This is a genomic window from Bacillus sp. FSL P4-0290, from assembly GCF_037975435.1.
Taxonomy (GTDB): Bacteria; Bacillota; Bacilli; order Bacillales; family Bacillaceae; genus Bacillus; species Bacillus subtilis.
Window position 1 is genome coordinate 1769336 of the sequence record NZ_CP150253.1, and the last position, 57671, is coordinate 1827006.

Consider the following 57671-nt stretch of genomic DNA (forward strand, 5'->3'; position numbering starts at 1 on the left):
CCGTGCATCCTGAATCGCGAGAGGTGCTGAAAACGTACGCAAAAGGTCAGTATATTGATGTTGTTGAAGTACCCGCTGCGGATGGCGTTACGGATCTTGATGCATTGCGCCAAACCGTTTGCGAGAACACAGCCGCAGTGATCGTTCAGTACCCGAATTTTTTCGGCAGGATCGAGCCGCTAAAGGATATTGAGCCTATCGCTCATCAAGGGAAATCCATGTTTATTGTTTCAGCCAACCCGCTGGCGCTAGGTCTTCTCACTCCGCCGGGCAAGTTTCAGTCTGATATCGTCGTCGGTGATGCGCAGCCTTTCGGCATTCCTTCAGCATACGGCGGCCCGCATTGCGGCTTTTTTGCCGTTACTAAAAAATTAATGAGAAAGGTGCCGGGCCGTCTCGTCGGACAAACGGAAGACGAAAACGGAAAAAGAGGCTTTGTGCTTACTCTGCAAGCCAGGGAGCAGCATATCCGCCGGGATAAAGCAACATCAAATATATGCTCCAACCAAGCTTTAAATGCGCTGGCAGCATCAGTAGCCATGACTGCTCTCGGAAAAAACGGCGTAAAAGATATAGCCCGCCAAAATCTCTTAAAAGCCAACTATGCAAAGCAAGAAGCAAAAAAAGCAGGCCTTACCGTTATGTTTGACGGGCCGATGTTTAATGAATTTGTCATCAAACTTGATGAGCCGGTGAGAGCTGTGAACAAGCGTTTGCTGGCAAAAGGCATGATTGGCGGATATGATCTTGGGTTGACGTATCCGGAGCTGGACTGCCATATGCTGATTGCTGTAACGGAGCTGAGAACAAAAGAAGAAATTGACGCACTCATTCAGGAATTGGGGGATCGCCATGAGTAATCAGGACCAGGCACTTATTTTTGAACTTTCAAGAGAAGGCCGAATCGGCTATAGTCTGCCGGAGCTCGATGTACCGGAAATCGAATTGGGGGACCTCTTGTCAGACACCTATATTCGTGACGAAGACGCAGCGCTGCCGGAGGTTTCAGAGCTGGACATCATGCGCCATTATACAGCGCTGTCCAAACGCAATCACGGGGTGGATTCCGGTTTTTATCCTCTCGGTTCTTGCACGATGAAATATAATCCGAAAATCAATGAAAAAATCGCACGTATACCTGGTTTTGCTGCGATTCATCCCCTTCAGGATGAAGACACGGTGCAAGGCGCATTAGAGCTTTTATATGATTTAAGCAAACACCTTGAAGAAATAACGGGAATGGATGAGGTTACGCTTCAGCCTGCTGCCGGAGCGCACGGCGAATGGACAGGGCTGATGATGATCCGTGCCTATCATGAAGCTCGCGGGGATTTCAAGCGGACGAAGGTCATTGTCCCTGATTCCGCGCATGGGACGAATCCTGCATCAGCAACAGTAGCAGGCTTTGAAACCGTTACGGTGAAATCGAATGAAAAAGGACTTGTTGATTTAGAGGATTTAAAAAGAGCAGTGAATGAAGAAACTGCAGCTCTTATGCTGACGAATCCGAACACGCTCGGCTTGTTTGAGGAGCAGATTACAGAGATGGCGGAAATTGTACACCAAGCGGGGGGGAAACTGTATTATGACGGCGCTAATTTAAATGCCGTTTTAAGTAAAGCGAGACCTGGTGATATGGGATTTGACGTGGTGCACCTCAACCTGCATAAAACATTCACAGGCCCTCATGGCGGCGGAGGCCCCGGCTCAGGCCCTGTCGGCGTAAAAAAAGATCTGATTCCTTATTTGCCAAAGCCAGTTTTAGTCAAAAAAGAAGGGCGCTTTACGTTTGATTATGACCGCCCTCATGCGATTGGCCGTGTGAAGCCGTATTACGGCAACTTTGGCATTAATGTGAGAGCGTATACGTATATTCGCTCCATGGGGCCTGACGGATTAAAGGCTGTTACTGAGAACGCAGTGTTAAACGCCAACTATATGATGAGAAAGCTCGCGCCTTATTACGATCTTCCGTTTGACCGCCATTGCAAGCATGAATTTGTATTATCAGGGAAGCGGCAGAAAAAGCTGGGAGTGCGTACGCTTGATATAGCAAAACGGCTTCTTGATTTCGGCTATCATCCGCCGACGATTTATTTCCCGCTTAATGTTGAAGAATGCATCATGATCGAGCCGACAGAGACCGAATCAAAGGAAACACTGGACGCGTTTATTGATGCTATGATTCAAATCGCAAAAGAAGCGGAGGAGAATCCGGAGCTTGTTCAGGAGGCCCCGCATACAACGATTGTAAAAAGAATGGATGAAACAAAAGCGGCGAGACACCCGGTGCTCAGATACGAGGCGGTAGAAAGATAAATAAAAACAGCTGTCTACCAGACAGCTGTTTGCTTTATTTCTTCGCTTTAATCTTTCCGCCCCATTTTTTAAAGCCGCCTTTTAGGTTGTAAATCTCAGTGCAGCCGTTTTTGCGCAGGGTTTGTGCCGCGCGTCCGCTGCGGACACTGTTTTGGCAGTACAGGTAAACAGGCTTGTCCGTACGGATCTCATTTTTTCTCTGTTTCAGCTGGGAAAGCGGGATGTTGCGGGCGCCTAAAATATGTCCGCCCTCAAACTCATTTGGCTCACGAACATCAATAAGCTGCGCTTTGCGGTAACCCGCGCGGAATTCTTCTTCGGTAAGTGTTTTCATAATTCGCTGCTGATAGACATATGAAGCAATCATATAGATGATAAACGCAGCAAAAATAATCAAAACGATCATATTAGACAATGTGATTCTACTCCTTTAGCATATAAAATCAAAACCCTGCTTCATAAAACAAGGTCATAGAGCCGTTTTCGACAAATACTATTATAGTAAAGCACAGCGTGATTGTCATCTATAATGGAACTAAAATATTTTTCATTTTCCCGACAGTTTGATAAACTGATTCTATTAAAACGGTAAGGAAGGTCTTAAAATGCAAAAAGAAACTTGGCGGTTTATAGACTCAGGCAATGCAAGTCCTGCATTCAATATGGCGCTTGATGAAGCGCTTTTATATTGGCACAGCGAAAAGAAAATCCCCCCGGTTATCCGTTTTTACGGCTGGAATCCGGCGACACTTTCTGTAGGGTATTTTCAAAATATTAAAAAGGAAATCAATTTTGAAGCAGTACATAAATATAATCTCGGATTCGTCAGACGCCCGACCGGCGGGAGAGGTGTGCTGCACGATCAGGAACTGACATACAGCGTAATTGTTTCGGAAGAGCACCCCGAGATGCCGGCGACTGTTACTGAGGCTTACCGGGTTATTTCAGAAGGCATACTTCAAGGCTTTAGAAATCTCGGTCTGGACGCTTACTTTGCCATCCCGAGAACTGAAAAAGAAAAAGAAAGCTTAAAAAATCCGCGGTCATCTGTTTGTTTTGACGCGCCTTCGTGGTATGAACTAGTGGTTGAGGGGCGCAAGGTGGCGGGAAGCGCGCAAACGAGACAAAAAGGCGTGATTCTTCAGCATGGCTCCATTCTTCTTGATTTAGATGAGGACAAGCTGTTCGATCTGTTCTTATATCCAAGTGAAAGAGTAAGAGAGCGGATGCAGCGCAATTTCAAAAATAAAGCGGTTGCCATTAATGAACTCACCGAAAAGCGGGTGACGATGGATGAGGCTCGTAAAGCCTTTAAAGAAGGATTTGAAACAGGTCTTAACATTCATTTGGAGCCATATGAACTTTCTCAGGAAGAGCTTGATTTTGTTCATCACTTGGCTGAAACAAAGTACGCTTCAGATGAATGGAATTATAAGCGGTAAACAGGGCTTTTGACCCGCGGAGCATCCTTGTTTTTTCAAGTTCATTAGTGTAAACTTGTAATGGTTTATAAAGTTAAGGTGCTTTTTGGGAGGGTTTCGATGACAACACCAAGTATGGAAGATTATATTGAACAGATTTATATGCTGATTGAAGAAAAAGGATATGCACGAGTTTCCGATATCGCGGAAGCATTGGCAGTCCATCCCTCCTCTGTAACAAAAATGGTTCAAAAACTAGATAAAGACGAATATTTAATTTATGAAAAATATCGCGGTCTCGTGTTAACGTCTAAAGGGAAAAAAATAGGCAAACGGCTGGTATACAGACATGAATTGCTTGAGCAGTTTTTAAGAATCATTGGTGTTGATGAAGAGAAAATATATAACGATGTCGAAGGAATCGAACATCATTTAAGCTGGAACAGCATTGATCGCATCGGGGATCTTGTTCAATATTTTGAAGAAGATGATGCCCGTAAAAAAGATCTGAAATCAATCCAAAAGAAAACAGAACATCATAATCAGTAAAAAGGCGGTCTCGAAGGAGGCCGTCTTTTTTGATACGCTGACGCCGCCCGTCATTCATTGGTCTATTTCTTCGCGTGTTTTCTTAAAATGGTAATAAACGATCGGATGGAGGGGGAGGGAATGAGATGTATATTGACGGTGTGTTTTCCGGCGGAGGAGTAAAAGGCATTGCGCTTGCAGGCGCTTATGAAGCGCTTGAGGAAAAAGGCTTCCGCTTTAAAAGGGTTGCGGGTACAAGCGCGGGCGCCATTATTGCCGCTTTCATTGCGTCAGGTTACACCAGTAAGGAAATCCACGCTTTAATTGAAGAAGTGGACGGAGAGAAATTGCTGGATCAGAGGTACTCTTTTCTCCCCTTAAAAATGCTCCAGTGGGTGTCCATCTACTGGCGTCTTGGATTATACAAAGGCGATACGATAGAAAAATGGATTGCTGATCTGTTAAGAGCGAAAGGCATAAGGGTTTTCGGCGATTTACAGAAAGGGTCTCTGCGCCTTATTGCTTCTGATCTGACAAACGGCACCATGATTGTTTTGCCGGACGATTTGGCCCGTTACGGGTTAAATCCCGATATGTTCCCGGTTGCCAGAGCGGTCAGAATGAGCTGCAGCATTCCGTATTTTTTTGAACCGATAAAATTAAAAACGGACACAGGCACCGCCACGGTTGTCGACGGAGGTGTGTTAAGCAATTTCCCCATCTGGCTGTTTTCAAAGGAAAGAAAGCGCCCTGTGATCGGTGTGACGCTTGCGCCGCGTGAAAGAGAGCGTCCGAAAAAAAATATCCGCAACGCTTTTGAACTGTTCGGCGCCCTGTTTGAAACGATGAAGGATGCCCATGACGCAAGGCACATTGCATCACGCTATGAACAAAATATCATTTTTCTCCCGGTTGATGGCGTAATGGCAACTGATTTTCATTTAACACAACAAAAAAAACTAGCCCTGATTGAGCTAGGTAAAAGACGGACAGAGCTGTTTTTAAAGCAGTGGACCTATTAAAAAAGCGCCCTGTTTTTCTTTTTATTTTTTTTCCCTTCTATAACAGTCAGCTGAATCTGGCTTTTTTTCTTGAGAATCATCGGCTTAGGCTTGCTGGCGCTCGGAACGCTTCGCAGGTGGCTGACACGTCCCTTATGTCCGGCGCGGTGTTTTGCTTTTTGTTCTTTCATCCGGCGCCGCGATTGTTTCGCCGCTTTTTTGAAGGCTGCTCCTTCGCTGCCCGCATTTCGATTCATTACATATTTCACAATAAAATAAATAATGATACCTGCCACGATGACGGTTACCGCCATTTTTGCCATTTCTCCGGGATTGGTTACCAGCACATAGAGGAAACCGAACGCTCCCAGCGCAATTAATACAGCAATAATAGGTTGTACACGATGATTCATAACTGTCCACCTCCGAAAGTAATAGCAGGGCAACGGATTTTAGATGACGTTGTGAGAAGGCTTCTGATTTTGCTCAGACAATGCTTCGAGTCTGAGAAGTTCGTTAAAGCTTTCGATGGCAACTTCAACCTGTTCATCCTTAGGTTCCTTTGTGGTTAACAGCTGAAGCCACAGTCCCGGGTACCCAAGTAATTTCAGACCGGGAATGTCACGCACTTTGTTGGTCAGCTGCAGAACTTCAAAGGATATACCAAGCACGACCGGTATCAGTGCGACACGATCTATAACACGCAGCCAAAGCGGATCTGTCGGAACGAGTAAATAAACAAACATGCCGACAATAATCGTAAATAAAATAAAGCTTGATCCGCAGCGGTAATGAAGCCGAGATTGGTTTTGGACGTTCTCCACAGTAATTGGCAAATTCTGTTCATAACAGTTTATGACTTTATGTTCGGCTCCATGATATTGAAACACTCTTTTAATAAGCGGTGTCATGGACAAAAAATAGATGTAACCGAGCAGCAAAATCAACTTAAACAGGCTTTCAACCGCGATTTGCGCCGTGTCCGAGGAAAAAATCGGCCTTGTCAGTTCAGCTAAGAAAACTGGAACCAATGTAAATACGAATTTACTGAACAAAAATGATAGGACGCCTATAACTGCGAGGCTGAGATACATAGACAGCCCGGAGGATTTTTTTTCTTCCTGCTCAAGTGTCTCGTCTTCAGATGGATCGAGCCCGTAACGTTCGCTTGAAAAATTCAAATGCTTTGTGCCGTTTGCACTCGCTTCGATAATGGCCGCGATCCCCCGTAAAAACGGGATCTTTTTCACGATGTTCAGTTTCGGGTTGTGTTTGCGTGGAAGCTTAAAAAAGTCAATGCTTCCATCCGTTCTTCTGATGGCTGTAACGTAATGATGCTTTCCGCCAAACATAACGCCTTCCACAACAGCCTGCCCGCCGTAAGCGGGCGGAACTTTATGTTTTGACATATTATCAACCTGCCTATTTCTTTAGGATTGCTAACCATTTCCTTTCACTCTATTGTACAGGAAACAGCGCTAAACCTCTAGATTGACAGGCTGAAAAAATTGCCATAGCCTTGCTTTTTCTACATGCATTATACCCGTTATTTTCAAATTTTACTCGCAGCTGTCAAAAAGTGTGAGCTTTTTTATTGACATTTCTTTTTTTGGGCACACTTTAACTGGAGGTGCCATGATGACAAGCGAAAAAGATACAGAACAAAATGAAGAATTGAATGAGAAGCAAAAGCCGCCTGTTTCAATGGCCGGCAGGGTGGCGGCAACAGGTTTTTGCGGAGGCGTACTTTGGAGTTTCGTTGCTTATATCGCATATTTGTTTCATTTTTCCGAAATTAGCCCGAATATGATATTGCAGCCGTTTGTGCTCGGAGAGTGGAAAAAACATGGGCTGGGAACGGTAATCAGCATCATTTTGATTGGAGTAATTTCAATTGGCGCAGCATTTCTTTATTTTCTTCTATTGAAACGTTTAAAAACAATGTGGCCGGGTATTTTATACGGCTTGGTGCTTTGGCTGCTCGTGTTTTTTGTTTTTAATCCGATTTTTCCAGATGTGCGCACGGTGACCGAACTGACATCAGATACAATTATTACGACCATTTGCATTTATTTGCTTTACGGGCTGTTTGTCGGGTATTCTATTTCATTTGAATACAATGAGCTGAATTCGGAAAAGCTTGCACGTGCGCTGGGAATGCATAGAGAATAGTGTATAATCCTTTTCCAGTATGATAAAATGTTCACGAGAAGTGAACATTTTTTACATGAGAAACCCTCGCGAAAAGGAGAGATTATGTGCCTCATTTTTTGATTTTGAACGGACCGAATGTTAACCGGCTTGGGAGTCGTGAGCCTGAAGTATTCGGCCGCCAGACACTGACCGATATTGAAACAGATCTTTTTCAGTTTGCTGAAGCCTTACATATCCAGCTCACTTTCTTCCAGTCTAATCACGAAGGTGATTTGATAGATGCGATACATGAGGCTGAGGAGCAATACAGCGGGATTGTTCTGAACCCCGGCGCCCTGAGTCATTACAGCTATGCGATCAGGGATGCTGTTTCAAGCATCAGTCTTCCTGTGGTAGAGGTGCATTTATCAAACTTATACGCCAGGGAAGAATTCAGGCATCAGTCGGTTATCGCTCCTGTTGCGAAAGGGCAGATTGTCGGTCTTGGAGCTGAAGGCTACAAGCTTGCTGTTCGCTACTTATTAAGCCAGCAAGGGGGAGAATCAAGATGAAGCTAGAGAAATTAAGAAACCTGTTTGGACAGTTGGGAATTGACGGCATGCTGATTACAAGCAGCACGAATGTACGCTATATGACAGGGTTTACAGGTTCGGCGGGTTTGGCTGTTATATCGGGTGACAAAGCAGCGTTTATTACGGATTTTCGTTATACTGAGCAGGCGAAGGTTCAGGTAAAGGGTTTTGAGATCATTGAACATGGCGGCAGCTTGATTCAGACCACTGCCGACACTGTTGAATCGTTTGGCATCAAGCGTCTCGGCTTTGAACAGAACAGCATGACATATGGCACTTACGCTTCATACAGCGCCGTTATCAGTGATGCCGAATTAGTGCCTGTGGCTGAATCCGTGGAAAAGTTGCGCTTGATTAAGTCTAGTGAAGAGATTAAGATATTAGAGGAAGCTGCGAAGATTGCAGATGATGCCTTCAGACATATCTTGACGTTTATGAAACCCGGCATTTCTGAAATCGCTGTTGCCAATGAGCTGGAGTTTTATATGAGAAGCCAGGGAGCAGACAGCTCTTCTTTTGATATGATTGTCGCCTCAGGCCTTCGTTCAAGCCTTCCGCACGGTGTGGCCAGTGACAAACTGATTGAAAGCGGAGACCTTGTTACGCTTGATTTTGGCGCTTATTATAAAGGATATTGTTCTGATATTACCCGGACGGTCGCTGTAGGTCAGCCCAGTGATCAATTGAAGGAGATCTATCAGGTTGTATTTGATGCTCAGGCGCTTGGCGTCGCACATATTAAGCCGGGCATGACAGGAAAAGAGGCTGACGCCCTCACAAGGGATCATATTGCTGCAAAAGGCTACGGTGACTATTTCGGCCATTCAACCGGGCACGGGCTCGGCATGGAAGTTCATGAATCGCCGGGATTATCCGTCAGATCTTCAGCTATCCTTGAACCGGGTATGGTGGTCACAGTGGAGCCGGGCATTTACATACCAGAAACAGGCGGTGTCCGCATTGAAGATGACATCGTGATTACAGAAAACGGCAACCGGACAATCACCCATTCCCCAAAAGAACTTATTATTTTGTGATTGGAATATAGGAGGACATTAAACATGATTTCAGTTAACGATTTCCGTACAGGATTAACAATTGAAGTAGATGGCGGCATTTGGCGCGTCGTTGACTTCCAGCACGTAAAACCTGGAAAAGGTGCGGCATTTGTCCGCTCTAAACTCCGTAACCTTCGCACTGGCGCCATTCAGGAAAAAACATTCCGCGCTGGTGAAAAAGTAGCGAAAGCGCAAATCGAAACCAAAACAATGCAATATCTATATGCAAACGGAGATCAGCACGTATTTATGGATACTTCTTCTTATGAGCAGCTTGAACTGAGCGCAACTCAAATCGAAGAAGAATTAAAATACCTGCTAGAAAACATGTCTGTGCATATCATGATGTACCAGGATGAAACACTTGGTATCGAACTTCCAAACACAGTTGAGCTGAAAGTTGTTGAAACTGAACCTGGTATTAAAGGTGATACAGCGTCAGGCGGTACAAAACCTGCGAAAACTGAAACCGGGCTTGTTGTAAACGTGCCGTTCTTTGTGAATGAAGGCGACACACTTGTTGTCAATACATCAGACGGTTCTTACGTTTCAAGAGCATAGAAAGAAAAAAAGAAGTCTGTTCCCAAATGGGAGCAGGCTTTTTTTGTGCCCAAAAACAGAATCTTTCTTTTATACGAAAATGACAAGACTACTTCAGCAAGCTAGAGCATATCATATAAAAAAATGGGAGGTTGGGAGAGTGCTATGAAATTTTTACTTGGAAATATCAATTCTACTGTTTTAACAATGGCGGGATTACGAGTTTTATCCTCTATGATTGAGCTGACGGCAGCAATTGTCATGCTTGTGACCAACGATGTCCGGAAGGCGGTTGTGGTTAACAGCATTCTCGCTATTGTCGGTCCGTTGATTTTTATCATTACGATGACTGTCGGAATCTACCAAATTGCCGGGCAGCTTTCGTATGCAAAGCTGATTCTGATTTTTACGGGTGTTGTCTTGATTTTGGCGGGTGTTCATAAATAAAGAGAGGCTTGTCATAAAGTCTGCCTCACATCATACATTTTAAAGAAGCCAATCGGTAGAAAGGAGGAGGCTCTGTTGAATGAAATCGCTGAGGTTCTCCCTGAATCCATGAAAAACGCCCTTTCTGAAATACCGGAACAACAATGGCTGGAAATCGAAGAAGTCAGAATTCGGATCAACCGCCCTGTTGAATTGATTCGAAGAGGACAACCTGTTTATTTGTCCTATGCGGGCACGGCCGAGGATGCCCATCTGATCCTGAGCCGGCTCAGCAACTATAGTATGTATACACTTGAAGAAGAGCTGAAGAAAGGGTATGTCACGATCAGAGGCGGCCACAGAGTCGGACTGGCGGGCAGAGTCATTACGGAAAACGGAGGTGTGAAAGGCCTCCGTGACATCGCATCTTTTAATATACGAATTGCCCGGCAAAAGCTGGGGATTGCGGAGCCGCTGCTTCCATACTTATATCAAAACAGCTGGCTGAATACGCTGATTATCGGACCGCCCCAAACAGGCAAAACAACACTTCTCCGGGACCTTGCGAGGCTCTCAAGCACCGGCAAAAAACCCATGCTGCCCGTTAAGACAGGAATCGTCGATGAACGGTCAGAAATTGCCGGATGTCTTCGCGGCATTCCGCAGCATCAATTTGGTCAGAGAATTGACGTGTTAGACGCCTGTCCAAAAGCTGAAGGGCTGATGATGATGATTCGATCCATGAGCCCTGAGGTGATGATTGTCGATGAAATCGGGCGTATGGAAGATACAGATGCACTTCTGGAGGCGCTGCATGCCGGTGTTTCAGTAATCGTATCGGCGCATGGCTGGAGCATATCCGACCTGATGAAGCGGCCTTCATTGAAGCGTTTGTGGGAAGAAAGAGCCTTTGACCGCTATTTGGAATTATCGAGAGCGAAGGGGCCGGGCACAGTGAGCCAAATTTATGACAAAGACGGAAATGTGCTGTCTAGGACGACGGGCGTGAAAACATGCTGAAGCTGCTGGGCGCTGTATTCATTGTGGTAGCGACAACATGGACAGGTTTTGAGATGGCGAAGATTTATACAGAACGGCCGCGGCAAATCCGCCAGCTACGTGCGGCGCTTCAATCCCTCGAGGCTGAAATCATGTACGGCCATACACCGCTTCATACTGCTTCACAGCAGATTGCCAAACAGCTCGCACAGCCTGTTTCAGCTCTTTTTTCCGCATTCAGTGATCAGCTGGACAAGGGAAGTGATTCCGCGAAAACGGCGTGGGAGCAAAGCTTAAAGAAGGTATGGGACACCCTGTCTTTGAAAAAAAGCGAATACGAAGTGCTGAAGCAGTTTGGCGAGACGCTCGGGATTCATGATCGAATCTCTCAGCAAAAGCACATCAAGCTGGCGCTGACACATTTGGAAGCCTCAGAAGCGGATGCTGAGCAGGCGCAAGCGAAAAACGAAAAGATGATAAAAAGTTTGGGCTTTTTAGCGGGCTTGTTACTCATTCTTCTATTGATGTAAACGTGAGGGGAGCAAAAATAAAATGGGAGTAGACGTGAATGTCATATTTCAAATCGCCGGAGTGGGAATCGTGGTCGCTTTTTTACACACGATATTGGATCAGATGGGCAAGAAAGAATACGCTCAGTGGGTGACGCTGTTAGGTTTTATCTATATTTTATTTATGGTCGCCACGATTGTAGATGACCTATTTAAAAAGATAAAAGCTGTGTTTTTATTCCAAGGATAGGGGGGCTTGCAGATTGACATTGTTCAAATTGTAGGTTTAGGGCTGATCGCCACCTTCCTTTCTTTAATTGTAAAAGAACAAAAGCCGACTTTTGCGTTTTTAATCGTCGTTTTTGCCGGATGTGCCATTTTTCTTTATTTGGTAGACCAAATCTACGACATTATTCGAATGATAGAAAAAATTGCGATTAATGCAAATGTCAACATGGTCTATGTTGAAACCATTTTAAAGATTATCGGAATCGCCTATATTGCTGAATTCGGGGCACAGCTCACAAAAGATGCCGGTCAAGGAGCCATCGCCTCGAAAATAGAATTGGCGGGGAAAATTTTAATACTCGTAATGGCTGTGCCTATTTTAACCGTCATTATCGAAACGATTCTCGGACTTATACCTTCTATGTCATAACCGAAAGGAGGCGGTAGATTGAAGCGCTTTCAATGGGTATTGCTTTTGGCCGTGCTGATCATAGCAGGCCGTGCAGAAATTGTACAAGCAGCTGGTAATGCAGAACAAACGGAAGACCATGCTGAAACAGCCGAGCAATTAGCGGAAAGGACAGCAGTCTCACTTGAAACAGATAAGATCGGGGAATTTTGGAATGACATTATGACAGAATACGGCGGACTGCTGCCGGAAAGCCAAAAAGGCAGCTTAATGGAGTTTATCAATGGCGATAAATCATTCTCACCGCAAGAATGGCTGAAAGCTCTCTTTTCTTATTTGTTTCATGAAGTGCTTGCCAACGGAAAGCTGCTTGGCACATTGATTTTGCTCACGATTTTTTGCGTCATTCTGCAGCTTTTGCAAAATGCTTTTCAGCAAAGCACCGTCAGTAAGGTCGCTTACTCAATTGTGTACATGGTGCTGATTATCCTTGCGCTTAATAGCTTTCATGTGGCGATTAACTATGCAACTGAGGCCATTCAGACGATGACCAGCTTTATCCTGGCGCTCATTCCGCTCCTCTTGGCGCTTTTGGCTTCCTCAGGCGGAGCTGTATCTGCTGCCTTCTTTCATCCTGTTATCCTCTTCCTGATGAACACGAGCGGTCTCTTGATTCAGAATATCGTCATGCCGCTGATTTTTTTATCAGCGATTCTGAGCATTGTCAGCACGATGACTGAACAATACAAAGTAACACAGCTGGCTAACCTGCTCAGAAATATCGCCATCGGAGCACTGGCTGTTTTTCTTACCATCTTTCTCGGCGTCATCTCTGTTCAGGGAGCCTCAGCTGCAGTGACTGACGGCATTACGCTCAGGACGGCTAAATTTATAACCGGAAATTTTATTCCTGTGCTTGGCCGAATGTTTACAGACGCAACAGATACAGTAATCAGTGCCTCTTTACTGCTGAAAAATACGGTAGGGATTCTCGGTGTCGCTATTTTGATCTGTATTGCGGCATTTCCGGCAATCAAAGTGCTTTCCCTCGCTTTTATTTATAAGCTGGCAGCCGCGATTCTTCAGCCACTAGGAGGCGGGCCCGTCATCACCTGCCTCGACGTCATCAGCAAAAGCGTCATTTATATTTTTGCAGCTCTCGCCATTGTGTCTCTCATGTTTTTTTTAAGCCTTACTGTCATAATCACAGCCGGAAACCTCACGATGATGATGAAATGAAGGAGGCAGGCGAATGAGTTTTTTAACGGAATGGCTTACCACCATCGTGTTGTTTATCCTATTTGCAATTGTGATTGATATGCTGCTGCCGAGCTCCAGCATGCAAAAGTACGCAAAAATGGTAGTCAGCCTGCTCTTGATTGTCGTCATGCTTACGCCGATTTTTAAACTTTTCAAGACAGACCCCGAAGTCATCTTTGAATACCTCACAAAAAACGGGCAGTCAGAGTCTGCCGACATAAAAAATCAAATCAATTCAAAAAAAATAGAAATACAAGCTTCCCAGCGCGCATATATTCTAGAAGAAATGGCTGTCCAACTAAAAAAGAAAGCGGAGGAGAGATTCAGTCATGATGAATATAAAGTAGGCCGCATCAAACTCACGGCAGGAGAAAAGGTAGATTCAGAAGAGGATATTAAAACAATCAGCGTGTATATGGCCCCGTCTTCTGAAAAAACGGTCCAAACGGTCGCGCCGGTCCACATTGATACAGATCATGCATACGTAACAAAAGAAGCAGCCGAACAAAAAGAAGCCAAACAGATACAAACGCAGCTCGCGGACATTTGGGAAATCGGAAGTGAGAAAATTACGGTTCATATGGAAGGCGGGGAGAGTGTCGGCAATGAATAAAAACGGATTATGGAATGTATTGAAAAAGCAGTTTCTTCCGGGACAAACGAAGGACGGCGAAAAGCCGAAGCTGACCAAATATCATTACTTTCTATTCGTTTTTGTTCTCGGAGTTTCCTTTATGCTTGTCAGCCAGCTGTTTTCTTCACCTGAGAAAACAGAAAACGCCAAAACGATAACGACCGTATCATCGCAACATTCCGCAGACAGCAAAGAGAAAACAGCTGAAGTGTTTAAAGCCTCAAAATCTGATAAACCTAAAGACTCGATCGATGACTATGAAAAAGAATACGAAAATCAGCTGAAAGAAATTCTTGAAACAATCATTGGTGTGGACGATGTCTCGGTTGTCGTGAATGTAGATGCAACGTCGCTGAAAGTATACGAAAAAAACAAATCAAACAAAAATACAACCACCGAAGAAACTGACAAAGAAGGCGGAACAAGAAGCGTTACAGACCAAACATCGGAGGAAGAAATCGTCATGATCAAAAACGGCGATAAAGAAACACCTGTCGTCGTCCAAACGAAAAAACCTGATATACGCGGTGTACTCGTTGTTGCTCAAGGAGTGGACAACGTTCAAATAAAACAAACCATTATCGAAGCGGTGACACGGGTCCTGGATGTTCCAAGCCACCGGGTTGCGGTTGCCCCTAAAAAAATAAAGGAGGATTCATAAATGCTTAAAAAACAAACCGTTTGGCTATTAACAATGCTCAGTCTTGTCGTGGTGTTAAGCGTCTACTATATCATGTCGCCGGAAAGCAAAAACGCCGTGCAGATGCAAAGTGAAAAAAGCGCGTCTGACAGCGGAGAGGTCGCAACTGAAAAAGCGCCTGCCAAGCAAGACACGAAGGAAAAAAGCGGTACAGAAACTGAAAAAGGAAAAGAAGATGGAACAAAGGGAACGAAAGATTCATCAGCAGACAAGGAAACATCCGCTGAAGCCAGTGAAAAAGGAACTGTTGTTACGGAAACAGCCGATGATGATCTGTTTACAACGTACCGTCTTGATTTAGAAGATGCCAGAAGCAAAGAAAGAGAAGAGCTGAATGCCATTGTGTCAAGCGATGATGCAACAGCCAAGGAGAAAAGCGAAGCATACGATAAAATGACGGCTCTCAGTGAAGTGGAAGGAACAGAAAAACAGCTTGAAACGCTGATTAAAACACAAGGTTACGAGGATGCGCTTGTTAATGCTGAAGGAGATAAAATCAATATTACAGTCAAATCAGACAAACACTCCAAATCGAAGGCGACAGCCATTATAGACCTTGTGGCAAAAGAAATCAAAACAATGAAAGATGTCGCTGTCACATTTGAACCATCCAAGTAAGAAAGAGGAAAAAGAAGCCCGCTAAACAAGCGGGCTTTTTGCGTTGCTGTCATATTAGAGTTGAATTCAAAAGTCCGCTCCTGTAAGATGAACATAGTATGTACTTTTAGTAGTAACCTATAAAAAAGAAATTTCATACATAGGAGTGCGATTGAATGTTAAATATCAAAGAAATCCACGAGCTGATTAAAGCAATTGACGAGTCTACAATTGACGAATTCGTATATGAAAATGAAGGTGTATCCTTAAAACTGAAAAAACACGAAGCAGGCACGGTTCAAGTCATGCAGCAGGCACCGGCAGCACCTGTACAAGCACAGGCTCCGCAGGCAGTTCAGCCGCAAGCGCAGCAAGCAGCGGCACCTGCCCAAGAAGCACCAAAGCAAGATGAGAATCTGCATAAAATCACTTCACCAATGGTAGGAACATTTTATGCTTCTTCATCACCGGAAGCTGGCCCGTATGTAACAGCCGGTTCAAAAGTAAATGAAAACACAGTTGTCTGCATTGTAGAAGCAATGAAGCTTTTCAACGAAATCGAAGCAGAAGTGAAAGGCGAAATCGTTGAAGTATTAGTAGAAAACGGCCAGCTGGTCGAATACGGACAACCTCTATTTCTTGTAAAAGCGGAGTAAGGAGACTGAACATGATTAAAAAGCTATTGATCGCCAACAGAGGAGAAATTGCTGTCAGAATCATCAGAGCCTGCAGAGAGCTCGGAATTGAGACTGTCGCTGTTTATTCAGAAGCTGATAAAGATGCCCTTCATGTTCAAATGGCCGATGAAGCTTTTTGTATCGGACCGAAAGCATCAAAAGACAGCTATTTAAACGTTACAAATATTGTGAGTGTTGCAAAGCTGACTGGCACGGACGCCATTCATCCGGGATACGGATTTTTAGCTGAAAATGCTGATTTCGCTGAATTATGTGAAGAAGTGAATGTCACGTTTGTCGGCCCGAGCGCTGACGCCATTTCAAAAATGGGAACAAAAGACGTTGCGCGGGAAACGATGAAACAGGCCGGCGTGCCAATCGTACCGGGTTCACAGGGAATTATAGAAAATGTGGAAGAAGCGGTTTCGCTTGCTAATGAAATTGGGTATCCTGTAATTATAAAAGCCACCGCAGGCGGAGGCGGAAAAGGAATTAGGGTTGCTCGCACTGAAGAGGAACTGATTAATGGCATTAAGATTACACAGCAGGAAGCGGCAACTGCATTCGGAAATCCAGGTGTATACATCGAAAAATACATAGAAGATTTTCGCCACGTTGAGATCCAAGTGCTTGCTGATAACTACGGAAATACGATCCATTTGGGCGAACGCGACTGCTCGATCCAAAGACGCCTGCAAAAGCTTTTGGAAGAATCACCGTCTCCTGCCCTTGATTCAGAAATCAGGGAGCAAATGGGAGATGCAGCGGTAAAGGCTGCAAAAGCGGTTGGCTATACAGGTGCTGGAACAGTTGAATTTATCTATGACTACAATGAACAGCGCTATTACTTCATGGAAATGAACACGAGAATCCAGGTGGAGCACCCAGTCACAGAAATGGTGACGGGAACTGACCTGATCAAGGAACAAATCAAAGTGGCTTCAGGAATGGAACTGAGCCTCAAGCAAGAAGATGTTGAATTTGAAGGCTGGGCCATCGAATGCCGAATCAACGCAGAAAACCCAAGCAAAAATTTCATGCCGTCACCTGGTGAAATTAAAATGTACCTGCCTCCTGGCGGTCTTGGTGTCCGTGTCGATTCAGCTGCGTACCCTGGCTATTCCATCCCACCGTACTATGACAGCATGATTGCAAAGGTAATCACATACGGAAAAACGAGAGATGAAGCGATTGCCCGCATGAAGCGCGCATTGAGCGAATTCGTCATCGAAGGCATTGAGACAACAATCCCTTTCCATTTAAAACTGCTTGAACACGAAACATTTGTGAGCGGAGAGTTTAATACGAAATTTTTAGAAACATATGATGTAATGGGCTCATAATTTTTACGGAGGTGAATTGAATGAAAGACAACAGCTTGCTTAAAATGGATCACGAAGATACGCATTTGGGTAAGGTTGAGATTGCACCGGAGGTCATTGAGGTCATTGCCGGCATTGCAGCATCAGAAGTTGATGGAGTTGCCGAAATGCGCGGAAACTTTGCGACAGGCGTCGTTGAGCGCTTTGGCAAAGTGAATCATGGCAAAGGTGTCAAAGTCGACCTGGCGGATGACGGAATTACGATCGATGTATACTGTGTCGTTACATTTGGCGTTTCGATTCCGAAAGTTGCAGCATCCGTTCAGGAAAACATTCGTCAAACCTTATTAAATATGACGTCTCTTTCGATTAACGAGATCAATATTCACATCGTCGGCATTCAATTTGACACAAAAGCCCAAGAAGTCCAAATCGACGAAGAAATGTAAATGGCTTAACACGAAACCAAGGGGAGGGCGGCCCTTTGGTTTTTTTACACGTTACCCTTTATTTCAAAGCATGAAGAAAGCCGGCTTACATAGCCGAGTTTCTTCATGAACGTGAAATCCGAATAATCATATTAAGGTGTGTGAAAATATTCGGTAATAGGGTAAAAAAACCTTGATTTCAATATGCGGATACGAAAAAAATATGTTATGATCTCTTTGTGGCTTAACGACAAGCGGATAAAGAGGATCAAAGGAGAAAGAAAATGAAAAGAAGAACAGCAAGAGAAAAAGCTTTGCAGGCACTATTTCAAATTGATGTCAGCGATATTGCAGTGAATGAAGCCATAGAACACGCACTGGATGAAGAAAAAACAGATCCTTTCTTTGAACAGCTTGTACACGGGGTATTGGAACACCAAGACCAGCTGGATGAAATGATCTCCAAGCATCTGGTGAATTGGAAGCTCGATCGGATTGCCAATGTTGACCGTGCGATTTTGCGCCTGGCAGCATATGAAATGGCATATGCCGAAGACATTCCGGTGAATGTCTCCATGAACGAAGCGATTGAGCTGGCAAAACGGTTTGGTGATGACAAAGCGACAAAGTTTGTAAACGGGGTTCTTTCTAACATTAAATCTGATATTGAACAATCATAGGAGGAAAGAAAATGACTGCAACAATCATCGACGGAAAAGAAACGGCTAGAGAAAAACGCGAACAATTGGCAAAAGAGGTAGAAGAGCTTAAAAAGCAAGGCGTCACTCCCGGACTGGCGGTTATTTTGATTGGAGATGATCCTGCTTCTCACTCTTACGTGCGAGGAAAGAAAAAAGCGGCAGAAACAATGGGAATGAATTTCAAGCTCGATCAATTTGACAGCAGCCTCACAGAAGCTGAACTGCTTTCCATTATTGATCAATATAACCAAGACCCTGAGTTTCATGGCATTCTCGTTCAGCTTCCGCTCCCAGACCATATTTCTGAAAAAGCGGTGATCGAACGTATCTCCCCTGATAAAGATGTAGACGGTTTTCATCCGTTAAACGTAGGGAAAATGCTGCTTGGCGAAGATACGTTTCTTCCTTGCACGCCTCATGGAATTGTTGAGCTTTTGAAGAAAACCAATATTGACCTTTCCGGTAAAGAGGTTGTTGTAGTCGGCCGAAGCAACATTGTCGGCAAACCTGTCGGCCAGCTTTTATTAAATGAAAACGCGACGGTTACTTACTGTCATTCAAGAACAGAAAATATTACTGAACATACGAAAAAAGCGGACATCCTGGTGGTGGCAGTCGGCAGAGCCAACTTCATCAGTGCAGACCAGATCAAAGAGGGCGCTGTTGTCATTGACGTCGGCGTTAACCGTCTGGAAAACGGAAAGCTTTGCGGAGACGTTGAATTTGAAGGGGCAAAGGAAAAAGCGTCCTTCATCACGCCGGTTCCGGGCGGAGTAGGTCCGATGACCATCACGATGCTTGCGCATAATACTGTTAAATCTGCGAAACGTACGTTATCATAGATAATTGGAGATATTCACAGGCGAAATGTTTGCCCGCCTTGAATATGAGCACGATACCCGCTTCTTCAGGCTCCTAAAGCCAGGGCGGGTTTTCTTTAGTTATGGTGCAGGAATGCTTAGGAGAGGAGTTTTTAGACATGGGTGAAGCAGCGTATGTGACCGTCTCAGCGCTGACAAAGTATATAAAACGAAAATTCGATGTAGATCCTCACCTTGAAAATATTTGGATTAAAGGCGAATTGTCGAATGTAAAGATACACACACGAGGGCATATTTATTTCACTTTAAAAGACGAAAACGCAAGAATGCAGTCGGTGATGTTCGCGAGACAAAGCGAGCGTCTGCCTTTTAAACCTGAAAACGGAATGAAAGTGCTGGTCAGAGGCGGAATTTCCGTATATGAACCGAGCGGAAACTATCAATTATATGCCAAAGAAATGCAGCCTGACGGGGTTGGAGCGCTTTATTTAGCGTACGAAGAATTAAAAAAGAAGCTTGCCGGAGAAGGTTTATTTGACGACCGCTACAAAAAACAAATCCCCGCATTTCCAGCCACAATCGGGGTTGTGACATCTCCAACGGGTGCCGCTGTCAGAGACGTTATTACAACTCTAAAAAGAAGATATCCACTTGTAAAAGTCATTGTTCTTCCAGCGCTCGTACAAGGTGAAAATGCGAGCAGATCCATCGTTACGCGTATTGAAGAGGCAAATGAAAAAGAGATTTGCGACGTATTAATTGTCGGGAGAGGCGGCGGTTCGATAGAAGAACTGTGGGCATTCAATGAAGAAATTGTAGCACGCGCCATCTTCGCTTCCAATATTCCGATTATATCGGCAGTCGGACATGAGACGGATTTTACGATTAGTGATTTTGTCGCCGATATCAGAGCTGCGACGCCGACAGGAGCAGCTGAGATTGCTGTGCCTCATACCACTGATTTAATCGAACGCACAAAAACAGCGGAAGTCAGAATGACAAGAGCAATGCAGCAGCACCTCGGCCAGAAAAAAGAACGGATTCAAACGCTGCAATCGTCCTATGCCTTTCGTTTTCCAAAGCGTTTGTATGCGCAAAAAGAGCAGCAGTTTGACCTCGCGTACCAGCAGTTTCAAGCACAGCTGACCGCTCTTTTAGATCGGAAAAGCAGACAGCTGGAGCGTGAAACGTACAGATTAGAGGCACTGCATCCTCATGAACAGCTGAAACAAGCGAGAACACGATACCAGGAACAAACAAATCAGCTGAGAAAAAATATGAATATCCAAATGAAGCAGCTGCATTCCCAATTTCAAACCGTTCTTGGCAAGCTGAATGCACTAAGTCCTCTTCAAGTGATGGAAAGAGGATACAGCTTGGCTTATAAAGAAGATAAACTCATTAAAAGTGTCAGTCAAATAGAAGAGCAGGACCGGCTTGAAGTCAAGCTGAAGGATGGCGTGCTGACCTGTGAAGTATTAGAAAAGAGAGGGGAAGAAAAATGACAGACGTGAAAAAAAATGAAAACATGACATTTGAAGAAGCGATGAAAGGGCTTGAGAGCATTGTATCAAAGCTTGAAGAGGGAGATGTGCCTCTAGAGCAAGCCATTAACTATTTCCAAGAAGGCATGGCTCTGTCAAAAATGTGCCATGAAAAGCTGCAAAAAGTCGAAAAGCAAATGGACTTCATTTTAAAAGAAGACGGCGAACTGGCACCTTTCAGTGTTCAGGAGGAAGACGAAGGTGACAAATAAATTAACGAGCTTTCTGGCGGACCGGAAAAAAACAATTGAAAATCAGCTTTCTGTCTATACAGAAAAGCTTGATATGCCGGACTCATTAAAGAAATCTATGCTATATTCTTTACAGGCCGGCGGAAAGCGGTTGCGGCCTCTGATTGTACTGGCTGTTTTAAATGCATATGGAAAAAGCGAAAAAGACGGCATTCCGGTGGGCTGTGCTGTCGAAATGATTCACACGTATTCGTTAATTCATGATGATCTTCCATGCATGGATGATGACGATTTGCGCCGCGGGAAGCCGACAAACCATAAAGTGTTTGGTGAAGCGACGGCAGTATTAGCGGGTGACGGGCTGCTCACAGAAAGCTTTAAGCTGATTACCTCCCACGTGTCAGACGAGGTGTCAGCAGAAAAGCGCCTGCGGCTTGTGAATGAACTGATTTCAGCGGCAGGCACCGAAGGCATGGTCGGTGGGCAAGTAGCTGATATGGAAGCGGAAAACCGACAAGTCACGCTTGAAGAGCTCGAATCCATTCATGAACGGAAAACTGCCAAGCTCCTTGGCTTTTGTGTAATCGCCGGTGCTATTTTGGCTGATGCGCCTGAGGAAGACATTGAAACACTGCGTACCTTCAGCAGCCACATTGGAATCGGATTTCAAATCAGAGACGATATTTTAGATTTAGAAGGCAGTGAAGAGAAAATCGGCAAACGTGTCGGCTCGGATACCACAAATGACAAATCGACATACCCGTCGCTTCTTTCATTGGAAGGGGCCAAACATAAATTGGATGTTCATATAAAAGAGGCGAAGCGATTGATCGGCGGACTCTCTCTTCAAAAAGACCTTTTATATGAGCTTTGTGATTTAATTGCGGCAAGAGATCACTAAAACGATCCTAATTTGAAGCGGCTGCACGAGGTATGGTAAAATGTAAGCAGTTTATATGAAAAATGAAAAGGAAAAGCGCGTTTGTCTTTTTTTATGTCTGAGATTATTGTCAGCTCGGCATGCAAAAGACATGTATCATTGCAGAAATTCATGCTGAAAGTGAGTTGATCCGCTTTGGATCTTTTATCAATACAGGACCCGTCGTTTTTAAAAAACATGTCCATTGATGAATTAGAGAAATTAAGTGATGAAATCCGTCAGTTTTTAATTACAAGTTTATCCGCTTCCGGCGGCCACATCGGCCCAAACTTAGGTGTCGTAGAGCTTACTGTTGCCCTGCATAAGGAATTTAACAGCCCGAAAGACAAATTTTTATGGGATGTAGGCCATCAGTCGTATGTCCATAAGCTGCTGACAGGACGCGGAAAAGAATTTGCGACGCTTCGCCAGTACAAAGGGCTTTGCGGATTTCCAAAGCGGAGTGAAAGCGAGCACGATGTTTGGGAAACCGGGCACAGCTCGACTTCTCTGTCAGGCGCGATGGGAATGGCAGCTGCCCGTGATATTAAAGGAACGGATGAATATATTATTCCGATCATTGGTGACGGCGCGCTGACCGGCGGAATGGCGCTCGAAGCCCTTAACCACATCGGCGACGAGAAAAAAGACATGATTGTCATCCTTAATGATAATGAAATGAGTATTGCACCAAATGTCGGTGCCATTCACTCTATGCTCGGACGGCTCCGTACTGCGGGGAAATACCAGTGGGTCAAAGATGAGCTTGAATACTTATTTAAAAAGATTCCGGCAGTTGGGGGCAAGCTTGCCGCCACGGCGGAACGAGTCAAAGACAGCCTGAAATACATGCTCGTCTCCGGAATGTTTTTCGAGGAGCTCGGTTTTACGTATTTGGGCCCAGTGGACGGACATTCTTATCATGAGCTGATTGAGAATCTTCAATACGCCAAAAAAACGAAAGGCCCTGTTCTTCTGCACGTCATTACGAAAAAAGGGAAGGGGTACAAACCGGCTGAGACCGATACGATTGGGACATGGCATGGTACCGGACCATATAAAATTAATACCGGTGACTTTGTAAAGCCGAAAGCCGCAGCTCCTTCGTGGAGCGGCCTTGTCAGCGGAACTGTGCAGCGAATGGCGCGCGAGGACGGACGCATTGTAGCCATTACGCCGGCTATGCCTGTCGGTTCAAAGCTTGAAGGCTTCGCAAAGGAATTCCCTGACCGGATGTTCGACGTAGGAATCGCAGAACAGCATGCCGCAACAATGGCTGCAGCTATGGCAATGCAGGGTATGAAGCCGTTTTTGGCGATTTACTCAACCTTCCTGCAAAGGGCATATGACCAAGTTGTTCATGACATCTGCCGCCAAAACGCTAATGTGTTTATTGGAATTGACCGTGCAGGACTCGTTGGCGCTGATGGAGAGACACATCAAGGCGTGTTTGATATTGCGTTTATGCGCCACATTCCAAACATGGTCTTAATGATGCCGAAAGACGAAAATGAAGGCCAGCACATGGTTCATACAGCACTTAGCTATGACGAAGGCCCGATAGCAATGCGTTTTCCGCGCGGAAACGGACTCGGCGTAAAAATGGATGAACAGTTGAAAACGATTCCGATCGGTACGTGGGAGGTGCTGCGTCCAGGGAACGATGCTGTCATCTTAACATTCGGCACAACAATCGAAATGGCGATTGAAGCAGCCGAAGAGCTGCAGAAAGAAGGCCTTTCCGTGCGCGTTGTGAATGCGCGTTTTATTAAGCCGATTGATGAAAAGATGATGAAGAGTATCCTAAAAGAAGGCTTGCCAATTTTAACAATTGAAGAAGCGGTCTTAGAAGGCGGTTTCGGAAGCTCGATTTTAGAATTCGCTCATGATCAAGGTGAATATCATACTCCGATTGACAGAATGGGTATACCTGATCGGTTTATTGAACACGGAAGTGTAACAGCGCTTCTTGAGGAAATTGGACTGACAAAACAGCAGGTGGCAAATCGTATTAGATTACTGATGCCGCCAAAGACACACAAAGGAATTGGATCATGACGTCAAAGAAAGAACGATTAGATGTATTATTAGTGGAAAGAGGGCTGGCGGAAACGCGTGAAAAAGCCAAAAGAGCCATTATGGCGGGGATCGTCTATTCAAACGAAAACCGCTTGGACAAGCCTGGAGAAAAAATTGACCGCGACCTTCCGTTAACTGTCAAAGGAAACCCGCTGAGGTATGTGAGCAGGGGCGGCTTAAAGCTCGAAAAAGCGTTGAAGGAATTTCCCGTCTCTGTCAAAGATAAAATTATGATTGATATTGGCTCCTCCACCGGCGGTTTTACGGACTGCGCTTTGCAAAATGGAGCTAAACAGTCATACGCTGTGGATGTAGGCTATAATCAGCTTGCATGGAAGCTTAGACAGGATGAACGGGTCGTCGTGATGGAACGGACGAACTTTCGTTATGCAACACCGGCAGACTTTACAAAGGGCATGCCGGAGTTTGCCACAATTGATGTGTCCTTTATTTCACTGCGGCTCATCCTGCCTGTCCTAAGGACTTTGCTCGTACCGGGCAGCGACTGCATGGCTTTAGTTAAGCCTCAGTTTGAAGCGGGACGGGAATCCGTCGGCAAAAAAGGGATTGTTAGAGATCCTAAAGTGCATGCTGATGTGCTCAAGCGAATGATCAGTTTTTCTGCCGCTGAAGGCTATATCTGTAAAGGCTTGTCATTTTCTCCAATCACGGGAGGAGACGGAAATATTGAGTTTCTCCTTCATTTGCATTGGCCGGGAGAGGGACAGGAAGGCCAGGAACTGCCGGAAGAAGAGATCATGCGCGTTGTAGAAGAAGCACATAAGACGTTAAAAGAAAAAAAAGCAGATGTACCGGAATAATAGGGCGCTATTATTCCTTTTTTCTGCATTCATGTACAATGTGCAGAGAATCATATAACATAAAAGAACAGATAAGCTTGGAAATAGAGGTGCTTACATGAACAAAGGCCAGAGGCATATTAAAATCAGAGAGATCATTACAAGCAATGAAATCGAAACACAGGATGAATTGGTCGACATGCTAAAGCAGGATGGATACAAAGTAACGCAGGCCACGGTATCACGGGATATTAAAGAACTTCACCTTGTAAAAGTGCCTACAAATAATGGTTCTTACAAATACAGTCTTCCGGCGGACCAGCGTTTCAATCCGCTGTCAAAGCTAAAGCGGGCATTGATGGACGCATTTGTGAAAATAGACTCAGCAAGCCATATGATTGTGCTGAAAACGATGCCGGGCAATGCCCAGGCAATCGGGGCGCTGATGGACAATTTGGACTGGGATGAAATGATGGGGACCATTTGCGGAGATGATACGATTTTAATTATTTGCCGGACTCCTGAAGATACAGAAGGCGTAAAAAACAGGCTCCTTGAACTGCTGTAACAGAAAATCTAACAAAGATAAGAGGTGTAATGCTGTTTGTTAGCTGAACTATCGATTAAAAACTTTGCCATTATTGAGGAACTGACGGTTTCTTTTGAACGCGGGCTTACGGTTTTAACAGGAGAAACCGGAGCCGGCAAATCCATCATCATAGATGCCATTTCTCTTTTAGTCGGAGGCCGCGGATCATCTGAATTTGTTAGATATGGGGAAGCAAAAGCCGAACTTGAAGGGCTGTTTCTGTTGGAGAGCGGCCATCCTGTTTTAGGCGTATGCGCTGAGCAGGGAATCGACGTTTCAGACGAAATGATCGTCATGAGAAGGGATATCAGCACGAGCGGGAAAAGCGTTTGCCGTGTCAATGGCAAGCTTGTCACGATTGCTTCACTAAGAGAGATCGGCAGGCTTTTATTAGATATTCACGGGCAGCACGATAACCAGCTGTTAATGGAAGACGAAAATCATCTCCAGCTTTTGGACAAGTTTGCCGGGGCCGAAGTGGAAAGCGCGCTCAAAACGTATCAGGAAGGGTACCAGCGGTATGTGAAGCTGCTCAAAAAGCTTAAGCAGCTTTCTGAAAGCGAACAGGAAATGGCCCATCGTCTTGATCTTATTCAATTTCAGCTCGAAGAAATCGAATCGGCAAAGCTTGAGCTTAACGAAGATGAACAGCTCCAAGAAGAGCGCCAGCAAATTTCAAACTTTGAGAAGATATATGAGTCGCTGCAAAATGCATATAACGCGCTTCGCAGTGAGCAGGGCGGATTGGACTGGGTTGGAATGGCATCAGCGCAGCTTGAAGATATATCTGATATAAACGAACCGCTAAAAAAAATGTCTGAAAGTGTTTCGAACTCCTACTATTTGCTTGAGGATGCCACATTTCAGATGAGAAATATGCTGGATGAGCTTGAATTTGATCCGGAACGCCTGAACTATATTGAGACGCGACTTAATGAAATCAAACAGCTGAAACGAAAATACGGTGCCACTGTTGAAGACATTTTGGAATATGCTTCTAAAATTGAAGAAGAGATTGACCAAATTGAAAACAGGGACAGCCACCTTCAAAGCTTGAAAAAGGAGCTTGACTCCGTCGGCAAAGATGTCGCAGTGGAAGCGGCAAATGTGTCACAAATCCGAAAAACATGGGCGAAAAAGCTGGCTGATGAGATTCATCGGGAATTAAAAAGCCTGTACATGGAAAAATCAACTTTTGATACGGAATTTAAGGTCAGAACAGCGTCACGCAATGAAGAGGCGCCGCTTGTAAACGGCCAGCCCGTTCAGCTGACTGAACAAGGGATTGACCTGGTGAAGTTTTTAATTTCAACCAATACAGGCGAGCCGCTAAAATCCCTTTCGAAAGTCGCTTCAGGTGGAGAGCTGTCACGGGTGATGCTTGCCATAAAAAGCATTTTCTCCTCACAACAGGATGTGACATCGATCATTTTTGATGAGGTTGATACCGGTGTAAGCGGCAGGGTCGCACAGGCAATCGCTGAGAAGATCCATAAGGTGTCAATAGGTTCACAAGTGCTGTGCATTACACACCTGCCTCAGGTGGCTGCCATGGCCGATACGCATCTTTATATTGCGAAGGAGTTAAAAGACGGTAGAACGACGACACGTGTCAAGCCGCTGTCTAAGCAGGAAAAGGTAGCGGAAATCGGGCGCATGATTGCAGGTGTCGAGGTAACCGATTTAACGAAACGCCATGCGAAAGAACTTTTAAAACAAGCGGATCAAGTCAAAACAACTGGGTAAGCTGCGCGAGAAGCGCAGCTTATTTTTTTCGTGCACATCCATTCGTTCATCAGTATATCCAATGTTTTTCTTCATATGACAGTTATAAATAAGCCGTCAGAAGGCAAAATTAAATGATGTAGCAGCAAGTCATAAAGAAGGTGTGGGATAGGAGCGAGGAGAGTGAAGTAGTGAATGCCCGATAACATCAGAAAAGCAGTAGGTTTAATTCTCCTTGTTTCGTTATTAAGTGTAGGTTTATGCAAACCGCTAAAAGAATATTTACTGATTCCAACGCAAATGAGAGTATTTGAAACCCAAACACATTCGATTGAAACGAGTTTATCGGTAAACGCTCAGACATCAGAATCCTCAGAAGCGTTTACAGTAAAGAAAGATCCGCATGAAATCAAGGTGACGGGCAAAAAATCAGGTGAGTCAGAATTGGTATATGATCTTGCCGGATTTCCAATTAAAAAAACAAAAGTGCATGTTCTTCCTGATTTAAAAGTTATACCTGGCGGACAATCAATCGGTGTAAAACTTCATTCCGTCGGTGTTCTTGTCGTCGGATTTCATCAAATCAATACAAGTGAAGGCAAAAAATCTCCGGGAGAAACGGCAGGAATTGAGGCGGGCGACATCATTATTGAGATGAATGGACAGAAAATTGAAAAAATGAATGATGTAGCCCCATTTATTCAAAAGGCTGGGAAAACTGGTGAATCTTTAGACTTACTGATCAAACGTGATAAACAGAAAATCAAAACGAAGCTGATCCCAGAAAAGGATGAAGGAGAAGGCAAATACAGAATCGGGTTATATATCAGAGATTCTGCTGCCGGCATAGGCACTATGACCTTTTATGAACCGAAAACAAAAAAATACGGAGCACTTGGCCACGTGATTTCCGATATGGACACAAAGAAACCAATTGTAGTGGAGAATGGAGAAATTGTTAAATCCACTGTAACATCAATTGAAAAAGGGACAGGCGGTAATCCGGGAGAAAAACTGGCGCGATTTTCCTCAGAACGCAAAACGATCGGGGATATTAACAGAAACAGCCCGTTTGGGATTTTCGGCACACTGCATCAGCCGATTCAAAACAACATATCAGATCAAGCATTGCCGGTTGCGTTTTCTACCGAAGTCAAAAAAGGGCCGGCTGAAATTTTAACGGTTATTGATGATGACAAAGTAGAAAAATTCGATATTGAAATCGTCAGCACAACGCCGCAAAAATTCCCTGCGACAAAAGGAATGGTGTTGAAAATTACCGATCCAAGGCTGTTGAAAGAAACAGGAGGCATCGTACAGGGGATGAGCGGAAGCCCGATTATTCAAAATGGAAAAGTGATCGGTGCTGTCACCCATGTATTTGTAAATGACCCGACAAGCGGCTACGGTGTTCATATTGAATGGATGCTGTCAGAAGCAGGAATCGATATTTATGGAAAAGAAAAAGCAAGCTGACTGCCGGAGTTTCCGGCAGTTTTTTTATTTTGATCCCTCTTCACTTCTCAGAATACATACGGTAAAATATACAAAAGAAGATTTTTCGACAAATTCACGTTTCCTTGTTTGTCAAATTTCATTTTTAGTCGAAAAACAGAGAAAAACATAGAATAACAAAGATATGCCACTAATATTGGTGATTATGATTTTTTTAGAGGGTATATAGCGGTTTTGTCGAATGTAAACATGTAGCAAGGGTGAATCCTGTTAACTACATTTGGGGAGGAAGAAACGTGGAGAAAATTAAAGTTTGTGTTGCTGATGATAATCGAGAGCTGGTAAGCCTGTTAAGTGAATATATAGAAGGACAGGAAGACATGGAAGTGATCGGCGTTGCTTATAACGGACAGGAATGCCTGTCGCTGTTTAAAGAAAAAGATCCCGATGTGCTCGTATTAGATATTATTATGCCGCATTTAGACGGACTTGCAGTTTTAGAGAGGCTGAGGGAATCAGATCTGAAAAAACAGCCGAATGTCATTATGCTGACAGCCTTTGGGCAGGAAGATGTCACGAAAAAGGCCGTCGATTTAGGCGCGTCCTACTTTATTCTCAAACCGTTTGATATGGAAAACCTTGTCGGTCATATCCGCCAGGTCAGCGGAAATGCCAGCAGTGTGACGCATCGTGCGCCATCATCTCAAAGCAGTATTATACGCAGCAGCCAGCCTGAACCAAAGAAGAAAAATCTCGACGCGAGCATCACAAGCATTATCCATGAAATCGGCGTCCCAGCCCATATTAAAGGCTATCTCTATCTGCGCGAAGCAATCTCAATGGTATACAATGACATCGAATTGCTCGGCAGCATTACAAAAGTCCTCTATCCGGACATCGCCAAAAAATTTAACACAACCGCAAGCCGTGTAGAAAGAGCGATCCGTCATGCAATTGAAGTGGCATGGAGCAGAGGAAACATTGATTCCATTTCCTCGTTGTTCGGTTATACTGTCAGCATGACAAAAGCTAAACCGACAAATTCGGAATTCATTGCAATGGTTGCGGATAAGCTGAGATTAGAACATAAGGCTTCTTAAACATGAGCTTATTAAGTGGTCATTAAATCAAACGTCTTTTATTTATTAGTTTGCGCTGATAAATAGGAGGCGTTTTGTTTTGGGGACATTTGTAGTATGGGAGAAGAATATTAAGTATCCGCATATAGTAAAGGATAGGTTTGAAAAGTAAGGAAAGCAAATGGCGGTATTACCTGCACTCTTGGTCCATTCATACATCTTATAGGATCACGAAGCATGATCGACCCTAGATGTTTCCGTTATAAAATGAAACCTTTCTCCTGCAAAATCGTAAGTAAGGCGTATTCATGTAAAAAGGAGACGTACGAATGAAAAAGAAAAAAGCAAGAAAGCGTGAGGGGTTTTTCCTGGATTTTCTTTTCGAAGTTGGTGGGGAGCTCTTTCTTTTGCTGTTTAGATGTGTACACAAACTATTTATATAAAGGGAAAAAGACTGCCGAATCGTTTCGGCAGTCTTTGCACATTAATCTTTATAAGGCACCCAGCCTGGCGTGTTCACAATTGCTTGCCATAGCGGTTCAGGCAAATGATATTTTTCTTTATCTGTGCCTTTAATCACTGTTTCGATTTGCTTTTCACGGCCTTCTTTTACTTTTACCGTCCAGTCAGGGTCAACTAGAATTTCGCGTCCCATAGCGACCAGCGGAATACCGTTTTCGATGACGGCAAGCGCGTCATCAGCGGAATGGATGGAACCGACGGCGATCAGCGGCACTTTGTTTCCGACACGTTCATTCAATAAGTCCATGCGTGTGCGAGTCGGATCTGCACCGCGGCGCGCTTTTGAGTTCACGTCCATCAGTGAGACATGAAGATAATCCAATTCTTTATCTCCTAAAGCATCAACAAGCGTATAAGTTTCAGTCATTGTCAATCCCGGTGTCTCAGGTTCTTCCGGAGACAGGCGGTATCCGACTAAGAACGCACCCTTCGCATGTTCTGAAGCGGCTTTTTTCACTTCATCGACAATAGCGAGCGGGAAGGCTAATCGTTTTTCATCGCTTCCTCCCCAGCGATCCGTGCGCTGGTTGGTTTTCGGAGAATAAAACTGCTGAATTAAGTAGCCGTTTGCACCGTGAATTTCGACACCGTCAAAGCCGGCTTCAATGGCGCGTCTTGTCGCTTCTCCAAACGCCTTCACAATGTTTTCCACTTCTTCTTCTTTTAATGCGCGAGCAATTTGTTTGCCTTTATCAAACACGTCACTTGGCCCCACAACATCCTGTTGAGGAACGAGCTCAGACGGGCACTCAATACCGCCGTGATGAATTTGTACAACAGCTTTAGCGCCTTGTGCCTGAATGGCTTGTGCTAACTTTTTTAAACCTGGAATGTTGGAATCGTCATGGATGGCCGGCTGCCCGGGGAATGCTTTTCCGTCCGGTGTAACATTTGCGCAGGCTGTAATCACCATTCCCATCTCTTTTGAACGGGGGATGATGTAGTCGAGCTCCGCTTCAGATATTGTACCGTCTTCATTAGAAGCGTAATGAGTCATCGGTGCTACTGCGATCCGGTTGTTGATTGTAACGCCGCTTTTAAACGTAAATGGTTCAAAAAGTGGCTTATACTTAGGATTCATTTGATCATCTTCTTTCGTTTAGATTCGCACATATTCTAGCCTATATGTAAAAATTAATGCAATTGATCTGCTTTACCGACTGAATATCTTGAGTGCAGAGTGATGTTTTCGCCGCTCTTTTTCGGGGCCTTTGTAGCCGCCGCTGATTTGGTGGCCGATGGAGCATGTGATGACAGTTGCCGCCAGCAGCAGAACGAATTTTTTCATGGCTTTAACTTCTTTCAATAAAGTAAATATCCTTTAAAAGGTTACGCTTGGCTGACCCACCCGTCAAACGATTTGCTCACCCTATTCTCAAATTTTTTAAAATGAATAAAAAGTTGCTTCTTTCCGCTAATTTTTTCTAATTGGCGCCTCAATTAGAGCCATCCTCATAGACAAATCTGCTCGTTATCTTTCTAACAACAGGAAATGATCGGGTCGTATAGCCCTTTTGAAAATCATGGAACTTGCTCGCCTGCATTCGCGTTGTCTTTACAAATTCGCCATTCTGGTCAAAGATAAAAGCCAAACATCAGGAAGAGGTGGTCATGTGAAACAAACGGTTCTTTTGCTGTTTACTGCGCTCTTTCTTTCGGGGTGCAGTGTTGCAAGTGCGGATGACTCAGTGCCAAGGTTTACCGAAGAGGGAAAATACATTGGCTCGGCTGATCCTCATACGATTGCGGTGTCTCTTAATGGAGAAGAAACCATGATACAAGTTCCGAAGGATAAACGTGATGAATGTGAATCACTGCCAGATCAGACACATGTCCTGGTGAAATATACAAAGAAGGATAATGGAACTTTACAGCTGGAAGATATTCAGCTGCGAAAGAACTCGTCATAAAAAGACCGGAGGGAGTAAGTTGAGAATGTTATGGAGGAGCTTGGCGCTGTGCGGATTGGCTTTGACGCTCGCGCCTTGTGCACAGGCAGCAGAGCCGATAGAAGGGAAAACAGTGTATATTGATGCCGGACACGGCGGTGAAGACAGTGGAGCGGTCGGAAACGGGCTCTTTGAAAAGGATATTAATTTGGCTGTCTCAGAGCATGTGACAGACAAACTAAAAGAGGAGGGAGCCAATCCTGTTGCATCCCGGTCTGACGATCATTTTCTGACCTTGGAGGAAAGAGTGGCTAAGGCAAGTGCCAATCAGGCTGACCTTTTTGTCAGCATTCATGTGAATTCAGGGGTTGCTTCAGCTTCAGGAACAGAAACGTATTTTCAATCTGATTATGAAGGGGAGAACAGCCGGCGTCTGGCATCCGATATTCAGTCACAGCTCGTTTCATCCTTACAAACGAGAGACAGGGGCGTGAAAGAATCAGACTTTTACGTCATTACATATTCACAAATGCCAAGTGTGTTAGCGGAGCTTGGGTTTATCACGAACAGCTCTGATGCGGACAAGCTGGGAAGTGAAGAATACCAGCAAAAGGCCGCAGATGCGATTGTCAACGGCATTGATTCTTATTATGATCAGTAGATTGATACAGCCTTAATCCTAGAGTGGAGCCGACAAAATAAGTATAATGGAGAAAACTTTAGGGTTTGAGGTGAAACGATGACAAAGATTTTTGCCCACCGGGGGGCATCAGGTCAATTTCCCGAAAATACAATGCTTGCATTTGAAAAAGGAATTGAAGCCGGAGCGGATGGGATAGAGCTTGATGTACAGCTGACGAAAGACGGACGCATTGTTGTAATTCATGATGAAAGACTTAATCGCACGACATCACTTAAAGGATTCGTGAAGGATACAGCCTATGATGAGGTGAAGACTGCGAATGCGGCCGCTGGTCACGATCAAGCGTACAGCGATATAAAAGTGCCGCTGCTAGAAGATGTGCTCTCGTGGGCGGTAAAAAAGGATTTTCTCATCAACATTGAATTAAAAAACAGCGTGATCCGCTATGAGGGAATGGAAGAAAAAGTGCTGGAGGCAGTGAAGCGATTCAATGTAGAGGAGAGAGTCATCCTATCCACCTTTAATCATGACAGCTTGGCGCTATGCGCCCGGCTTGCGCCGCATATCGAACGGGCAGTATTAACTTCAGATGTGCTTTACCAGGCAGATCGATATATCGCGTCTATTCCGGCTTCCGGCTATCACCCGAAGTTAAACAGCCCAAGGGTCACAGATGAAGTGCTAAAGAAAATGAGGAACAGTTCGATTAAGGTAAGGCCGTATACAGTCAATCGTCCGGAAGATATGAAGCGTCTCATTGAAGCGGGAGCAGACGGCATGTTTACCGACTTTCCAGAAAAGGCTTCGGCATTGCTGAAAAATGAATAGTTGTTAGAAGGAGGCTGTTTGACGCAGCCTTCTTTTTTCATTCATTCATGCCCGTTTCAAAGCATACATTCATAGAAGACAACTAGAAATTGTAAGCGCTGTCTATCTGAATGAGGTGAAACCATGAGGAAAACAGTCATTGTAAGTGCTGCAAGAACTCCATTTGGCAAATTCGGCGGAGTTTTGAAAGAGGTGAAAGCTGCTGAGCTTGGGGGCATTGTGATGAAGGAGGCGCTGCAACGGGCTGGAGTCTCTGGAGATGATGTAGAAGGAAACGTCATGGGCATGGTTGTCCAGGCCGGCTCAGGGCAGATACCTTCCCGTCAAGCTGCCCGTCTGGCGGGAATGCCTTGGAGTGTGCCGTCAGAAACACTGAATAAAGTCTGTGCTTCCGGCCTTCGCGCTGTCACTTTATGTGATCAAATGATTCGGGCGCAGGATGCGAACATACTTGTTGCGGGGGGAATGGAAAGCATGAGCAATATTCCGTATGCCGTTCCCGCCGGGCGCTGGGGAGCACGGATGGGGGACGGCGAGCTTAGGGACTTAATGGTGTATGACGGATTAACGTGCGCATTTGACGAGGTGCACATGGCTGTTCACGGAAATACAGCTGCCATGGAATATGCAATCTCACGAAGAGAGCAGGACGAATGGGCGTTGAGAAGTCATGCAAGGGCAGCTAAGGCTGCCGATGAAGGGAAGTTTCAGGATGAAATTGTTCCCGTCAACTGGATCGGTCGAAAAGGAAAACCAAACGTTGTTGATAAAGATGAAGCGATTCGCCGTGACACAAGTCTGGATCAGCTCGCGAAACTTTCTCCTATTTATGCAAGTGACGGTTCTATCACAGCCGGCAATGCTCCTGGAGTCAATGACGGAGCCGGCGCGTTCGTGCTGATGTCTGAGGAAAAAGCTGCTGAGCTTGGCAAACGGCCTCTGGCTACAATTCTTGGTTTTTCAACTACGGGAATGCCAGCGCACGAGCTGGCGGCAGCACCGGGATTTGCCATTAACAAGCTTCTGAAAAAGAACGGTTTAACTGTCCAAGATATTGACTTGTTTGAAGTAAATGAAGCTTTTGCTTCAGTTGTTTTGACATGTGAAAAAATCGTAGGTTTCGATCTTGAAAAAGTAAATGTAAATGGCGGTGCGATCGCGCTCGGCCACCCGATCGGCGCGAGCGGTGCGAGAATTCTCATGACGCTTGTTTATGAATTAAAGCGACGGGGAGGGGGTCTGGGCGTTGCCGCTATTTGTAGCGGGGCAGCACAGGGAGACGCCGTCTTAGTGCAGGTTCATTAAAACATGATGAAAAAGGGGATTTGAATGGAAATCAAACAAATCATGGTAGCTGGCGCAGGTCAGATGGGAAGCGGAATTGCTCAAACAGCTGCCGACGCGGGCTTTTATGTGCGGATGTATGATGTGAATCCAGAGGCCGCGGAGGCAGGATTGAAACGGCTGAAGAAACAGCTGGCCCGTGATGCTGAGAAAGGAAAAAGGACCGAGACGGAAGTGAAGAGCGTAATCAGTCGCATTTCGATTTCTCAAACGCTTGAGGAGGCAGAGCATGCGGACATTGTGATTGAGGCTATCGCAGAAAACATGGCGGCAAAAACTGAGATGTTTAAAACACTTGATCGCATGTGCCCGTCTCATACGATTTTGGCCAGCAATACATCTTCCTTGCCTATTACAGAAATCGCTGCTGTAACAAACCGGCCTCAACGGGTTATTGGCATGCATTTTATGAATCCCGTACCTGTAATGAAGCTGGTTGAAGTGATTCGCGGCTTGGCTACATCAGAAGAAACGGCCTTAGATGTTATGGCATTAGCGGAAAAGATGGGGAAAACAGCGGTAGAAGTCAATGATTTTCCTGGGTTTGTTTCCAACCGTGTGCTTCTTCCAATGATTAATGAAGCCATTTATTGCGTGTATGAGGGAGTGGCGAAGCCGGAGGCAATAGACGAAGTGATGAAGCTGGGCATGAATCATCCGATGGGTCCGCTTGCATTAGCGGATTTTATCGGACTGGATACGTGTTTATCAATTATGGAAGTCCTTCACTCAGGCCTTGGCGATTCCAAATACCGTCCTTGCCCGCTGCTCCGCAAGTATGTCAAAGCAGGCTGGCTTGGCAAAAAGAGCGGACGCGGTTTTTATGACTATGAGGAGAGGACTTCCTAAAGTCTATTCCATCCGGGGGTGGCCGAGTTGCATGTAACCCAAGAGCAAGTCATGATGCGAAAAATGGTGCGAGATTTTGCACGAAAAGAAATTGCTCCCGCTGCGGATATCATGGAGAAAACGGACGAATTTCCATTTCAGCTGATCAAAAAAATGGGTGAACACGGACTGATGGGAATACCGGTGCCGGAACAATACGGCGGTGCTGGAGCGGACGTTGTTTCTTATATTTTGGCAATTCATGAGATTTCTAGAATCAGCGCGGCTGTCGGCGTGATTCTCTCCGTTCATACCTCAGTCGGCACGAATCCGATTCTGTATTTCGGCAACGAAGAACAGAAGATGAAATATATACCAAAGCTCGCGTCAGGAGACCATTTGGGCGCATTTGCACTAACGGAGCCTCACTCGGGGTCGGATGCCGGGAGCCTCCGCACAACAGCAATCAAAAAGAACGGCAAATATCTATTAAACGGATCGAAAATATTCATAACGAATGGCGGAGCAGCTGATATCTATATCACATTTGCTTTAACAGCTCCAGATCAAGGCAGGCACGGGATTTCGGCTTTTATTGTTGAAAAAAACACACCCGGTTTTACCGTTGGAAAAAAAGAAAGAAAGCTGGGGCTTTATGGCTCCAATACTACGGAACTGATTTTTGATAATGCAGAAGTGCCTGAAGCCAATTTGCTTGGCAAAGAGGGGGATGGCTTTCACATTGCCATGGCGAATTTAAATGTCGGCCGGATCGGCATTGCGGCACAGGCCCTCGGAATTGCAGAGGCGGCTCTTGAGCATGCCGTTGATTATGCGAAGCAGCGAGTGCAATTTGGAAGGCCGATCGCAGCCAATCAAGGCATATCATTTAAGCTGGCTGACATGGCGACTAGGGCAGAGGCGGCAAGACATCTTGTCTACCACGCCGCAGACCTTCATAACCGCGGCCTAAATTGTGGAAAAGAAGCGTCTATGGCTAAACAATTTGCTTCCGATGCAGCCGTAAAGGCGGCGTTAGACGCCGTTCAAATTTATGGGGGATATGGCTATATGAAGGATTATCCAGTTGAGCGCCTGCTTCGCGATGCAAAGGTGACGCAAATTTATGAAGGGACGAACGAGATTCAAAGACTGATTATTTCTAAGTATTTGCTTGGCGGAACCTGATGGACAAAAAACGCATAAACGGAGGTTGAGGATATGGAGGAGAAACAGCAATATTCTCCAGGGTTGGACGGTGTGATTGCGGCAGAAACTCATATTTCTTATCTTGACACGCAGTCCAGCCAGATTTTGATAAGAGGCTATGATTTAATAGAACTTTCTGAAACAAAAAGCTATCTGGAGCTTGTCCATTTATTGCTGGAGGGCAGGCTGCCAGAAGAAAGTGAAATGGAGACGCTGGAACGTAAAATAAACAGTGCCGCAAGCCTGCCTGCTGATCATCTCCGTCTGCTTGAGCTGCTCCCTGAGGACACTCATCCAATGGATAGTCTGCGTACCGGCCTGTCGGCACTTGCTGGCTATGATCGGCAAATTGATGATCGGTCTCCCTCCGCAAACAAAGAACGCGCCTATCAGCTTCTTGGGAAAATGCCTGCCCTCACTGCTGCCAGCTACAGGATCATTAATAAGAAAGAACCGATTCTTCCGCTTCATACCTTATCCTACAGTGCGAATTTTCTATACATGATGACAGGGAAATTGCCGTCTTCATTGGAAGAACAGATTTTTGACCGGTCGCTCGTCCTGTACAGTGAGCATGAGATGCCGAATTCAACCTTTGCGGCCAGGGTCATTGCATCTACACATTCAGATCTTTATGGGGCTTTGACTGGGGCTGTCGCTTCCCTGAAAGGGAATCTTCACGGAGGAGCAAACGAAGCTGTGATGTATTTGCTTTTGGAGGCAAAAACGACATCTGATTTTGAGCAGCTTCTGCAAACAAAACTGAAAAGAAAAGAAAAAATCATGGGCTTCGGCCACCGGGTGTATATGAAAAAAATGGACCCAAGAGCACTCATGATGAAAGAGGCGCTGCAGCAATTATGCGATAAAGCCGGTGACCATCGTTTATATGAGATGTGTGAAGCGGGTGAGCGGCTGATGGAGAAGGAAAAAGGGCTTTACCCGAATTTGGATTACTATGCTGCCCCGGTGTATTGGATGCTCGGCATACCGATTCCTTTATATACGCCGGTCTTTTTCAGCGCGAGAACGTCCGGTTTATGCGCCCATGTGATCGAACAGCATGCCAATAATCGGCTCTTCCGTCCCCGTGTCAGTTACATGGGCCCGCGATATCAAACAAAATCATGAAAGGAGCTGGTAGAATGCCGAAAACGGATCGTGTAATCGTAGAAATCACAGACTATGTGCTTGAAAAAGAGATTACTAGTGCCGAAGCGTATACAACAGCGGGGCATGTATTGCTGGATACCCTGGGCTGCGGGATCTTGGCGCTACGATATCCGGAATGCACAAAGCTGCTTGGCCCGATTGTTCCAGGAACGACTGTGCCGAATGGAAGCAAAGTGCCGGGAACGTCATATGTTCTCGATCCTGTGAGGGCAGCGTTTAATATCGGCTGCATGATTCGCTGGCTCGATTACAACGATACGTGGCTGGCGGCGGAGTGGGGGCATCCATCCGATAACTTGGGAGGAATCCTTGCCGCTGCTGATTATGTATCAAGAGTGAGGCTGTCTGAAGGAAAAGAGCCGTTAACAGTACGCGACGTACTTGAGATGATGATCAAAGCACACGAGATTCAAGGTGTGCTGGCGTTAGAAAACAGCTTAAATCGAGTTGGCCTTGACCATGTGCTGTTTGTCAAAGTTGCGACAACCGCTGTTGCGGCAAAGCTTTTGGGCGGCGGAAGAGAAGAAATCAAAAATGCGCTTTCGAATGCATGGATTGACAATGCAGCATTGAGGACATACCGCCATTCACCGAATACAGGCTCGCGTAAATCATGGGCGGCAGGAGATGCAACGAGCAGAGGTGTTCATTTGGCCCTGATGTCGTTAAAAGGGGAAATGGGTTATCCGACAGCCCTGAGTGCACCGGGTTGGGGGTTCCAAGACGTTTTATTCAATAAGAAAGAGATCAAGCTTGCCCGTCCGCTTGACGCTTATGTCATGGAAAATGTGTTATTTAAAGTGTCTTATCCTGCGGAATTTCACGCCCAGACAGCGGCGGAGTGCGCCGTCATTCTTCACCCGCAGGTAAAGAACCGGATTGACGAGATTGACCGAGTTGTCATCAGAACGCATGAATCCGCTATCCGAATCATTGATAAAAAAGGCCCGCTCCACAATCCGGCAGACCGTGATCACTGTCTCCAATACATTACAGCAATCGGTTTGCTTTTTGGTGATATCACCGCACAGCATTATGAAGCTGAAACAGCGAGTGATCCGAGGATAGATAAACTTCGTGATAAAATGGAAGTGACTGAAAATAAAACATATACCGAGGATTATTTAAAACCTGATAAACGTTCCATCTCAAATGCCGTTCAGGTTCATTTTAAAGACGGAACGAGCACGGAAATGGTGGAATGTGAGTTTCCCCTCGGCCATCGTTTTCGAAGAGAGGAAGCAGTGCCGAAACTGCTGGAAAAGTTTTCTGACAATCTCAAAACCCATTTTCCTGATAAACAGCACAAACACATTTATGAGCGCTGTACCAGCTATGAGACATTACAAACGATGCGCGTAAATGAATTCGTAGACATGTTCTGCATGTAAAAGGGGGATTTGTTTCATGTCGTGGATCGTCAATAAGCAATCGTCACAAGAGGAGCTTGCCGGGCGTTTCCGCAAGCTGATGTCAGCACCGGACATTCTTCAAATTCCCGGCGCCCATGACGGGATGGCCGCTTTGCTTGCGAAAGAAGCCGGTTTTTCTGCTATTTATTTGTCCGGTGCTGCCTATACAGCCAGCAGGGGGCTGCCTGATTTAGGGATCATCACATCGGCAGAGATAGCTGAACGGGCCAAAGATCTTGTGCGTGCAGCTGATCTGCCTTTGCTTGTGGATATCGATACGGGATTTGGCGGTGTCTTAAATGCCGCCCGAACAGCCCGGGAGATGCTTGAAGCCAGGGTAGCAGCCGTTCAAATAGAAGACCAGCAGCTCCCAAAAAAATGCGGACATTTAAATGGCAAACAGCTAGTTCCGATAAAGGAAATGGCGCAAAAAATAAAAGCCATTAAACAAGCGGCACCCTCCCTTATTGTTGTTGCCCGTACTGATGCCAGGGCGCAGGAAGGGCTTGCTGCCGCAATAAAACGTTCAGAGGCTTACATTGAGGCGGGAGCGGACGCAATTTTCCCGGAAGCGCTACAGGCGGAGAATGAATTCCGCCAGTTTGCTGAGCGTATCCCCGTTCCGCTCCTTGCGAATATGACTGAATTTGGGAAAACGCCATATTATCGTGCCGATGAATTCGAAGATATGGGGTTTCACATGGTGATATATCCTGTCACCTCGCTTCGAGCGGCGGCAAAAGCTTGTGAGCGGATGTTTGGTTTGATGAAGGAGCACGGCTCACAAAAAGAAGGACTTCATGATATGCAGACACGAAAAGAACTGTACGATACGATTTCTTATTATGACTATGAAGCGTTAGATAAAACGATTGCCAAGACCGTTTTGCCTGACGAATAATGCAACAAAAAAAGCCGGAGCATTCTCCGGCTTTTTTTCAGCTATCGTTTTCTGAATCGCGGGCTGACTTGATTGCGTTTTCTGTCTCTGTATAAAATGAACCCGGCCAGCACATAGAGGCCGATCGCAAAAAAGATGAATCCTGACAACCCTTGGAGCCAAAGAGCTGAAAATGGCTTGATTGTATGACCGAAAAGTGTATCTCTCATCAGTTTAATGCCTAAAGCAGAAATAGCCCCGGGGATGACTAATATTAAAAGCGCAAGAAGTCGGCTCATCTTCAGAAAACCCCTTTATCTTTTCATTTCCTTTATTGTCCAGCGGAAAAAATATTTTGTCAAGAGAAGAAAACGTGGTAACATAGGGTTGTGCAAATTATTGCAACGGAATAAATAGGTATGCAAATTTTTTCATACAAAGGGGTATCGGGATGCAAAAGGTACTGATAGTAGGTGCCGGCAAAAGGGGAACGGCGTTATTACATATTCTGATTAAAACAGCCATCATAGATATCATTGCCGTAGTTGACAAAGACCCCGAGGCGCCGGGATTGAAAGAAGCAGAACAGTATGGGATTGCCGTTTCATCTGATTGGAAACCTTACATACAACAAAAACCGGATATCGTCATTCATACTACCGGCGATCAAGCCGTGTTTGACGAGCTCCTTCAAAGAAAGCATGAAGATACCATTGTCATGCCGGGAAAAATGGCATACATCGTTTTTCAGCTGATGGAAGAAAAGCAGCACCTGATTCAAATGCTAAAAGAGCAAACCTATAAATATGACAGAATTTTTAATTCCACCCATGATGGAATGATTTTTATTGATATCAATGAAGAAATCATTCTCTTTAACCATATGGCCGAAAAAATGGTCGGGAAAAAACGTGAGGAAGTCATTGGGCGCCCAATAAAAGAAGTGATTCCGAGCACTAAGATGCCGCGGATTTTAAAAACAAGAGTGCCTGAATACAACCAGAAGCAGCTGTTAGGCGATCATTTGCAAATTGTGACCACAAGGCTGCCGATTATTGATGAAGGCGGACGTCTGCTCGGGGCTCTTTGTGTGTTTAAAGATATCACTGATGCGGTCGAGCTGGCAGAGGAAGTGACCAACTTAAAGCAGGTCCGTACGATGCTGGAGGCAATTATTCAATCCTCCGATGAGGCGATTTCTGTCGTTGATGAAAACGGCATCGGCCTGCTAATCAATAAAGCGTATACGAAAATGACGGGGCTTTCTGAAAAAGAAGTCATCGGCAAGCCTGCAAACACTGATATTTCCGAAGGCGAAAGCATGCATTTAAAGGTGCTTGAAACAAGACGTCCTGTCCGCGGTGTCAGAATGAAGGTCGGCCCGAATGAAAAAGAGGTCATCGTTAATGTAGCACCGGTGATTGTGGACGGGATTTTGAAAGGCAGCGTCGGCGTGATTCACGATGTTTCCGAAATTAAAATGCTGACAGCGGAGCTTAATCGCGCCAGACAAATTATTCGCACGCTTGAAGCGAAATACACGTTTGACGACATTATCGGCAAAAGCGAGCAAATGCTGGTTGCGCTTGAGCAGGCGAAGCTCGGTGCGAAAACACCGGCAACCATCTTGCTGCGCGGGGAATCAGGAACAGGAAAAGAACTGTTCGCCCATGCCATCCATAACGAAAGTGACCGGAAATACAATAAATTTATTCGCGTGAATTGTGCAGCCCTTTCTGAAAACCTGCTCGAATCAGAATTGTTCGGCTATGAGGATGGCGCGTTTTCAGGAGCGAAGCGCGGCGGTAAAAAGGGTTTATTTGAGGAAGCAAATAACGGCAGTATTTTCTTAGATGAAATCGGTGAGCTGACACAAAATATGCAGGCCAAATTGCTACGCGTCCTTCAAGAAAAGGAAATCGTCAGAGTGGGCGGCACGAAAGCGATCCCTGTCAATGTCAGAGTGATCGCGGCGACAAATGTAAATATTGAAAAGGCGATGGCGGACGGAACATTCCGGGAAGACCTGTATTACCGGATCAACCGCTATCCGATCTCCATCCCGCCTTTGCGGCAGCGGTTGGAGGACATTGAAGCATTGAGCGTCAGACTTATCCAAAAGATCAACCGGGATTACGGCAGGAATGTAAAAGGGCTCTCACAGCAAGCCTTGCGCGCCTTATCTGCCTACCATTGGCCTGGGAATGTCCGGGAGCTTGAAAATGTCCTTGGACGAGCCATGATTTTTCTGAATCCGCATATGGAATGGATTGAAAAAGATCACTTGCCTGTATTCGAACTTGAGCAAAAAGAAAATGACACAGACCAGGGAACAGGTTTTGATTTTCCGGATATTGAAGGCGAAAAGCTGTCTGTCGCAGTAGAAAAATTTGAAGCACATTTGATCCAGCAAACGCTTGAAAAGCATCATTTTAACCGGACAAAAACAGCAAAAGCTCTCGGTGTCAGCATTCGGAACTTATATTACAAAATGGATAAATATGGCCTTGCAAATGAAGGCATGCAATAATTTGCAGAATAAACGCAAACATCTGCACGAATGTTTCAATATACCTGGTATGACAGCACCCTTAAGAGCTGGCATGGAACTTGCATAATAAAAGGCGGAGTCGAAACAAGAAAGGTGGTAACAGATGAAGCTGAAAGATTTAATCGGCAAAGCGTCGATACACAAAAATAAGACCATTGCGGTTGCTCATGCTGAGGATGAGGAAGTGATCCGGGCTGTAAAGCTGGCAGCCGAGCACCTATCCGCCCGTTTCTTGTTAACGGGCGACAGCACAAAACTGAACGAGCTGACATCATCCATGCAAGGGCATCAAGTGGAAATCGTCCATGCCGATACTCCTGAGGAATCGGCGAATTTAGCGGTTCGTGCTGTGCATCATAAAACAGCGGACGTTTTAATGAAAGGCAATGTGCCGACTTCTGTTTTGCTTAAAGCGGTATTGAACAGACAGGAGGGGCTTCGGTCAGCAAGTGTCCTTTCTCACGTGGCTGTCTTCGATATACCGGATTTTGACCGGCTGATGTTTGTGACAGATTCGGCAATGAATATTGCTCCTTCGCTGGAAGAGCTCCGGCAGATTTTGCAAAATGCCGTTCATGTGGCCCATGCAGTGGGGAACAATATGCCAAAAGCAGCTGCCCTTGCAGCGGTCGAAACGGTGAACCCTAAAATGGAAGCAACCGTGAATGCAGCTGCTCTAGCTCAAATGTACAAAAGGGGCCAGATCAAAGGCTGCATTGTTGATGGACCGCTTGCTTTGGATAACGCAGTTTCACAAATTGCCGCGGCTCAGAAAAAAATTTCGGGAGACGTAGCGGGCAACGCAGATATCCTTCTCGTCCCAACAATTGAGGCCGGCAATATTTTATATAAATCACTGATTTATTTTGCCAAGGCCAGCGTGGCGGCTGTCATTACAGGAGCAAAAGCACCGATTGCCTTAACAAGCAGAGCGGACTCTGCTGAAAATAAACTGTATTCCATTGCGCTGGCAATATGCGCATCTGAAGAATACACACATTAGGAGGAACGAACATGGAACTTTTTAAATATATGGAGAAATACGATTACGAACAATTGGTATTCTGCCAGGATGAACAATCTGGATTAAAAGCGATTATCGCCATTCATGATACAACGCTTGGTCCGGCGCTTGGCGGAACGAGAATGTGGACATATGAAAATGAAGAAGCGGCAATTGAAGATGCGCTCAGATTGGCTAGAGGCATGACCTATAAGAACGCGGCGGCAGGCTTAAACCTTGGCGGCGGAAAAACAGTCATTATCGGCGATCCGCGCAAAGACAAAAATGAAGAAATGTTCCGCGCGTTTGGCCGCTATATTCAAGGGCTGAACGGCAGATACATCACGGCTGAAGATGTGGGCACAACGGTCGAGGATATGGATATCATTCATGATGAAACAGACTACGTTACAGGGATTTCTCCTGCTTTCGGTTCTTCTGGAAATCCGTCCCCAGTCACAGCGTACGGGGTGTACAGAGGAATGAAGGCAGCAGCTAAAGCTGCTTTCGGAACCGACTCTCTTGAAGGAAAAACCATTGCTGTACAGGGTGTTGGGAACGTAGCCTATAACCTTTGCCGCCACCTGCATGAAGAAGGAGCAAACTTAATCGTTACGGATATCAACAAACAATCTGTACAGCGTGCAGTTGAAGATTTTGGCGCCCGTGCTGTAGATCCTGATGATATTTATTCACAAGACTGCGATATTTATGCGCCGTGTGCTCTTGGTGCGACTATTAACGACGACACCATTAAACAGCTGAAGGCGAAAGTGATTGCAGGTGCGGCTAACAACCAATTAAAAGAGACACGCCATGGTGATCAAATTCACGAAATGGGCATCGTTTATGCACCGGATTACGTGATTAACGCGGGCGGTGTTATCAACGTGGCAGATGAGCTTTACGGCTATAATGCAGAACGTGCATTGAAAAAAGTTGAAGGCATTTACGGCAATATCGAGCGTGTACTTGAGATTTCTCAGCGTGACGGCATTCCTGCATATTTAGCGGCTGACCGCTTAGCAGAGGAACGGATTGAACGCATGCGCCGCTCAAGAAGCCAGTTTTTGCAAAACGGCCACAGTGTATTAAGCAGACGTTAAGAAATTGATCTGGAGGTTATGAAAGTGCTACATGACGAAAAACGCATTCTCACAATTAATCCAGGCTCAACTTCAACGAAAATCGGTGTTTTTCATAACGAAAGAAGCATTTTTGAAAAAACATTGAGACACAACATAGAAGAGCTGCAGCGATTTGACCGAATTATTGATCAGTATGAATTTCGTAAAAACCATATTCTCGAAACGCTTCATGAACAGGGAATCAATATCTCAAAGTTTGATGCAGTCTGCGCAAGAGGCGGCCTTCTCCGGCCAATTGAAGGCGGGACCTACGTAGTGAATGATGACATGATTGAGGATTTGAAAAGCGGCTACGCCGGTCAGCATGCTTCTAATCTCGGCGGCATTATCGCGCGGGAAATCGCTGACGGCCTGAATATCCCTTCGTATATCGTCGACCCTGTTGTCGTAGACGAAATGTCAGTGCTTGCGAAAGTTTCAGGCATGCCTGAAATTGAACGGAAAAGCATTTTCCATGCGTTAAACCAAAAAGCTGTCGCTCGTAAAGCGGCAGCCTCTCTTGGCAAACGATATGAGAACATGAAAATGATTATTACCCATATGGGCGGAGGTATTACAATTGGCGTCCATGACCGCGGGCGAGTGGTGGATGTCAATAACGGCCTGCACGGCGAGGGACCATTCAGTCCTGAACGAGCAGGAACAGTGCCTGCGGGAGATCTTGTTGATCTATGTTTTTCAGGGGAATATACAAAAGAAGAAATCATGAAAAAGCTTGTTGGCACCGGCGGACTTTTAGGCTATCTCGGTACAAATGATGCAGTAAAAGTGGAACAGATGATTCAAGGGGGCGATGAAAAAGCCCACTTCATTTATGATGCCATGGCATATCAGGTAGCAAAGGAAATCGGGGCAGCCAGCGCAGCGTTAAAAGGAGAAGTTGAAGCGATTGTGCTGACGGGAGGCCTTGCGTACGGCAAAAGCTTTGTTTCTGCTATCAGATCATACATAGATTGGATTTCAGACGTTTTAGTCTATCCGGGTGAAAATGAACTGCAGTCTCTTGCCCAAGGGGCGCTCAGAGTATTGCAGGGCGAAGAGCAATCCAAACAATATCGTATTGAATAGACAGACAGGAGTGAGTCACCATGGCAACTGAGTATGACGTAGTCATTCTGGGCGGCGGTACCGGCGGTTATGTTGCGGCCATCAGAGCCGCTCAGCTCGGCTTAAAAACAGCCGTTGTGGAAAAGGAAAAACTCGGAGGAACATGTCTGCATAAAGGCTGTATCCCGAGTAAAGCGCTGCTTAGAAGCGCAGAGGTATACCGGACAGCTCGTGAAGCCGATCAATTCGGGGTGGAAACGGCTGGCGTGTCCCTCAACTTTGAAAAAGTGCAGCAGCGTAAGCAAGCCGTTGTTGATAAGCTTGCAGCGGGTGTAAATCATTTAATGAAAAAAGGAAAAATTGACGTGTACACCGGATATGGACGTATCCTTGGACCGTCAATCTTCTCTCCGCTGCCGGGAACAATTTCTGTTGAGCGGGGAAATGGCGAAGAAAATGACATGCTAATCCCGAAACAAGTGATCATTGCAACAGGATCAAGACCGAGAATGCTTCCGGGTCTTGAAGCGGACGGTAAGTCTGTACTGACTTCAGATGAGGCGCTCCAAATGGAGGAGCTGCCACAATCAATCATTATTGTCGGCGGAGGAGTTATCGGTATCGAATGGGCGTCTATGCTTCATGATTTTGGTGTGAAGGTAACGGTTATTGAATACGCGGATCGCATATTGCCGACTGAAGATCTAGAGATTTCAAAAGAAATGGAAAGTCTTCTTAAGAAAAAAGGCATCCAGTTCATAACAGGGGCAAAAGTGCTGCCTGACACAATGACAAAAACATCAGACGATATCAGCATACAAGCGGAAAAAGACGGAGAAACCGTTACCTACTCTGCTGAGAAAATGCTTGTTTCCATCGGCAGACAGGCAAATATCGAAGGCATTGGCCTAGAGAACACCGATATTGTTACTGAAAATGGCATGATTTCAGTCAATGAAAGCTGCCAAACGAAGGAATCTCATATTTATGCAATTGGAGACGTAATCGGTGGCCTGCAGTTAGCTCACGTTGCTTCACATGAGGGAATTATTGCTGTTGAGCATTTTGCAGGTCTCAATCCGCATCCGCTTGATCCGACGCTTGTGCCGAAGTGCATTTACTCAAGCCCTGAAGCTGCCAGTGTCGGCTTAACAGAAGACGAAGCAAAGGCGAACGGGCATAATGTCAAAATCGGCAAGTTCCCATTTATGGCGATTGGAAAAGCGCTTGTATACGGTGAAAGCGACGGTTTTGTCAAAATCGTGGCGGACCGAGATACAGATGATATTCTCGGCGTTCATATGATCGGCCCGCATGTCACCGACATGATTTCTGAAGCGGGTCTTGCCAAAGTGCTGGACGCAACGCCGTGGGAGGTCGGGCAAACGATTCACCCGCATCCAACGCTTTCTGAAGCAATTGGAGAAGCAGCGCTTGCCGCAGATGGCAAAGCCATTCATTTTTAAAAGCATAAAGGAGGGGCTTGAATGAGTATAAACCGACATCAAGCACTAGGGCTGACTGATCAGGAAGCCGTTGATATGTATAGAACCATGCTGTTAGCAAGAAAAATCGATGAAAGAATGTGGCTGTTAAACCGTTCTGGCAAAATTCCATTTGTAATCTCTTGTCAAGGACAGGAAGCAGCACAGGTAGGAGCGGCTTTCGCACTTGACCGTGAAATGGATTATGTATTGCCGTACTACAGAGACATGGGTGTCGTGCTCGCGTTTGGCATGACAGCAAAGGACTTAATGATGTCCGGGTTTGCAAAAGCAGCAGATCCGAACTCAGGAGGCCGCCAGATGCCAGGACATTTCGGACAAAAGAAAAACCGCATTGTGACGGGATCATCTCCGGTTACAACGCAAGTGCCGCACGCAGTCGGTATTGCGCTTGCGGGACGTATGGAGAAAAAGGATATCGCAGCCTTTGTTACATTCGGGGAAGGGTCTTCAAACCAAGGCGATTTCCATGAAGGGGCAAACTTTGCCGCTGTCCATAAGCTGCCGGTTATTTTTATGTGTGAAAACAACAAATACGCAATCTCAGTGCCTTACGATAAGCAAGTCGCATGTGAGAACATTTCCGACCGTGCCATAGGCTATGGGATGCCTGGCGTAACTGTGAATGGAAATGATCCGCTGGAAGTTTATCAAGCGGTTAAAGAAGCACGCGAAAGGGCACGCAGAGGAGAAGGCCCGACATTAATTGAAACGATTTCTTACCGCCTTACACCACATTCCAGTGATGACGATGACAGCAGCTACAGAGGCCGTGAAGAAGTAGAGGAAGCGAAAAAAAGTGATCCCCTGCTTACTTATCAAGCTTACTTAAAGGAAACAGGCCTGTTGTCCGATGAGATAGAACAAACCATGCTGGATGAAATTATGGCAATCGTAAATGAAGCGACGGATGAAGCGGAGAACGCCCCATATGCAGCTCCTGAGTCAGCGCTTGATTATGTGTATGCGAAGTAGGGAGGAAGAACAAATGTCAGTAATGTCATATATTGATGCAATCAATTTGGCGATGAAAGAAGAAATGGAACGAGATTCTCGCGTTTTCGTCCTTGGGGAAGATGTAGGAAGAAAAGGCGGTGTGTTTAAAGCGACAGCGGGACTCTATGAACAATTTGGGGAAGAGCGCGTTATGGATACGCCGCTTGCTGAATCTGCGATCGCAGGAGTCGGTATCGGAGCGGCAATGTACGGAATGAGACCGATTGCTGAAATGCAGTTTGCTGATTTCATTATGCCGGCGGTCAACCAAATTATTTCTGAGGCGGCTAAAATCCGCTACCGCAGCAACAATGACTGGAGCTGTCCGATTGTCGTCAGAGCGCCATACGGCGGAGGCGTGCACGGAGCCTTGTATCATTCTCAATCAGTCGAAGCAATTTTCGCCAACCAGCCCGGACTGAAAATTGTCATGCCATCAACACCATATGACGCCAAGGGTCTATTAAAAGCCGCAGTTCGTGACGAAGACCCGGTGCTGTTTTTTGAGCACAAGCGGGCGTACCGTCTGATAAAGGGAGAGGTTCCGGCTGATGATTATGTCCTGCCAATCGGCAAGGCTGACGTAAAACGGGAAGGCGACGACATCACAGTGATCACATACGGTCTGTGTGTCCACTTTGCCTTACAAGCTGCAGAACGTCTCGAAAAAGATGGCATTTCAGCGCATGTGGTGGATTTAAGAACAGTTTACCCGCTTGATAAAGAAGCGATTATCGAAGCTGCGTCCAAAACTGGAAAGGTTCTTTTGGTCACAGAAGATACAAAAGAAGGCAGCATCATGAGCGAAGTAGCCGCAATTATATCCGAGCATTGTCTGTTCGACTTAGACGCGCCGATCAAACGGCTTGCAGGTCCTGATATTCCGGCTATGCCTTATGCGCCGACAATGGAAAAATACTTTATGGTCAACCCTGATAAAGTGGAAGCGGCGATGAGAGAATTAGCGGAGTTTTAAAGACGTAAGGGAGGATACAATCATGGCAATTGAACAAATGACGATGCCGCAGCTTGGAGAAAGCGTAACAGAGGGGACGATCAGCAAATGGCTTGTCGCCCCCGGTGATAAAGTGAACAAATACGATCCGATCGCGGAAGTCATGACAGATAAGGTAAATGCAGAGGTTCCGTCTTCTTTTACTGGTACGATAACAGAGCTTGTGGGAGAAGAAGGCCAAACCCTGCAAGTCGGAGAAGTGATTTGCAAAATTGAAACAGAAGGCGCGAATCCGGCTGAACAAAAACAAGAACAGCCAGCTGCTTCAAAAGCCGCTGAGACTCCTGCTGCAAAAAGTACCGAAGCAGCTGATCAGCCCAATAAAAAGCGCTACTCGCCAGCTGTACTCCGTTTGGCCGGAGAGCACAGCATTGATCTTGAACAAGTAACAGGAACAGGTGCAGGCGGGCGCATCACACGAAAAGATATTCAGCGCTTAATTGAAACAGGCGGCGTGCAAGAACAGAATCCTGAGGAGCTGAAAACAGCAGCTCCTGCACCGAAGTCTGCATCAAAACCTGAGCCAAAAGAAGAGACGTCATATCCTGCGTCTGCAGCCGGTGATAAAGAAATCCCTGTCACAGGTGTAAGAAAAGCAATTGCTTCCAATATGAAGCGAAGCAAAACAGAAATTCCGCATGCTTGGACGATGATGGAAGTCGACGTCACAAATATGGTTGCATATCGCAACAGTATAAAAGATTCTTTTAAGAAGACAGAAGGCTTTAATTTAACGTTCTTCGCCTTTTTTGTAAAAGCGGTCGCTCAGGCGTTAAAAGAATTCCCGCAAATGAATAGCATGTGGGCGGGGGACAAAATTATTCAGAAAAAGGATATCAATATTTCAATTGCAGTTGCCACAGAGGATTCTTTATTTGTTCCGGTGATTAAAAACGCTGATGAAAAAACAATTAAAGGCATTGCGAAAGACATTACCGGCCTAGCTAAAAAAGTAAGAGACGGAAAACTCACTGCAGATGACATGCAGGGAGGCACGTTTACCGTCAACAACACAGGTTCGTTCGGGTCTGTTCAGTCGATGGGCATTATCAACTACCCTCAGGCTGCGATTCTTCAAGTAGAATCCATCGTCAAACGCCCGGTTGTCATGGACAATGGCATGATTGCTGTCAGAGACATGGTTAATCTGTGTCTGTCCTTAGATCACAGAGTGCTTGACGGTCTCGTGTGCGGACGATTCCTCGGACGAGTGAAACAAATTTTAGAATCGATTGACGAGAAGACATCTGTTTACTAAATAAGAAAAAAGAGCATTTTTTGAAGTTTTGTTTCAAAAAATGCTCTTTTTCTATTATTCAGCGATTCGTATTTTCATTTCGACACGATATTCTTCTTGTTTTTTCGGGGAGTAATGAATCGGTATGATTAACTCGTATACATCACTGACAACTGTTAATTGGCGGTCTGCGATATACTTGATAAGCTTCTGTAAGTTGAGAAAATAATGTTCAGGCGAAAAATTATACGCGATACACGCATACCTCCCTTTAGGGATCGTTGTGATTTCCATATCCGGCGTAATTGATGAAATCTGTTTATTCGTCAATACAGGCGTGAAAATATGACGGTAAGTCATTTCATCAATGCTGGTGTAGGGCTGAAAAGAGAAAGTAGCGCCGTAGCTATTGTTCGTAAATCCATCTGCTGACTCGATAAATTTTTTTAATTTGCTGTAGGAGGCGTTGAGCACGTTTTCAGGCCCGATTCCTTCTGCCTCTGTCTGAATAATCCGTATTTCTTCTTCATCTAAAACAAACACCTCACCGAGCGCGGGATATTCCATCTGCCGTTTCATCCGCTTTTTCACCAATGAAATGGTTTGCTCCAGTGCTGATAAAAAGTCTAATTTCTCCCTGATTTGCCTCTCCTGCTCGGTATAAAAAGCAAACAGTTCTCCCATCTCTAAGTCCTGTGCTTTTTTCATTTCTTCCAAAGGTGTGCCGATATATTTCAATGATTTGATCAAATCCAGATGAATGAGCTGAGCATCTGTATAATAGCGGTAGCTGGTATCCGGGTCGACGTAGGCTGGTTTAAATAAATCAATATCACGTGCTGGCTTTAAGATGTGCAGGCGCTTTCCAAGCAATGGTCAGTGCAATCCCTATGGCTAAGGTGACCGTTGCAAAGTAGAAGGGATAGTTTACATCAATATCGAACAGCATTCCGCCGATAATAGGCCCGAATACATTGCCGATACTTGTAAACATTGAATTCATACCGCCGGCAAACCCCTGTTCATTTCCCGCAATCTTTGACAGGTAAGTCGTTACCGCAGGCCGCATGAGATCAAATCCGACAAATACGGTGACTGTCACCAGCAGAATCGCAACATATGAATGTACCGTTGTCAGCAAGAATACCAGACTCGTAGAGAGAATTAAGCTGTACCGAATTAAATGGATTTCACCAAACCATCTTGTGAAGCGGTCGAATAAGACGACTTGCGTAATGGCGCCAACAATCGCTCCTCCTGTAATCATAATGGCAATGTCGCTGGCCGTAAATCCGAATTTATGATCCACGAATAATGCAAATAAAGATTCAAATGATGCTAAACCAAAAGACGAAATTAAGATAATGAGAAAAGCTATGAAATACATGGGGGCAAAAATTCGTTTAAAGCCTGTCTTCTGCCCTTTTATTTCCTGATTTTCAGGGTTTCGTTCCGGCTCGCGCAGCGTGAGGATTGATAAAATGGCTGCTAACAGTGCAAAAGCTGCCGCAAAGAAAAAAGGCAGCCGGGAATGGACTTCTGCTAAAAATCCCCCGATGCCGGGGCCGATAATAAATCCTGTTGAAATAGCGGCTGACATATAACCGAGTGCTTTCGGCCGTGTTTTAATGGTCGTGATATCTGCGATAAAAGCCGTGACCCCGGGCATAATGAAGGCAGCGCTGATACCGCCCAGCATACGGGAGATAAATAACATCTCAACTGTTTTTCCAATGCCGAACAAAAACTCCGACACACTAAAGAACAACAGGCCGATTACGATCATGATCTTGCGCCCGAAGCGATCAACCCATCGTCCGGCTATTGGTGAGACAATGAGCTGTGTAATAGCGAAGCAGGCAACCATATAGCCGACCGCGGTCCCCGATAAATGCAATTCATTCATAATGGTCGGCGTTACTGGAATCACAAGCCCGATCCCCAAAAAAGCAATAAATAAATTGGTTAATAATATAGTTAAGGTAATATTTTTCTTCTCCATATGACTTCCCCTTTTTCAAGTGTGTATCCCTTATACTGTAAGACCTCCTCCTAGGGGAGAGTCAACGGATTTGCAAAATCTTTCTAAAGCCTTATGACAGTTATTCATTTGCGGGAACAAGCATGTCGATATGCTGCGGCAGGACCTGAATGACTGCGGGTGTATGTGTATAAACTTCTCCATCCATATCCGCCTTTTTGGCAGTGTCTGTTTCAATTTCGATACGGGAGGCCTGGACATAGGACAGCTCTCCGGTAAAACGATCAATTGAGCCCTGTTCCATGCTCATCAGCTCCCGCAACGCGGTGAGGTTGGTGTTGCGGCATATGAGAACATCAAGTAAGCCGTCTTCAATACTGGCATCGGGCAGAGGAATTCGATTCGTTCCAATGTATTGGCCATTCATCACAAGCAGCATAACGGCTTCTTCTTTAATTTCTTTTCCGTCAATTTTTAATGTCATCGGAAACGATGCAGCGGATGAGACGGTTCGCAACGCACTTGTAAAATAGCTGATTTTTCCCAATAATGCTTTTTCCGTTTCATTAATTTGATTCGACGTTTCTGCAATTAAGCCGATCCCCCAGAAATTTAAAAAATAACGGTCATTCATCTGACATACGTCTACGCTGGTTTTTTTTCCTGCCATAAGTGCTTCCGCGGCCTTTGCAAGATTTTGAGGGATGCCAAGCACTCTTGAAAAGTCATTGCACGTGCCGCCGGGCAAAATTCCGACCGCGGGTTTTCTTTCTAGAGCGCTGATAGCATTTATGCATTGATGGATCGTGCCGTCGCCGCCGAGAATGAAGACGGTGTCGACAGAATCATCAATGGATTGGCAAAAATGATACGCATCATCCTTTTTCTTTGTCTGCTTAATAATCACCTCATCTAAATCGTGAGATAAAACCGGCACCACAGCACCAAGTGCTTTTTCTATATTTTTGTTGCCGGCATTTCCGTTATGAATCAGTAACGCTTTCCTGTGGCTCATATACAACTGCTCCTTTATTTTACTTCTAGTTATATAATCCCCTTTTTCTGTAAGCAGTAAACGAAGAGCAAAAAAAGTGCACGGCGAAGCAAAGTCATTTGCCGATATGGACGTTTCCTTGCTATCATAAGAACAGATGATGAAAAAGGAGAGGTCTTCATTGAACATGGACTTTAATTTATTTATGAATGATATTGTCCGCCAAGCGAGACAAGAAATAACAGCTGCCGGATATACCGAGCTTAAAACAGCCGAAGAGGTGGATGAGGCACTTACGAAAAAAGGAACGACGCTCGTCATGGTAAACTCTGTTTGCGGATGCGCCGGAGGAATTGCAAGACCGGCAGCCTACCATTCCGTTCACTATGATAAAAGACCTGATCAGCTCGTCACCGTTTTTGCCGGACAGGATAAAGAAGCGACAGCGCGTGCGCGTGACTATTTTGAAGGTTATCCGCCATCTTCTCCGTCCTTTGCGATTTTGAAAGACGGAAAGATCATGAAAATGGTAGAGCGTCATGAAATTGAAGGCCATGAGCCGATGGCCGTAGTGGCAAAGCTGCAGGAAGCCTTTGAAGAATATTGTGAAGAAGTATAAGACGAACAACCCGGATGCTCAAAGCAGCCCGGGTTTTTTTGTGCATAAATTTCCAAGGATATATGAATAAATATTAAGGGATTATTCAATCGGATTGTACAGCGATTTAATTTTTATCTAGTAATATCAGAAGAGATCACTGGAAAGATAAGCTTAAAGATAATTTTTAAAAATAGTATTGCATAAAAATGAGAAACTGTTTAAAATACAAATTAACGAATAAATATTCAAATACACCAAAAGTAATGAATACGGGGGAAATGGATCATGAAAAAATGGCTCTTATTACTTGTAGCTGCTTGCATCACCTTTGCATTAACTGCGTGCGGCTCAAGCAATTCAGGTTCAGAAAGCGGAAAGAAAAAATTAATTATGGGTACTTCGGCGGATTACAAACCGTTTGAATATAAAGAAGGAGATAATATTGTCGGCTTTGATGTAGAGCTGGCAAAAGCTCTGGCAAAGAAGGCAGGCTATGAAATTGAAGTGCAGGATATGGACTTCAACAGCTTAATTACAGCGCTTAAATCAAAACAGGTGGATCTCGTTCTGTCAGGAATGACACCAACGCCTGAGCGTAAAAAACAAGTTGATTTTTCCGATGTGTATTACACAGCGAACCATATGATTGTCAGCAAAAAAGACAGCGGCATTCAATCTTTGAAAGACCTGAAAGGAAAAACAGTTGGCGTTCAGCTTGGCTCTATTCAGGAAGAGAAGGGGAAAGAGCTTTCTCCGGAATATGGTTTTAAAACAGAAGACCGCAACAGAATTTCTGATTTGGTGCAGGAAATCAAATCTGACCGTTTCGATGCCGCGATTATTGAAGACATTGTTGCAGAAGGGTATTTCAAATCAAATGATGACCTGCAAGGCTTTGTGATTCCTGATGCGAAAGCGGAAGAAGCCGGTTCAGCAATTGCTTTCAGAAAGGACAGTGAACTGACAGACAAATTCAATAAAGCGCTCAAGGAAATGGAAGATAACGGAGAGCTTGAGAAATTGAAGAAAAAATGGTTCACTGGCGAGAAGTAAAAAAAAGCGGCTCAACTTTTTCGTTGAGCCTTTTTATTGAATAGGAAACTTTTTTCCTGTAAGAAAAGGAGACAAAGGCTATGAATTTGGATTTTTCAGCAACGATCCCCCAAATTCCTTTTATATTAGAAGGCTTGGCAATTACATTAAAAATTGTTGTTGTATCTGCTATTATCGGACTTATACTCGGTATTGTGCTAAGCTTATGCAAGATCAGCACATTCCGCCCGTTTATCTGGATCGCTGATTTTTATACATCAGTGTTCCGAGGCACGCCTTTAGTGCTGCAGCTTATGATTGTCTATTTTGGCCTTCCTCAGCTGCTCGGATTTCAAATTGACCAGTTTTGGGCTGCGGTTGTCGCATTGTCTTTGAATTCCGCCGCTTATGTATCGGAAATTATCAGAGCCGGAATCAATGCCATTGATAAAGGGCAAAAAGAAGCTGCTGTTGCACTCGGTGTCCCGTATGGAAAAATGATGAAGGATCTGCTGCTGCCGCAGGCCTTCAAAAATATATCACCTGCAATTGTGAATGAATTAATTACGTTAACAAAAGAATCGGCGATCGTCACCGTCATCGGGCTTGGTGATGTCATGAGACGCGCATATCAAGCTGGCGCCGCCACTTACAATTACCTTGAGCCGCTCATTATCGCGGGATTGATTTATTATGTGCTTGTCCTGATTTTAACGTTTATCGGCAAGGCTGTAGAAAGGAAGCTGAAATCCAATGATTAAGGTTGAAAAGCTGTCAAAATCATTTGGGAAACACGAAGTATTAAAAAACATTTCAACAACAATCGCTGAGGGTGAGGTTGTTGCCGTGATCGGTCCTTCAGGCTCAGGCAAATCAACGTTCTTACGCTGTTTAAACCTGTTGGAAAAGCCTAACGGCGGAACCATTACAATAAAAGACACAGAGATTACGAAGCCGAAAACCAACACATTAAAGGTCCGGGAAAACATCGGGATGGTTTTTCAGCATTTTCATCTCTTTCCGCACAAAACGGTTCTCGAAAACATCATGTACGCGCCTGTCAATGTAAAAAAAGAATCAAAACAGGCTGCACAGGAGAAAGCTGAGGACCTGCTCCGCAAAGTCGGTTTGTTTGAAAAGCGAAATGACTATCCAAACCGTTTGTCTGGCGGACAAAAACAGCGTGTCGCGATTGCCAGGGCTCTTGCGATGAATCCGGACATCATGCTGTTTGACGAGCCGACCTCCGCCCTTGATCCAGAGATGGTCAAAGAAGTGCTACAGGTGATGAAAGAGCTGGTCGAAACCGGCATGACCATGGTGATTGTCACACATGAAATGGGCTTCGCAAAAGAAGTGGCAGACCGTGTGCTGTTTATGGACCAAGGAATGATTGTCGAAGACGGCAATCCGAAGGAATTTTTTATGTCGCCAAAATCCAAAAGAGCGCAGGACTTTTTAGAGAAAATATTATAGAATATAAAAAAGAAGAAGGCTGGCCGCCTCTTCTTTTTTATTGAAGAAACAAATAGAAATGGAGTCCGACATGTTTAAAATTGGTTACCGCACAATAAAGACTGCGCTTGGAACAGCTTTGGCTATTTATATAAGCCAGTTATTGCATTTGCAAAACTTCGCATCAGCAGGAATCATCACCATTTTGTGTATACAAATCACACAAAAACGGTCGCTTCAGGCCTCATGGGCCCGCTTTGCGGCATGCTGTCTGGCAATTGCTTTTTCTTATCTCTTTTTCGAGCTTATTGGCTACCACCCGTTTGTGATCGGAGCGCTTCTTTTGATATTCATTCCGATAACGGTTCTGTTAAAAATTAACGAGGGTATCGTCACCAGTTCTGTTATTATCCTTCATTTATACATGTCCGGCGGCATTACGCCTACTTTCATCTGGAATGAAGTTCAGCTGATTACGGTCGGCATCGGCGTCGCTCTATTGATGAACTTGTATATGCCGAGTCTTGATCGGAAGCTGATTGCTTACCGTAAAAAGATAGAGGATAACTTTGCTGTCATTTTTGCAGAAATCGAACGGTATTTGTTAACTGGTGAGCAAGATTGGTCTGGAAAAGAAATTCCGGAAACGCACCAGCTTATTACGGAGGCTAAAAACCTGGCATATCGAGATGT

At 45.1% G+C, this 57671-nt stretch carries 62 protein-coding genes and 1 pseudogene (2 of these 63 running past the window's edge); 54 read left to right on the top strand and 9 right to left on the bottom strand.

The features are described 5' to 3' along the window. Positions 1-860, top strand: the 3' portion of a protein-coding gene (gcvPA, locus tag MKY10_RS09460) for an aminomethyl-transferring glycine dehydrogenase subunit GcvPA (RefSeq protein WP_032722115.1). The gene continues 487 nt to the left of window position 1, outside the view; only the last 860 of its 1347 coding nucleotides appear in the window; its start codon lies beyond the left edge, outside the window; its stop codon occupies positions 858-860. Then, the gene (gene gcvPB / locus MKY10_RS09465) at positions 853-2319 is read left to right on the top strand and encodes an aminomethyl-transferring glycine dehydrogenase subunit GcvPB (protein WP_049141218.1); all 1467 of its coding nucleotides are present in this window, start codon (positions 853-855) and stop codon (positions 2317-2319) included. The genes gcvPA and gcvPB overlap by 8 nt, the downstream gene beginning before the upstream one ends. A 34-nt stretch (positions 2320-2353) precedes the next feature. On the opposite strand, the gene MKY10_RS09470 is transcribed toward gcvPB, so the two are convergent. Beyond that, complete coding sequence (locus MKY10_RS09470) at positions 2354-2734, bottom strand: rhodanese-like domain-containing protein (RefSeq protein ID WP_004398485.1); 381 nt, start codon at positions 2732-2734, stop codon at positions 2354-2356. A gap of 190 nt (positions 2735-2924) precedes the next feature. Between MKY10_RS09470 and lipM the strand changes: the two genes are divergently transcribed. The 3 genes from lipM (at position 2925) to MKY10_RS09485 (ending at position 5290) form a co-directional block, all read left to right on the top strand. Further along, entirely contained in the window at positions 2925-3761 is an 837-nt protein-coding gene (gene lipM, locus MKY10_RS09475; RefSeq protein WP_014664579.1) for an octanoyltransferase LipM, read from the top strand. 99 nt (positions 3762-3860) lie between these two features. Further along, the gene (gene mntR / locus MKY10_RS09480; protein WP_003236923.1) at positions 3861-4289 is read left to right on the top strand and encodes a transcriptional regulator MntR; all 429 of its coding nucleotides are present in this window, start codon (positions 3861-3863) and stop codon (positions 4287-4289) included. 125 nt (positions 4290-4414) lie between these two features. Next, positions 4415-5290, top strand: coding sequence for a patatin-like phospholipase family protein (locus tag MKY10_RS09485; RefSeq protein ID WP_015251724.1), 876 nt, complete (start codon positions 4415-4417; stop codon positions 5288-5290). On the opposite strand, the gene MKY10_RS09490 is transcribed toward MKY10_RS09485, so the two are convergent. Next, a complete protein-coding gene (locus MKY10_RS09490) occupies positions 5287-5682 on the bottom strand; it encodes an SA1362 family protein (protein WP_339226420.1) in 396 nt (131 codons plus the stop codon). The genes MKY10_RS09485 and MKY10_RS09490 overlap by 4 nt on opposite strands. A gap of 39 nt (positions 5683-5721) precedes the next feature. After that, complete coding sequence (locus MKY10_RS09495; protein ID WP_015384077.1) at positions 5722-6678, bottom strand: DUF1385 domain-containing protein; 957 nt, start codon at positions 6676-6678, stop codon at positions 5722-5724. Between the two features lie 226 nt (positions 6679-6904). Here MKY10_RS09495 and MKY10_RS09500 point away from each other — a divergent pair, with 226 nt between their 5' ends. The 27 genes from MKY10_RS09500 (at position 6905) to spo0A (ending at position 29706) form a co-directional block, all read left to right on the top strand. Further along, the gene (locus MKY10_RS09500; RefSeq protein WP_003230222.1) at positions 6905-7441 is read left to right on the top strand and encodes a YqhR family membrane protein; all 537 of its coding nucleotides are present in this window, start codon (positions 6905-6907) and stop codon (positions 7439-7441) included. Between the two features lie 86 nt (positions 7442-7527). Further along, on the top strand, positions 7528-7974 hold the full coding sequence (gene aroQ, locus MKY10_RS09505; protein ID WP_003230223.1) for a type II 3-dehydroquinate dehydratase: 447 nt from the start codon (positions 7528-7530) through the stop codon (positions 7972-7974). Beyond that, positions 7971-9032, top strand: a complete 1062-nt coding sequence (gene papA / locus MKY10_RS09510; protein ID WP_015251726.1) for an aminopeptidase PapA — start codon at positions 7971-7973, stop codon at positions 9030-9032. The genes aroQ and papA overlap by 4 nt, the downstream gene beginning before the upstream one ends. Before the next feature lie 24 nt (positions 9033-9056). Then, positions 9057-9614 (top strand): elongation factor P, encoded by a 558-nt coding sequence (gene efp / locus MKY10_RS09515; RefSeq protein WP_003226377.1) that lies wholly within the window; start codon positions 9057-9059, stop codon positions 9612-9614. A 144-nt stretch (positions 9615-9758) separates the two neighbouring features. Beyond that, a complete protein-coding gene (locus tag MKY10_RS09520; RefSeq protein ID WP_004398639.1) occupies positions 9759-10040 on the top strand; it encodes a YqhV family protein in 282 nt (93 codons plus the stop codon). A 75-nt stretch (positions 10041-10115) separates the two neighbouring features. After that, positions 10116-11039, top strand: coding sequence for a stage III sporulation protein AA (spoIIIAA, locus tag MKY10_RS09525; protein ID WP_029317922.1), 924 nt, complete (start codon positions 10116-10118; stop codon positions 11037-11039). Further along, on the top strand, positions 11033-11548 hold the full coding sequence (spoIIIAB, locus tag MKY10_RS09530) for a stage III sporulation protein SpoIIIAB (RefSeq protein WP_014477309.1): 516 nt from the start codon (positions 11033-11035) through the stop codon (positions 11546-11548). The genes spoIIIAA and spoIIIAB overlap by 7 nt, the downstream gene beginning before the upstream one ends. A 22-nt stretch (positions 11549-11570) precedes the next feature. Continuing rightward, a complete protein-coding gene (gene spoIIIAC / locus MKY10_RS09535) occupies positions 11571-11777 on the top strand; it encodes a stage III sporulation protein AC (RefSeq protein WP_003153142.1) in 207 nt (68 codons plus the stop codon). 6 nt (positions 11778-11783) lie between these two features. Next, positions 11784-12185 carry a stage III sporulation protein AD gene (gene spoIIIAD, locus MKY10_RS09540; protein ID WP_003230228.1) on the top strand — a complete coding sequence of 134 codons (402 nt, stop codon included), beginning with the start codon at positions 11784-11786 and terminating at the stop codon, positions 12183-12185. 18 nt (positions 12186-12203) lie between these two features. Further along, a complete protein-coding gene (spoIIIAE, locus tag MKY10_RS09545) occupies positions 12204-13403 on the top strand; it encodes a stage III sporulation protein AE (RefSeq protein ID WP_048655108.1) in 1200 nt (399 codons plus the stop codon). Between the two features lie 13 nt (positions 13404-13416). Further along, positions 13417-14037: a stage III sporulation protein AF gene (gene spoIIIAF / locus MKY10_RS09550; protein WP_003230233.1), complete on the top strand. Its 621-nt coding sequence runs from the start codon at positions 13417-13419 to the stop codon at positions 14035-14037. After that, positions 14030-14719: a stage III sporulation protein AG gene (gene spoIIIAG, locus MKY10_RS09555; RefSeq protein ID WP_048655109.1), complete on the top strand. Its 690-nt coding sequence runs from the start codon at positions 14030-14032 to the stop codon at positions 14717-14719. The genes spoIIIAF and spoIIIAG overlap by 8 nt, the downstream gene beginning before the upstream one ends. After that, complete coding sequence (spoIIIAH, locus tag MKY10_RS09560) at positions 14720-15376, top strand: stage III sporulation ratchet engulfment protein SpoIIIAH (protein WP_003230250.1); 657 nt, start codon at positions 14720-14722, stop codon at positions 15374-15376. It begins immediately after the preceding gene. Positions 15377-15531: 155 nt separating this feature from the next. Further along, complete coding sequence (accB, locus tag MKY10_RS09565) at positions 15532-16011, top strand: acetyl-CoA carboxylase biotin carboxyl carrier protein (RefSeq protein WP_003230252.1); 480 nt, start codon at positions 15532-15534, stop codon at positions 16009-16011. 11 nt (positions 16012-16022) lie between these two features. Continuing rightward, the gene (accC, locus tag MKY10_RS09570) at positions 16023-17375 is read left to right on the top strand and encodes an acetyl-CoA carboxylase biotin carboxylase subunit (protein WP_003230253.1); all 1353 of its coding nucleotides are present in this window, start codon (positions 16023-16025) and stop codon (positions 17373-17375) included. Between the two features lie 20 nt (positions 17376-17395). Then, complete coding sequence (yqhY, locus tag MKY10_RS09575) at positions 17396-17803, top strand: fatty acid biosynthesis protein YqhY (protein ID WP_003230254.1); 408 nt, start codon at positions 17396-17398, stop codon at positions 17801-17803. Between the two features lie 263 nt (positions 17804-18066). After that, positions 18067-18462, top strand: coding sequence for a transcription antitermination factor NusB (gene nusB / locus MKY10_RS09580; protein ID WP_003230256.1), 396 nt, complete (start codon positions 18067-18069; stop codon positions 18460-18462). A gap of 11 nt (positions 18463-18473) precedes the next feature. Further along, a complete protein-coding gene (gene folD, locus MKY10_RS09585; RefSeq protein WP_003230259.1) occupies positions 18474-19325 on the top strand; it encodes a bifunctional methylenetetrahydrofolate dehydrogenase/methenyltetrahydrofolate cyclohydrolase FolD in 852 nt (283 codons plus the stop codon). A 137-nt stretch (positions 19326-19462) separates the two neighbouring features. Continuing rightward, positions 19463-20809 (top strand): exodeoxyribonuclease VII large subunit, encoded by a 1347-nt coding sequence (gene xseA, locus MKY10_RS09590; RefSeq protein ID WP_015251733.1) that lies wholly within the window; start codon positions 19463-19465, stop codon positions 20807-20809. Continuing rightward, entirely contained in the window at positions 20806-21060 is a 255-nt protein-coding gene (locus MKY10_RS09595) for an exodeoxyribonuclease VII small subunit (protein ID WP_003226409.1), read from the top strand. Before xseA ends, MKY10_RS09595 begins: the two co-directional genes overlap by 4 nt. Continuing rightward, positions 21050-21940, top strand: coding sequence for a polyprenyl synthetase family protein (locus MKY10_RS09600; RefSeq protein ID WP_003230262.1), 891 nt, complete (start codon positions 21050-21052; stop codon positions 21938-21940). The genes MKY10_RS09595 and MKY10_RS09600 overlap by 11 nt, the downstream gene beginning before the upstream one ends. Before the next feature lie 174 nt (positions 21941-22114). Then, positions 22115-24016: a 1-deoxy-D-xylulose-5-phosphate synthase gene (gene dxs, locus MKY10_RS09605; protein WP_003245985.1), complete on the top strand. Its 1902-nt coding sequence runs from the start codon at positions 22115-22117 to the stop codon at positions 24014-24016. After that, on the top strand, positions 24013-24858 hold the full coding sequence (locus tag MKY10_RS09610) for a TlyA family RNA methyltransferase (protein ID WP_003230264.1): 846 nt from the start codon (positions 24013-24015) through the stop codon (positions 24856-24858). The genes dxs and MKY10_RS09610 overlap by 4 nt, the downstream gene beginning before the upstream one ends. Positions 24859-24955: 97 nt before the next feature. Next, entirely contained in the window at positions 24956-25405 is a 450-nt protein-coding gene (gene argR / locus MKY10_RS09615; RefSeq protein ID WP_003230265.1) for an arginine repressor ArgR, read from the top strand. Positions 25406-25441: 36 nt separating this feature from the next. Continuing rightward, positions 25442-27172: a DNA repair protein RecN gene (gene recN / locus MKY10_RS09620; RefSeq protein ID WP_003230267.1), complete on the top strand. Its 1731-nt coding sequence runs from the start codon at positions 25442-25444 to the stop codon at positions 27170-27172. 174 nt (positions 27173-27346) lie between these two features. After that, positions 27347-28627, top strand: coding sequence for a SpoIVB peptidase (gene spoIVB / locus MKY10_RS09625; RefSeq protein WP_015251736.1), 1281 nt, complete (start codon positions 27347-27349; stop codon positions 28625-28627). Between the two features lie 275 nt (positions 28628-28902). Continuing rightward, entirely contained in the window at positions 28903-29706 is an 804-nt protein-coding gene (spo0A, locus tag MKY10_RS09630) for a sporulation transcription factor Spo0A (RefSeq protein WP_003226427.1), read from the top strand. Positions 29707-30169: 463 nt separating this feature from the next. Here the strand turns inward: spo0A and MKY10_RS09635 are convergent, their stop codons facing one another. Beyond that, positions 30170-31288: an NADH-dependent flavin oxidoreductase gene (locus MKY10_RS09635; RefSeq protein WP_015251737.1), complete on the bottom strand. Its 1119-nt coding sequence runs from the start codon at positions 31286-31288 to the stop codon at positions 30170-30172. Positions 31289-31360: 72 nt separating this feature from the next. After that, positions 31361-31513, bottom strand: coding sequence for a hypothetical protein (locus tag MKY10_RS09640; protein WP_122060483.1), 153 nt, complete (start codon positions 31511-31513; stop codon positions 31361-31363). Positions 31514-31820: 307 nt separating this feature from the next. Between MKY10_RS09640 and MKY10_RS09645 the strand changes: the two genes are divergently transcribed. From MKY10_RS09645 to prpB, 9 genes are all read left to right on the top strand, one after another. Further along, positions 31821-32117 carry a hypothetical protein gene (locus MKY10_RS09645; protein WP_014480225.1) on the top strand — a complete coding sequence of 99 codons (297 nt, stop codon included), beginning with the start codon at positions 31821-31823 and terminating at the stop codon, positions 32115-32117. A gap of 19 nt (positions 32118-32136) precedes the next feature. After that, positions 32137-32757 (top strand): N-acetylmuramoyl-L-alanine amidase, encoded by a 621-nt coding sequence (locus MKY10_RS09650; protein WP_010886565.1) that lies wholly within the window; start codon positions 32137-32139, stop codon positions 32755-32757. 78 nt (positions 32758-32835) lie between these two features. After that, complete coding sequence (locus tag MKY10_RS09655) at positions 32836-33567, top strand: glycerophosphodiester phosphodiesterase (RefSeq protein ID WP_046160572.1); 732 nt, start codon at positions 32836-32838, stop codon at positions 33565-33567. 123 nt (positions 33568-33690) lie between these two features. Beyond that, positions 33691-34872, top strand: a complete 1182-nt coding sequence (locus MKY10_RS09660; protein WP_021480001.1) for an acetyl-CoA C-acetyltransferase — start codon at positions 33691-33693, stop codon at positions 34870-34872. A 24-nt stretch (positions 34873-34896) separates the two neighbouring features. Then, complete coding sequence (locus MKY10_RS09665) at positions 34897-35760, top strand: 3-hydroxybutyryl-CoA dehydrogenase (protein WP_021480000.1); 864 nt, start codon at positions 34897-34899, stop codon at positions 35758-35760. Positions 35761-35787: 27 nt separating this feature from the next. Continuing rightward, the gene (locus MKY10_RS09670; protein WP_046160571.1) at positions 35788-36927 is read left to right on the top strand and encodes an acyl-CoA dehydrogenase; all 1140 of its coding nucleotides are present in this window, start codon (positions 35788-35790) and stop codon (positions 36925-36927) included. A gap of 33 nt (positions 36928-36960) precedes the next feature. Further along, complete coding sequence (gene mmgD, locus MKY10_RS09675; protein WP_046160570.1) at positions 36961-38079, top strand: citrate synthase; 1119 nt, start codon at positions 36961-36963, stop codon at positions 38077-38079. A gap of 14 nt (positions 38080-38093) precedes the next feature. Continuing rightward, positions 38094-39512 carry a bifunctional 2-methylcitrate dehydratase/aconitate hydratase gene (locus MKY10_RS09680; protein WP_101502438.1) on the top strand — a complete coding sequence of 473 codons (1419 nt, stop codon included), beginning with the start codon at positions 38094-38096 and terminating at the stop codon, positions 39510-39512. 16 nt (positions 39513-39528) lie between these two features. Next, positions 39529-40434: a methylisocitrate lyase gene (gene prpB, locus MKY10_RS09685; protein WP_003230302.1), complete on the top strand. Its 906-nt coding sequence runs from the start codon at positions 39529-39531 to the stop codon at positions 40432-40434. A gap of 41 nt (positions 40435-40475) precedes the next feature. Here prpB and MKY10_RS09690 read toward each other — a convergent pair whose 3' ends face one another. Then, positions 40476-40712 (bottom strand): DUF2627 domain-containing protein, encoded by a 237-nt coding sequence (locus MKY10_RS09690; RefSeq protein WP_003230304.1) that lies wholly within the window; start codon positions 40710-40712, stop codon positions 40476-40478. Between the two features lie 152 nt (positions 40713-40864). Between MKY10_RS09690 and MKY10_RS09695 the strand changes: the two genes are divergently transcribed. The 8 genes from MKY10_RS09695 to bfmBB all read left to right on the top strand — a co-directional run bounded on the left by MKY10_RS09695 (position 40865) and on the right by bfmBB (position 50936). Next, positions 40865-42943, top strand: a complete 2079-nt coding sequence (locus tag MKY10_RS09695; protein WP_004398669.1) for a sigma-54-dependent Fis family transcriptional regulator — start codon at positions 40865-40867, stop codon at positions 42941-42943. A 124-nt stretch (positions 42944-43067) separates the two neighbouring features. Continuing rightward, positions 43068-43967, top strand: a complete 900-nt coding sequence (gene yqiS, locus MKY10_RS09700) for a phosphate butyryltransferase (RefSeq protein WP_015251745.1) — start codon at positions 43068-43070, stop codon at positions 43965-43967. Between the two features lie 11 nt (positions 43968-43978). Beyond that, positions 43979-45073, top strand: coding sequence for a branched-chain amino acid dehydrogenase (bcd, locus tag MKY10_RS09705; RefSeq protein WP_003230309.1), 1095 nt, complete (start codon positions 43979-43981; stop codon positions 45071-45073). An 18-nt stretch (positions 45074-45091) separates the two neighbouring features. Next, complete coding sequence (gene buk, locus MKY10_RS09710; protein WP_015251746.1) at positions 45092-46183, top strand: butyrate kinase; 1092 nt, start codon at positions 45092-45094, stop codon at positions 46181-46183. 20 nt (positions 46184-46203) lie between these two features. Then, positions 46204-47628, top strand: a complete 1425-nt coding sequence (lpdA, locus tag MKY10_RS09715; RefSeq protein WP_015384052.1) for a dihydrolipoyl dehydrogenase — start codon at positions 46204-46206, stop codon at positions 47626-47628. 21 nt (positions 47629-47649) lie between these two features. Beyond that, on the top strand, positions 47650-48642 hold the full coding sequence (gene bfmBAA, locus MKY10_RS09720; protein ID WP_015251748.1) for a 3-methyl-2-oxobutanoate dehydrogenase subunit alpha: 993 nt from the start codon (positions 47650-47652) through the stop codon (positions 48640-48642). Between the two features lie 13 nt (positions 48643-48655). Beyond that, positions 48656-49639 (top strand): 3-methyl-2-oxobutanoate dehydrogenase subunit beta, encoded by a 984-nt coding sequence (gene bfmBAB / locus MKY10_RS09725; protein ID WP_004398638.1) that lies wholly within the window; start codon positions 48656-48658, stop codon positions 49637-49639. A gap of 22 nt (positions 49640-49661) precedes the next feature. Beyond that, positions 49662-50936: a branched-chain alpha-keto dehydrogenase complex dihydrolipoyllysine-residue (2-methylpropanoyl)transferase gene (gene bfmBB / locus MKY10_RS09730; protein WP_015251749.1), complete on the top strand. Its 1275-nt coding sequence runs from the start codon at positions 49662-49664 to the stop codon at positions 50934-50936. 54 nt (positions 50937-50990) lie between these two features. On the opposite strand, the pseudogene bmrR reads toward bfmBB, so the two are convergent. The 3 genes and pseudogenes from bmrR to MKY10_RS09745 form a co-directional block, all read right to left on the bottom strand. Then, positions 50991-51746: pseudogene (gene bmrR, locus MKY10_RS09735) on the bottom strand (multidrug efflux transcriptional regulator BmrR); the annotation flags it as partial. 1 nt (position 51747) lies between these two features. Continuing rightward, positions 51748-52917, bottom strand: a complete 1170-nt coding sequence (gene bmr, locus MKY10_RS09740; RefSeq protein ID WP_003230328.1) for a multidrug efflux MFS transporter Bmr — start codon at positions 52915-52917, stop codon at positions 51748-51750. A 100-nt stretch (positions 52918-53017) separates the two neighbouring features. Beyond that, entirely contained in the window at positions 53018-53911 is an 894-nt protein-coding gene (locus tag MKY10_RS09745; protein WP_048655112.1) for a diacylglycerol kinase family lipid kinase, read from the bottom strand. Between the two features lie 160 nt (positions 53912-54071). Here MKY10_RS09745 and brxB point away from each other — a divergent pair, with 160 nt between their 5' ends. The 5 genes from brxB to MKY10_RS09770 all read left to right on the top strand — a co-directional run. Then, positions 54072-54509, top strand: coding sequence for a bacilliredoxin BrxB (brxB, locus tag MKY10_RS09750; protein WP_003226477.1), 438 nt, complete (start codon positions 54072-54074; stop codon positions 54507-54509). Between the two features lie 267 nt (positions 54510-54776). Further along, the gene (gene artP / locus MKY10_RS09755) at positions 54777-55544 is read left to right on the top strand and encodes an arginine ABC transporter substrate-binding protein ArtP (protein WP_004398706.1); all 768 of its coding nucleotides are present in this window, start codon (positions 54777-54779) and stop codon (positions 55542-55544) included. A gap of 80 nt (positions 55545-55624) precedes the next feature. After that, the gene (gene artQ / locus MKY10_RS09760; protein ID WP_003230340.1) at positions 55625-56284 is read left to right on the top strand and encodes an arginine ABC transporter permease ArtQ; all 660 of its coding nucleotides are present in this window, start codon (positions 55625-55627) and stop codon (positions 56282-56284) included. Continuing rightward, the gene (artR, locus tag MKY10_RS09765) at positions 56277-56999 is read left to right on the top strand and encodes an arginine ABC transporter ATP-binding protein ArtR (RefSeq protein ID WP_004398740.1); all 723 of its coding nucleotides are present in this window, start codon (positions 56277-56279) and stop codon (positions 56997-56999) included. The genes artQ and artR overlap by 8 nt, the downstream gene beginning before the upstream one ends. Before the next feature lie 70 nt (positions 57000-57069). Continuing rightward, positions 57070-57671, top strand: partial view of an aromatic acid exporter family protein gene (locus tag MKY10_RS09770; RefSeq protein ID WP_015251753.1) — the 5' portion only. It continues 367 nt past the right edge of the window; the window shows 602 of its 969 coding nt (coding positions 1-602); its start codon is at positions 57070-57072; its stop codon lies beyond the right edge, outside the window.

What these genes read in the sequence shown, in the direction of transcription:
- gcvPB (WP_049141218.1), top strand. Translation starts at nt 853, where the DNA reads ATGAGTAATCAGGACCAGGCACTTATTTTTGAACTTTCAAGAGAAGGC.
- lipM (WP_014664579.1), top strand. Translation starts at nt 2,925, where the DNA reads ATGCAAAAAGAAACTTGGCGGTTTATAGACTCAGGCAATGCAAGTCCT.
- mntR (WP_003236923.1), top strand. Translation starts at nt 3,861, where the DNA reads ATGACAACACCAAGTATGGAAGATTATATTGAACAGATTTATATGCTG.
- MKY10_RS09485 (WP_015251724.1), top strand. Translation starts at nt 4,415, where the DNA reads ATGTATATTGACGGTGTGTTTTCCGGCGGAGGAGTAAAAGGCATTGCG.
- MKY10_RS09490 (WP_339226420.1), bottom strand. Translation starts at nt 5,682, where the DNA reads ATGAATCATCGTGTACAACCTATTATTGCTGTATTAATTGCGCTGGGA.
- MKY10_RS09495 (WP_015384077.1), bottom strand. Translation starts at nt 6,678, where the DNA reads ATGTCAAAACATAAAGTTCCGCCCGCTTACGGCGGGCAGGCTGTTGTG.
- MKY10_RS09500 (WP_003230222.1), top strand. Translation starts at nt 6,905, where the DNA reads ATGATGACAAGCGAAAAAGATACAGAACAAAATGAAGAATTGAATGAG.
- papA (WP_015251726.1), top strand. Translation starts at nt 7,971, where the DNA reads ATGAAGCTAGAGAAATTAAGAAACCTGTTTGGACAGTTGGGAATTGAC.
- efp (WP_003226377.1), top strand. Translation starts at nt 9,057, where the DNA reads ATGATTTCAGTTAACGATTTCCGTACAGGATTAACAATTGAAGTAGAT.
- MKY10_RS09520 (WP_004398639.1), top strand. Translation starts at nt 9,759, where the DNA reads ATGAAATTTTTACTTGGAAATATCAATTCTACTGTTTTAACAATGGCG.
- spoIIIAB (WP_014477309.1), top strand. Translation starts at nt 11,033, where the DNA reads ATGCTGAAGCTGCTGGGCGCTGTATTCATTGTGGTAGCGACAACATGG.
- spoIIIAC (WP_003153142.1), top strand. Translation starts at nt 11,571, where the DNA reads ATGGGAGTAGACGTGAATGTCATATTTCAAATCGCCGGAGTGGGAATC.
- spoIIIAF (WP_003230233.1), top strand. Translation starts at nt 13,417, where the DNA reads ATGAGTTTTTTAACGGAATGGCTTACCACCATCGTGTTGTTTATCCTA.
- spoIIIAG (WP_048655109.1), top strand. Translation starts at nt 14,030, where the DNA reads ATGAATAAAAACGGATTATGGAATGTATTGAAAAAGCAGTTTCTTCCG.
- spoIIIAH (WP_003230250.1), top strand. Translation starts at nt 14,720, where the DNA reads ATGCTTAAAAAACAAACCGTTTGGCTATTAACAATGCTCAGTCTTGTC.
- accB (WP_003230252.1), top strand. Translation starts at nt 15,532, where the DNA reads ATGTTAAATATCAAAGAAATCCACGAGCTGATTAAAGCAATTGACGAG.
- accC (WP_003230253.1), top strand. Translation starts at nt 16,023, where the DNA reads ATGATTAAAAAGCTATTGATCGCCAACAGAGGAGAAATTGCTGTCAGA.
- yqhY (WP_003230254.1), top strand. Translation starts at nt 17,396, where the DNA reads ATGAAAGACAACAGCTTGCTTAAAATGGATCACGAAGATACGCATTTG.
- nusB (WP_003230256.1), top strand. Translation starts at nt 18,067, where the DNA reads ATGAAAAGAAGAACAGCAAGAGAAAAAGCTTTGCAGGCACTATTTCAA.
- folD (WP_003230259.1), top strand. Translation starts at nt 18,474, where the DNA reads ATGACTGCAACAATCATCGACGGAAAAGAAACGGCTAGAGAAAAACGC.
- xseA (WP_015251733.1), top strand. Translation starts at nt 19,463, where the DNA reads ATGGGTGAAGCAGCGTATGTGACCGTCTCAGCGCTGACAAAGTATATA.
- MKY10_RS09595 (WP_003226409.1), top strand. Translation starts at nt 20,806, where the DNA reads ATGACAGACGTGAAAAAAAATGAAAACATGACATTTGAAGAAGCGATG.
- MKY10_RS09610 (WP_003230264.1), top strand. Translation starts at nt 24,013, where the DNA reads ATGACGTCAAAGAAAGAACGATTAGATGTATTATTAGTGGAAAGAGGG.
- argR (WP_003230265.1), top strand. Translation starts at nt 24,956, where the DNA reads ATGAACAAAGGCCAGAGGCATATTAAAATCAGAGAGATCATTACAAGC.
- spoIVB (WP_015251736.1), top strand. Translation starts at nt 27,347, where the DNA reads ATGCCCGATAACATCAGAAAAGCAGTAGGTTTAATTCTCCTTGTTTCG.
- MKY10_RS09635 (WP_015251737.1), bottom strand. Translation starts at nt 31,288, where the DNA reads ATGAATCCTAAGTATAAGCCACTTTTTGAACCATTTACGTTTAAAAGC.
- MKY10_RS09655 (WP_046160572.1), top strand. Translation starts at nt 32,836, where the DNA reads ATGACAAAGATTTTTGCCCACCGGGGGGCATCAGGTCAATTTCCCGAA.
- MKY10_RS09660 (WP_021480001.1), top strand. Translation starts at nt 33,691, where the DNA reads ATGAGGAAAACAGTCATTGTAAGTGCTGCAAGAACTCCATTTGGCAAA.
- MKY10_RS09665 (WP_021480000.1), top strand. Translation starts at nt 34,897, where the DNA reads ATGGAAATCAAACAAATCATGGTAGCTGGCGCAGGTCAGATGGGAAGC.
- mmgD (WP_046160570.1), top strand. Translation starts at nt 36,961, where the DNA reads ATGGAGGAGAAACAGCAATATTCTCCAGGGTTGGACGGTGTGATTGCG.
- MKY10_RS09680 (WP_101502438.1), top strand. Translation starts at nt 38,094, where the DNA reads ATGCCGAAAACGGATCGTGTAATCGTAGAAATCACAGACTATGTGCTT.
- prpB (WP_003230302.1), top strand. Translation starts at nt 39,529, where the DNA reads ATGTCGTGGATCGTCAATAAGCAATCGTCACAAGAGGAGCTTGCCGGG.
- MKY10_RS09690 (WP_003230304.1), bottom strand. Translation starts at nt 40,712, where the DNA reads ATGAGCCGACTTCTTGCGCTTTTAATATTAGTCATCCCCGGGGCTATT.
- MKY10_RS09695 (WP_004398669.1), top strand. Translation starts at nt 40,865, where the DNA reads ATGCAAAAGGTACTGATAGTAGGTGCCGGCAAAAGGGGAACGGCGTTA.
- yqiS (WP_015251745.1), top strand. Translation starts at nt 43,068, where the DNA reads ATGAAGCTGAAAGATTTAATCGGCAAAGCGTCGATACACAAAAATAAG.
- bcd (WP_003230309.1), top strand. Translation starts at nt 43,979, where the DNA reads ATGGAACTTTTTAAATATATGGAGAAATACGATTACGAACAATTGGTA.
- buk (WP_015251746.1), top strand. Translation starts at nt 45,092, where the DNA reads ATGAAAGTGCTACATGACGAAAAACGCATTCTCACAATTAATCCAGGC.
- lpdA (WP_015384052.1), top strand. Translation starts at nt 46,204, where the DNA reads ATGGCAACTGAGTATGACGTAGTCATTCTGGGCGGCGGTACCGGCGGT.
- bfmBAA (WP_015251748.1), top strand. Translation starts at nt 47,650, where the DNA reads ATGAGTATAAACCGACATCAAGCACTAGGGCTGACTGATCAGGAAGCC.
- bfmBAB (WP_004398638.1), top strand. Translation starts at nt 48,656, where the DNA reads ATGTCAGTAATGTCATATATTGATGCAATCAATTTGGCGATGAAAGAA.
- bfmBB (WP_015251749.1), top strand. Translation starts at nt 49,662, where the DNA reads ATGGCAATTGAACAAATGACGATGCCGCAGCTTGGAGAAAGCGTAACA.
- bmr (WP_003230328.1), bottom strand. Translation starts at nt 52,917, where the DNA reads ATGGAGAAGAAAAATATTACCTTAACTATATTATTAACCAATTTATTT.
- MKY10_RS09745 (WP_048655112.1), bottom strand. Translation starts at nt 53,911, where the DNA reads ATGAGCCACAGGAAAGCGTTACTGATTCATAACGGAAATGCCGGCAAC.
- artP (WP_004398706.1), top strand. Translation starts at nt 54,777, where the DNA reads ATGAAAAAATGGCTCTTATTACTTGTAGCTGCTTGCATCACCTTTGCA.
- artQ (WP_003230340.1), top strand. Translation starts at nt 55,625, where the DNA reads ATGAATTTGGATTTTTCAGCAACGATCCCCCAAATTCCTTTTATATTA.
- artR (WP_004398740.1), top strand. Translation starts at nt 56,277, where the DNA reads ATGATTAAGGTTGAAAAGCTGTCAAAATCATTTGGGAAACACGAAGTA.